The following is a 54,957-nucleotide window of genomic DNA, read 5'->3' as shown; positions in this document are numbered from 1 at the left end:
GTGCTGGAGCTGTTTGCGACCCAGGGCCTCAAGCGCGATGCCGTTCACCTTGCAAGCCTCAGAATGGGCCAGGGCCTTGTCGGCACCATTGCCGCTTCCGCACGGCCGCTCAATCTCTCCGACGCCCAGTCGCATCCCGCCTTCCGCTACCTTCCGGAAACCGGTGAGGAAATCTACCACTCCTTCCTCGGCGTGCCGATCCTGCGCGCCGGCCGCACGCTCGGCGTCCTGGTCGTCCAGAATACCGACGAGCATGCCTATAGCGAGGAAGAGGTCGAGGCGCTGCAGACGGCGGCGATGCTGCTTGCCGAGCTGATCGCCTCCGGCGACCTGAAGAAGATCACACGTCCGGGCATGGAGCTTGACCTGACTCGGTCGGTCTCGCTTTCCGGCGATGCCTATGGCGAAGGCATTGCGCTGGGCCACGCCGTGCTGCACGAACCACGCATCATCATCAACAATCTGGTGAACGAGGACAGCGACGCCGAGATTGCGCGGCTGAGGGCTGCCGTCGAGAAGCTGCGCTTTTCGATCGACGAGCTCCTGTCGCGCAACGACGTGCCGTCCGAAGGCGAGCATCGCGAGGTTCTCGAAACCTACCGTATGTTTGCCCATGACCGCGGCTGGGTGCGGCGCCTTGAAGAGGCGATCACGCTCGGGCTCACCGCCGAAGGCGCCGTCGAAAAGGTGCAGAGCGATACCAAGGCGCGCATGATCCGGCTTACCGATCCCTTCATGCGCGACCGCATGCATGATCTCGATGATCTGGCGAACCGGCTGCTGCGCCAGTTGACCGGCGGCAATATCGATCGCGACGGCGAGAACTTCCCGGGTGACGCCATCGTGGTTGCCCGTGTCATGGGCGCGGCCGAGCTTCTGGACTATCCGCGCGACAAGCTGCGCGGGCTCGTGCTGGAGGAAGGCGCTGCCACCAGCCACGTCATCATCGTCGCCCGCGCCATGGGCATTCCGGTCATCGGCCAGGCAAGCGGCGTTGCCGCCCAGGTCGAAAACGGCGATGCCATCATCGTCGATGGCGATGACGGCGAGGTACATGTCCGCCCGCTCGACGCGCTTGTCGTTGCCTATGAGGAAAAGGTCAGGCTTCGCGCCCGCCGGCAGGAACAGTTCCGGGCGTTGCGTGCGGTCGAGCCGATCTCTGCCGATGGCGTGCGCTTCAGGCTGATGATGAATGCCGGGCTGCTGGTCGACCTGCCGCAGCTCGACGATTCGGGCGCGGAGGGCATTGGCCTGTTCCGTACCGAGCTCCAGTTCATGATCGCCTCGCGCATGCCCAAGGGCGCCGAGCAGGAAAGCTTTTATCGCCAGGTCCTCGATCATGCGGGCGACCGGCCGGTGACCTTCCGCACGCTCGATATCGGCTCCGACAAGATGGTTTCCTACTTCCGTTCGCAGGAAGAGGAAAACCCGGCCATGGGCTGGCGCGCGATCCGGCTGGCGCTCGACCGCCCCTATCTCCTGCGCATGCAGATGCGCGCGTTGATGAAGGCGACGGCGGGCGAGACGCTGAAGGTTATGGTGCCGATGGTCTCCGAGGTCGGCGAGCTGCGGGAGACCCGCGCGCTGATGGCTAAGGAAGTGCAGCATCTGGTCAAGTTCGGCCATCCCGTGCCGAAGAAGATCGAGCTTGGCGCGATGCTCGAAGTCCCGGCGCTGCTCTACGAGATCGACGAGCTGATGGCCGAGGTGGATTTCGTTTCGGTCGGCTCCAACGACCTCTACCAGTTCTTCATGGCGATCGATCGCGGCAATGCCCGCGTCTCCGACCGGTACGACACAATCAGCAAGCCGTTCTTGAGGATGCTGCGCGAGATCGTGCGCGCCGGCGAGCGCAACAATGTGTCGGTGACGCTCTGCGGCGAATATGCCAGCAAGCCGATTTCGGCTCTGGCGCTGTTTGCGATCGGCTATCGCTCCGTCTCGATGTCGCCGACGGCGATCGGCCCGGTCAAGGCGATGCTGCTCGGCCTCGATATCGGTGCGATCAGCGCTGAGGTGAATGCCGCCTTGGATGATCCCGCCAACACAACCCCGGTGCGCGCATTGCTTGAACGCTTTGCGAACGAACACAATATTCCGCTATAAGCGGCGCAGCGCGCGAGCGCTCCATAAGAACACGTCCATAACCAACGGAGTGAACCCGGCGTGGCAAGGCTACCCAAAGACAAGATGCGTGAGCTGGAACGCCGGTTTTCCGAGGTCGAGGCGCGGATGTCCGCAGGCCCCGATGCGGAGACCTATGTGAAGCTCGCTTCCGAATATGCGGAACTCGAGCCGGTGGTGGCGAAGATCCGCGCCTATCAGGCTGCCGAAAGCGAGCTCGCCGATCTCGAGACAATGCTGGCCGACAAGGCGACCGACCGCGAGATGCGCGAACTCGCGGAGATGGAGATTCCGGATCTGGAGGAAAGCCTGGAGACGCTTTCCGGCGAAATTCAGATCCTGCTTTTGCCGCGCGATGCGGCGGACGAGAAGAGTGCCGTGCTCGAAATCCGCGCCGGTACCGGCGGTTCGGAAGCGGCGCTGTTTGCGGGCGATCTGTTTCGCATGTACGAGCGCTACGCTTCGGCCAATGGCTGGAAGGTGGAGGTGCTGTCGGCAAGCGAGGGCGATGCCGGTGGCTTCAAGGAAATTATCGCCTCGGTCACCGGCAAGGGCGTGTTCTCGCGGCTGAAGTTCGAATCGGGCGTCCACCGCGTGCAGCGCGTGCCCGAGACGGAAGCGGGCGGGCGTATCCACACCTCGGCTGCCACCGTCGCCGTTCTGCCCGAAGCGGAAGACATCGATATCGACATCCGCCAGGAAGACATCCGCATCGACACGATGCGTGCATCGGGCGCCGGCGGCCAGCATGTGAACACCACGGATTCGGCCGTGCGCATCACCCATCTTCCAACGGGCATCATCGTCACCAGTTCGGAAAAATCGCAGCACCAGAACCGTGCCAAGGCGATGCAGGTTCTGCGCGCGCGCCTCTACGACATCGAGCGCCAGCGCGCCGACGATGCCCGTTCGGCCGATCGCAAGAACCAGGTTGGCTCCGGCGACCGTTCCGAGCGCATCCGCACCTATAATTTTCCGCAAGGCCGCGTCACAGATCACCGCATCAACCTGACGCTTTACAAGCTGGACGCCGTGATTGCGGGCGACCTCGATGAGGTGGTCAATGCGCTGGTGGCCGATCACCAGGCAGGGCAGCTTGCCCTGCTCGGCGGCGAGGCCCGCTGAGGTGCGGCTTTCGGAACTCTATCGCGACACGGTGCGGATCTTTGCCGAGCATGGGCTCGACAATCCCCAGGAGGATGCCCGCCATCTCGTCAGCGGCGTGCTGGGCCTGTCGCTGTCGGCGATGGTCACCGAAGGCGCGCGTGTAATCGATGCCGACGAGCAGGCGGCTGTCGCGGCCGCCGTCGAGCGGCGCAAGAACCGCGAGCCCGTCTACCGCATCCTCGGTGCACGCGAGTTCTACGGGCTCGATTTCCTGCTGTCGCCGGAAACGCTGGAGCCGCGGCCAGATACCGAAATCCTGGTCGAGCATTGCCTCGCCTTTCTCGACAGGCGGATCGCGGAAAGCCGTAGCGCGCGCTTCGTCGATCTTGGTACGGGCACCGGCGCCATCGCCATCAGTCTGCTCAGCCAGTGCGCGGGTGCCGAAGGCGTGGCGACGGATATTTCGGAGGGTGCCCTTGAAACGGCCCGCAGCAATGCCTTGATCAACGGGGTGGCCGGCCGGCTTCGCCTCGCAAGGGGCTCATGGTTCGGCGCCGTTACCGGACGCTTTGACATGATCGTGTCAAATCCGCCCTATATTGCTTCTGCAGAGATCGAAGCGCTGCAGCCGGAAGTGCGCGATTTCGATCCCAAGGCCGCCCTTGATGGCGGTGCAACCGGCCTTGATGCCTATCGCATGATTGCGGATGGCGCGGATGACCATCTCGAAGATGGCGGCGTCGTTGCCCTGGAAATCGGCGCCGAACAGAAGTCTGATGTTACGCAGTTGTTTCAAGGTGCCGGCTTCAAACTTTTGGTTGCGGCGAAAGATCTCGGCGGAAATGACCGGGTGTTGATGTTTGTCAGGGATCGGTAGGCGCTTTCAGCCGTTCGGGCATGCGCGCGCCATTCGATCTAAGGCTTTGAAACTGTGCGGCGTTCCGCAGACAAGAGGTTAACGGACTCCTAAACGCCGCGCCCAGATTTTTTGAAATCAGTCGAAGAAAGGGCTTGGAATTTCTGAAGATGCGGGCTAGGTTGCAGCCACGCAAAACGGCGACTGAAAGAAACAGCGATTCGTCGCTTGGTCGCAGTCTTAGGTTCTTCGTCCAGTGTTGGTTCATTGTGACTTACCGTCTTTTGCGTGATTCAGGTCCTTAAATTCCACGAATGGCAGCGCGTTTTAGCCCTGCCGGCGGGACTATGTCGCCGTGTGTCCATGACACGCGCACGGCAGATGGCGTAGCTCGACCATAGATAGAAATTCAGGTGAAGTTTTCATGAGGTCAGGACAGCAGAATAAACGCGGACGCGGGCGCGGCGGGAATAACAACAATTTCAACCGCAAGGGCGCCAATCCGCTGACCCGGACCTATGACAGTACCGGCCCGGACGTGAAGGTCCGTGGCACGGCGCAGCATGTGGCCGAGAAATACATGTCGCTGGCGCGCGATTCGCAGAGTTCCGGCGACCGCGTGATGGCTGAAAACTATCTTCAGCATGCCGAGCATTACAACCGCATCATTGCCGCCGCACAGGCGCAGATGCAGGACCGCAGTCAGCGCGATGATCGCTCCGACAACGACGACAGCGACGACAATCAGGCAAATGGCAACCAGGCCTTTGGTGATGAGCGCGACGATCGGAATGACCGCAACGACCGCGCTGAGCGCAACGACCGTCCCGAGCGCGCCGAGCGTAATGATCGCCCCGAGCGCTCAGACCGTAATGACCGTAATGACCGCAACGACCGGCGCAACAATCCGCGCCGCCAGGAGACTTCGGTTGATGCCGATGGCCCGCAGCCGGTGATTGACGGAACGCCTGCCGAGGTCGCGGCCAAGGAGGTCGAAGGCCAGCCTCTCGAAAAGGGCCGCCGCCGCGCTGCCGCCGGTTCCCGTCCCCGCCGCACCAAGCGCGGCGCTCAGGAAACCGCCGGCGAAGGCAATGCGCCCGAGGGTTCCGATGTCTCCGATGTCTCCGATGCTTCCGGCGCTGCCGAAGATGGCGACGCCGCGAAGAAGCCCGCCCGCCGCCGCCGCGCTCCGAAGGCGGAAGCCGGTGATGACGCCGGCAATCGTGAGGACGCCCCCGCACTGGCCGAGGCTGCCTCGGAGTAAAGGGCTAAAGCCCTCACGTCCGGTTCTCGTCGGAAACGCGTTCATCATCTCTCCCCTGAGGGGGGAGATGCCCTACCCCTATCAGGCAGGTCGGGGCGGGGAGGAAAGAGACCTCTCGGGCCGCAGCGCGCTGAGGCACGTTCGCTTTTCTCCGAATCGGAATATCAAAAGGCCGGGTCTTGCTAGACTGCGGTATTTTGCGGCTGGACCGCCATCCGCCGTTTCGGGAGCAGATCATGGCATTCATCATCGCAATCGACGGACCGGCAGCGGCCGGCAAGGGCACGCTGGCGCGCAAGCTTTCGGACCATTACGGTTTGCCCCATCTCGATACCGGGCTGACCTACCGGGCCACCGCCAAGGCACTGCTTGACGCCGGGAAGCCGCTGGATGACGAGGCGATCGCCGCTGAAATGGCCGGTGCGATTGATCTTGGCTGGCTGGACCGTTCTGTTCTGTCCGCCCACGAAATCGGCGAGGCGGCCTCGAAGGTTGCGGCCATGCCGGCGGTGCGCGTTGCGCTTGTTGCGGCCCAGCGGCGCTTTGCCGAAACCGGCAAGGGTGCCGTGCTCGACGGGCGCGACATCGGCACGGTGGTCTGTCCCGATGCCGCCGTGAAGCTCTATGTCACGGCGGATCCGGAACTGCGGGCCAGGCGCCGTTTTGACGAGATCATCGCCAGGGGCGAGGCCGCAGATTTCGACCGGATCTTCGAAGATGTGAAGATCCGCGACGCCCGCGATATGGGCCGCGCCGACAGCCCGCTGAGGCCCGCGGACGATGCGCACTTGCTTGATACGTCCAAAATGGGTATAGAGGCCGCGTTTCAGGCCGCGCGCGCGATAATCGACGCACGGTCCGATCACTGAAATTTTGCGGGGCGACCCGCGCTTTATATGGTTTTCATAGCATCCATGCGCCGGAATGCTCTTTTCCGCAAGGGAAAGAGGGGTGTTGTGACAGCCCGATATTAACGCTAACCACCGGCGCATGCGTGCCTGGCTTTCAATGCGGAAGCGGTACGGTTCAGGAGTTCTGATGACTACACACACACCCACGCGCGACGATTTCGCCGCAATGCTGGAAGAATCCTTCGGCGCCAACAATGATCTGGCCGAAGGCTATGTCGCCAAGGGCCTCGTCACGGGCATCGAAAAGGATGTCGCCATCATCGATGTCGGCCTCAAGGTCGAAGGTCGCGTGCCGCTGAAGGAATTCGGCGCCAAGGGCAAGGAAGGCGAACTGAAGGTTGGCGACGAAGTCGAAGTCTATGTCGAGCGCATCGAGAACGCGCTGGGCGAGGCTGTTCTTTCGCGCGAAAAGGCACGCCGCGAAGAATCGTGGATCAAGCTCGAAGCCAAGTTCGAAGCCGGTGAGCGCGTTGAAGGCCTGATCTTCAACCAGGTCAAGGGTGGCTTCACCGTCGATCTCGACGGCGCGATCGCCTTCCTGCCGCGTTCGCAGGTCGATATCCGTCCGATCCGTGACGTATCCCCGCTGATGCACACGCCGCAGCCGTTCGAAATCCTGAAGATGGACAAGCGCCGCGGCAACATCGTCGTATCGCGCCGGACCGTTCTCGAGGAAAGCCGTGCGGAACAGCGTTCGGAAATCGTCCAGAACCTCGAAGAGGGCCAGGTTGTCGAGGGTGTCGTCAAGAACATCACCGATTACGGTGCATTCGTGGATCTCGGCGGCATCGACGGCCTGCTGCACGTCACCGACATGGCATGGCGCCGCGTCAACCACCCGACCGAGCTTCTGACCATCGGCCAGCAGGTCAAGGTCCAGATCATCCGTATCAACCAGGAAACGCATCGCATTTCGCTGGGCATGAAGCAGCTGGAAGCCGACCCGTGGGATGGCATCTCCGCCAAGTACCCGGAAGGCAAGAAGATTTCCGGTACGGTTACGAACATCACCGATTACGGTGCGTTCGTCGAGCTGGAGCCGGGCATCGAAGGCCTGATCCACATCTCGGAAATGTCCTGGACCAAGAAGAACGTACACCCCGGCAAGATCCTGTCGACCACGCAGGACGTCGATGTCGTCGTTCTCGAAGTCGATCCGGCCAAGCGCCGCATCTCGCTCGGTCTCAAGCAGACGCTTGAAAACCCGTGGGAAGCCTTCTCCTTCTCCCATCCGTCCGGTACGGAAGTTGAAGGCGAGATCAAGAACAAGACCGAATTCGGCCTGTTCATCGGTCTCGAAGGCGATGTCGACGGCATGGTGCACCTTTCCGATCTCGACTGGAACCGTCCGGGCGAGCAGGTCATCGAGGAATACAACAAGGGCGATATCGTCAAGGCTGTCGTTCTCGATGTGGACATCGAAAAGGAACGCATCTCGCTCGGCATCAAGCAGCTCGGCAAGGATTCGCTGACTGAAGCAGCCGCTTCCGGCGATCTGCGCAAGGGTGCTGTTGTTTCGTGCGAAGTCATCGGCACGAATGACGGCGGCGTTGAAGTGAAGCTCGTCAACCACGACGACATCACCTCCTTCATCCGCCGTTCGGATCTGGCCCGTGACCGCGACGATCAGCGCCCCGAGCGTTTCTCGGCCGGCCAGGTGTTCGACGCACGCGTCACCAACTTCTCCAAGCGCGACCGCAAGGTCATGCTCTCCATCAAGGCGCTTGAAATCGCCGAGGAGAAGGAAGCTGTGGCTCAGTTCGGTTCGTCCGACTCGGGCGCCTCGCTCGGCGACATCCTGGGCGCTGCTCTGAAGAGCCGCGACGACCAGTAAGCTTTGCTTGCTTCACGAATAAGAAGCCGCCGGGTGGCAACGCCCGGCGGTTTTTTGTTTTCACCGCCGCCGACCCGCTTGCCTTCCGGCACAAAAGACGCGCACGATGGAAGCCTGTGCTGCACTCACGGGGCGTTCCATGCGTTTGCTGGTCTTCATCTTCCTCCTGATCTCTTCGTCCGCCGCCATGGCGGTGGATTTTCCGGAAGGCCGCTGTGCGGTGGTGGTCGCCTCGCGCCCCACCCTCGCGGAAGCGCATGACTATCGGCTTGCCCATCAGGATCAGCACATCTCCGAGATCTTCCTCTCGGAAAATGGCTGGTATGCGATGGTCGTCGATTATATCGCCGCCGATGACGCAGACTTCATCCTCGCCCAGCGCAAGGACCGGAATCTGATCCCTTCTGATAGTTATTGCTCGACGGGCAATCGCTATGTCACCCGCATCTGGTCGGAGACGGATCTGCGCCTCCCATCGCCTTCAGCGCCGCCCGGCGACCTCTTTGCCGAGTTCGATGCGCGCAGCCTCAATCTCTACGAAAAGCGCCTGCTGCAGGGCGCGCTGGCGCTTTCTCTCGATTATGACGGCCGGCTCGATGGCCAATGGGGAAAAGGCTCGCAGGCCGCCCTTGAACAGTGGGCGGCAAGAGAATTCGGGATGCTGCCCCTGAACCTGCATGCGTCGGTTCTGGCGGCCTGGGCGGCAGCGCAGATCGAGGAGGACGGCTGGATCACCTACTACGATGCCGGCATGCGGTTCTCGCTGGAGATCCCCTACAACAAGGCACGGATCGTCGACGGCAACCTGCAAGGGCTGGAGCTCATCGCCAATGACGGCAGTTTCAGCGCGCTGGTGAGGCCGATGACGCGCGACGCGGCCAGGAGGGTGCATGCCGATATGGTGACAAGCCTTGCGCAATTTTTCAGCGAGCCTCCCTATCTGGTCAGAAAGGATACGTTCTGGGTGACGGCCTTCGCGGATGGCGCGCGGCTCGTCTATCAGCGCTCGGATTTTGATGGGGGCTCTGCCCGTACCGCCTTTTTCCGGGCGGACGAAGAGGCGGGCCAGGCACCTGCCAATCTGATGATTGCAAGCTACCGTTCCGGCTCCCAGACCGATCTTTCGCTGCCGGAGGATGGCAGGCTTGCGGACTATCTCTTGGAGGCGCTTGCGCAGATGGAGGATGAAAAGAACAGCGGAGAGACACTCTCCGCAGAGCCCGAGCAGAAGCAGCCAGCGGCGCGCGCGGCATCCGGGAGCGGCTTCTACATCAATGCCGACGGCAATATCATGACCAATGCCCATGTGGTCGAGGGCTGCGGCGCGCTGAAGGTTGCAGGCAGAACCCAGAGCGTGATCGCGATCGACACCAAGCTCGATCTCGCCGTTCTCGGCAGCGATGACGGCTTGCCGAAGGTGGCGGACGTGCTGGCGTTTGCAACCGCGCCTGCGCGTTTGAATTCCGATGTGACGGTGGCTGGCTTTCCGCTCAATGGTCTTCTCAGCACGCTGAATGTCACCCGTGGCTCCGTGTCCGCGCTGAAGGGCATGGATGACAATGTGACGGAACTGCAGATCACCGCGCCGGTTCAGGCCGGAAATTCAGGAGGTCCGATTGTCGACCGCTATGGTCAGGTCGTCGGTGTGGTCGTGTCCAAGATGGACGGGCTCTATGTGGCCGACAAGACCGGCGATCTGCCGCAAAATGTCAATTTCGGCGTGCGCGGCGGCATTGCGCGGATCTTTGCGGAGGCAAACGGGATCGGCTTCAGCCAGACGGCCCTTGATCAGCCGCTTGCGCCGGAAGACCTGGCCGACAAGCTGTTGAAGGCGACGGTCCTCGTCGAGTGCTACTGATCATCGTGATGGCCAGGGCTTCGCGGGTCTTGATCTTGCTGCCTCTCCGGCCAATCTTGGTGCAGTGAAAGGAACGCGTGATGGCCACCAGGAAACCGATACTGCCCGGCACCGGCAGCAAGCCGCTCGACCCGGATCTCGATGCCCTGCAATACGAGATCATGCAGGAGACGGCGCAGGCGCTGGGGCGGATCGGGCGGCGGCTGGAGGAGGCGCTTGCGGCGCTGAAGCGCCACGATGAGACGCCGGGTTCCAATCTTAACCGCGACGAACTGGTGCAGGAGGCGGCTGATCGCGCCTTTGCACTGTTCATCCAGCGCGATTACCTCGGGCTTCGTACCGATCATCACCTGAAGGCGACCTACGATATTCCGCAGGAAGTGATGGTCAGGATCGGGGTCATGAAGAAGCCGGATCAGCGCGCCCGCAACAATGGACGGTGATGCGGAAGCAGCGCCCCTGTCGAAAACGAAACAACCTATCTCTGGAAATGCCGCTCGAAACAGAAACGCCCCGGACTTGCCGGGGCGTTTGAGGACACGCTGGTGTCTTAATAAGCGGCGTGCTGAAGACGCTCCATCTCGTCCTTGAGCTGGAGTTTTCGGCGTTTGATGGAGGCAATTTCTTCGTCGTGGCTGGAAGGAGAAGTCATCACGGCGTGAAGCTTCTTTTCAAGTTCGGAGTGTTTTTCCTCAAGAGCGGCAAGGTGAGTCTGAACTGTCATTTGCAAACATCCTTCCTTTTATGGGGCCGCCGGATGCGGCGCCTTGTCATCAAAGTGCAATATCAGGATGCCACGATCTCAGACGTTTGTCGAAGGCGGAAATGTGATTTTGTGCGGGCAATGCGTCGCATGCCGCGGAAGGTCCTTCCGGCGGCTTCTTTCATCCGGAATCGATTGATGATAGAGCCTTTTGCAGGGCTGGCGCCGCGCCGACCGGCCTTGCCACACTCGCCGATTTTGTTGAAATCATGGAACGCCGATGAGCCCGATCAAAAATCCGCCAGTCGCCATTGTCATGGGATCCCAGTCCGATTGGGAGACCATGAAGAGTGCCGCCGACATTCTCGATATTCTCGACGTGGGCTATGAAGCACGGATCGTCTCGGCTCACCGCACGCCGGACCGGATGTATGAATTTGCCCGCGCCGCGCGCGGCGACGGCTTTCAGGTGATCATCGCGGGCGCCGGTGGCGCGGCGCATCTGCCGGGCATGATCGCGGCGCTGACGCCCCTGCCTGTGTTCGGCGTTCCGGTGCAGTCACGCGCGCTTTCCGGTCAGGACAGCCTGCTCTCGATCGTGCAGATGCCGGCCGGCATTCCGGTCGGCACGCTTGCGATCGGCAAGGCGGGTGCGGTCAATGCCGCGCTTCTGGCCGCCGCGGTTCTGGCGCTGTCCGATCTCGAGCTCGCGGGGCGGCTTGATGAATATCGCGCGCGTCAGGCGGCAAGCGTCGCCGAACATCCGATCGACAAGGACGACTGAGCCATGAAGACCATCGGTATCATCGGCGGCGGCCAGCTCGGCCGCATGCTGGCCATGGCGGCGGCGCAGCTTGCGATCAGGACGATCGTGCTGGAGCCGCAGGAAGATTGCCCGGCGGCGCAGGTCGCAAGCCACCATCTGGTTGCCGATTATGATGACGAGGCAGCGCTGATGGAGCTTGCCCGCCGCTCAGACATCATCACCTACGAATTTGAGAACGTGCCGGAGCGCAGCGCGAGCCTGCTTTCTGCCGAGCGGCCTGTCTATCCGCCCGCCCGCGCGTTATCGATCTCGCAAGACCGGCTGACCGAGAAGCGTTTCCTGAACGACAGCGGCATTGCGACCGCCGGTTTCCGCCCGGTCGACTCTCTTGAGGATCTCGTCGCAGCGCTAGAGGCGTTCGGCGGACGCGGCGTGCTCAAAACCCGCCGCTTCGGTTATGACGGCAAGGGGCAATGGGTGTTCACCGGCACGGCCAATGATCCCGAAAAGGCGTTTGCGGAGCTTGCCGGCGCGCCGGCGATTTTCGAGGAATGGATCGATTTCGACCGCGAGATTTCGGTGATCGCCGCTCGGGGGACCGATGGCGCGGTGGTCTGCTTCGATCCGGCCGAGAATGAGCACCGGGAGGGCATCCTGCGGGTGTCGCGCGTGCCTGCCAATGTGTCCGATGACATCAGCGCGAAGGCGCTGGAAGCGGCCGAACGTCTCGCCGGCGAGCTCGGTTATGTCGGTGTCCTGGGACTTGAGCTTTTCGTTGCCCGTGATGGCCGGCTGATTGCCAACGAATTTGCACCCCGCGTGCACAATTCCGGTCACTGGACGGAAGCGGCCTGCGTGATCTCGCAGTTCGAGCAGCATATCCGCGCCATCTGCGGACTGCCGCTGATCGATCCCGTGCGCCACAGCGATTGCGTGATGCACAACATCATCGGCGACGACATGGACGCGCTGCCGGAGTGGATGGCGACGCCTGCGGCGCTGGTTCATCTCTATGGCAAGGCCGAAACCCGGCCCGGTCGCAAGATGGGCCACGTAACCGTCATCGAAAAGCGCCGTAACGGTTGACTTGGCGGCAATCCTTCTATAGGTACCGGCCACAGTCAGGCGCGCGGTCAAACGTGCGTCTTTGGATATCAATGCAGACCGCCTTTACTGATCAGTCGAGAGCGGCACAAACAGCGGATCGAAAACATGAAGATCAAGAATTCGCTCAAGGCGCTCAAGTCCCGTCACCGGGAAAACCGTCTGGTGCGCCGCAAGGGCCGGGTATACATCATCAACAAGCAGAACCCCCGCTTCAAGGCCCGTCAGGGCTGAGACCAGCGGTCAGAAATCTGTTTGAATTTTTGCCATGACGGGATACCATTCCCGTCATGCGCATTTTTACGTCTGCATTCCTGATTTTTCTTTCCGCAGCCGCCGCAGGCCCGCAGGCCGCCCATGCGCAGACTGCCGTCCCCCCTTCCGCCGATCTGGTGATGCCCGGCTCTTCCGAGCCTGATGTGGGCGCAGCCGATCTGCCGGATGCCGATCAGGCCGATCCGCTGGATGGGCTCTATGCGCGGCTGAAGCGCACCAGCGATGCGACGCGCGCCGCCGGCATCGCCCGCCAGATCGACGAATATCTCGACCGTTCCGAAAGTGCGACCGTTTCCCTGCTGATCGAATGGTCGGATGATGCCGAAAACAGCGGACGAACCGCGGCAGCGCTCGATTTCCTGTCCGAGGCGATTGCCTTGCGGCCGGAAGAGCCAGCGCCTTACCGCAAGCGCGCGGTGCTGCATTATACCCATGGCGACCTCGCCCCTGCCATGGACGACATCCGCACCTCGCTTGCGCTGGAACCGCGTGATTTTGGCGCGCTGGGGCTGATGGCGACGATCCTCGACAGGTCCGGCAGGGAAGATGCGGCGGTCGAGGTATGGCGGCGTTATCTGGAATTCTATCCGGCAGACCGGGACGTGGCAGCCTTCATCCAGCGCACGGAACATGAGCGCGCGGGCAAGCGGATCTGACGCGGTTGCCTCTAGTTAAACACGCCTCATTCTGTACGCGGGACAGGGACGGGCGGCGCGTTCGGCGCGTCTTCACCGGCGGCGGGCGTGAATGCGCCGTAGGCGCAGCGCCCGCTTCAGTGATGCATGACGTGGCGGAGCACCCGGAAGGCGAGGTGAAGCGCCAGAAGCATGGCGCCTGCAACGATCACCAGATGGGACAGCGGGGTCAGAAGGCTGCCCTCGATCGTGCCCGCAACATCGCGGTATGAGGAAAACAATAGACGGATGGTCAGGCCGGCAAGCCCGACCACAACCAGCACAAGGCCGGCAAGTTTCATGTCCGATCTCCAAACGCGGCAACTACAAGACAAGAGATCGATCTTTGCGAGGCACGCCTCGGATTTCTGAACAAAAGACCGAATGGCGAGACGGCCACCCGGCCGCCTCTTTCCATTCTTTCTAAAGTTCTTTTGTGGCAATTTGAGGCCGGTTTACTTTTCGTTAAGAACTGACACGGAAATCGCATCCACATCGGGCGCCGTGCCGATCAGGCCGCTCTCGGCCATGAAGGCGCCGAAACGGCGATAGCGTTCTTCATCGCTGGCGGCAGGGCGCTTGGCAAAGCGGGGGATCGTGTCGGCGAAGGCCTGCCGGTTCAATGTGTCGTCGAGGTCGGGATAGGCGCGCGCAAAACTCTCCCAGGCCTCTTCCGGATGGTTGGTGATGAAGATCGTCGCCTTTTCCACCGCATCGAGAAAGCGCGGCAGACGGTCGTCGCCGATCATGTCGCTGCGGGTTACATAGATCAGTTCGTCATAGACCGGCACGCCGTGCTCTTCGGGATAGAAGGCCTTGCCCTCTTCACCCTCGATCTGCATCTGGGTGAGCTCGAAATTGCGGAAGGCGCCGATCGTGGCGTCCACCTGGCCGGACAGAAGCGACTGGGTGAGCGCGAAATTGACGTTGACGAGGGTGATGTCGTCTCTGGTCAGGCCTGTGGATTGCAGCATGGCGGCCACCACGGCGTCCTCGATGCCCGATACCGAGAAGCCGATCTTCTTGCCCTTGAGGGCGGAAAGGTCGGTCACCGGGCCATCGGCCAGCACCGTCAGCGTGTTGAGCGGGGTCGCAACCAGCGTGCCGAAGCGGACGATATCGATGCCCGCGTCATGATCGAGATAGAGGTTGGGCTGGTAATGGATGCCGATATCGGCCTTGCCGGCGGCGACCATGCGCGGCACCATCGAGGGATCGGCCGGCGGCACCAGTTCCACATCGAGGCCCGCTTCTTCGAAATAGCCGTTCTCGGCGGCAATCACCATCGGGGCATGGTCCGGGTTCACATACCACTCCAGAATGACCTGAAGCTTGTCGGCGGCGTTCGCCAGTGCGGGGGCAAGGGAAAGCATCGCTGCGAGCGCGATCGTTTTCAACATGTCAGTCTCCTTTGTCGGGTCGCTTAATCCTCATGCGACCAGCGGGTGAAGAGGGGGGCGGCCAGATCGACCGCCTTGCGGAACAGGACTGCCTCGAGCGCGAGGATCAGCATGGCGGCAAACACGGTGTCGGTCTGCATCCGGGCATTGGCCTGCACCATCACGAAGCCGAGGCCGCCCGCAGAACCCACCCATTCGCCGACAACGGCGCCGAGCGGAGCAAGCGGTGCGGCGATCCTCAGGCCGGAGAAGAGCTGCGGCAGCGCCAGCGGCAGACGGATGAAGCGTAGCAGCGCGACATGCCCGGCGCCGTCGAGCCTTGCGGCGGCCACCACGTCCGGATCGGTCCGCCGCAGCCCGTCGGCGAAGTTGGAGGCGACCGGAAAGAACACGATGATCGTGGTCATCACCACTTTCGAGGCGATGCCGAAGCCGAACCAGAGCACCAGCATTGGCGCGATGACGAAGACGGGAAAGGACTGCAGCACCACCAGAACCGGCCAGACGAAGCGGCCGAAGCGGGGGAAGGCGGCGATGCCGATGGCGGCGGCCGCGCCGAAGAGGGCGCCGGCCGCAAAGCCCGCCAGGATCTCACGGAGGGTCACCAGCGACTGGGCAAACAGCATGACACGCGCCGACCACAGTTTCTCGACGACGGAGACCGGCGGCGGCAGGATATAACGCGGCAGATCGGCAAGATCGACGATCGCCTGCCAGAGCGCCAGCATCGCCATCGTGATCGTCAGGAATGTGAGTGTCGAGGATAAATGGCGCTTCAATCCCGCTCTCCCCGGACAAGCCGGGAAGCGGAGGACGAGACTGATTTTCTGGGCATGTCGCTCAAGACCAAACTCCGTTCCTACGCCGGTATCACCCGGATCAGGTTCAAGGGTTCGGCTTTCGCCATCTCAGTGTCGTGGACACACCCCTCGGATGCGCTCATCTATGCCGTGGGATACGGCAGGGGTCAAGGGGCTATGGGGCGGCGAACGCCAGCGCCATGTTCCGGGCGTTGTCTCACCAATGTGGGGTAAACGAAAAAAGGGCGGCCGTAAGGGCCGCCCTTTTCGATTCAAGGCTCGTGTCACCGATCAGCCTGCGGCGCGGGATTTTTCGAAGCGCTTGCGCTCGTTGGAATCGAGATACATCTTCCTGAGGCGGATCGACTTCGGGGTGACTTCCATCAGCTCGTCGTCCTGGATCCAGGAGAGCGCCCGGTCGAGCGTCATGCGGATCGGCGGCGTCAGCTTGACCGCTTCGTCCTTGCCGGCCGAGCGGATGTTGGTGAGCTGCTTGCCCTTCAGCACGTTGACCTCGAGGTCGTTGTCGCGGGTGTGGATGCCGACGATCATGCCGGCATAGACCTTGTCGCCCGGCTCGATGATCATCGGGCCGCGATCTTCGAGGTTGAACATCGCATAGGCGACAGCCTCGCCGGCCTGGTTGGAGAGCAGAACGCCCTGGTTGCGGCCGCCGATCTCACCCTTGTAGGGCTGGTAGGCGTGGAACAGGCGGTTCATGATCGCCGTGCCGCGGGTGTCGGTCAGAAGCTCCGACTGGTAGCCGATCAGGCCACGGGTCGGTGCGAAGAAGCGCAGACGCACGCGATCGCCGCCCGACGGACGGAGTTCAACCATCTCGCCCTTGCGTTCGGCCATCTTCTGCACGACGACACCGGAATGCTCTTCATCGACGTCGATGACGACTTCCTCGACCGGTTCCATCAGCTGGCCGGTTTCCTCGTCATTGTGCATGACGACGCGCGGACGCGACACGGCGATCTCGAAGCCTTCGCGGCGCATGGTCTCGATCAGCACGGCAAGCTGAAGTTCGCCGCGGCCGGAGACGTAGAATGAGTCCTTACCCTCGGCTTCCTCGATCTTCAGTGCGACATTGCCTTCCGCTTCCTTCAGCAGTCGGTCGCGGATGACGCGGCTCGTGACCTTGTCGCCCTCGGTGCCGGCAAGCGGGCTATCGTTCACGATGAAGGACATGGTGACGGTCGGCGGGTCGATCGGCTGTGCGGTCAGCGGCGTGCTGATTGCCGGATCGCAGAAGGTGTCGGCAACCGTACCCTTGGAAAGGCCGGCAATCGCGACGATGTCGCCTGCCTGGGCTTCCTCGATCGGCTGGCGCTCGATGCCGCGGAAGGCGAGGATCTTCGAGACGCGACCGGTTTCGACGGTCTTGCCGTCCTGGCCGAGAACCTTGACGGCCTGGTTCGGCTTGATCGTGCCGGAATTGATGCGACCGGTGATGATGCGGCCGAGATAGGGGTTGGCTTCCAGCAGCGTGCCGATCATCGAGAACGGGCCTTCTGCAACCGTCGGCGCCGGAACATGCTCGACCACGAGATCAAGAAGCGGGCCGAGGCCCTGGTCCTTCGGACCTTCGGGGGACGTGTTCATCCAGCCGGCGCGGCCGGAGCCGTAAAGAATGTGGAAGTCGAGCTGCTCGTCGGTGGCGTCGAGGGCCGCAAACAGGTCGAAGACCTCGTTGACGACTTCATCGGCGCGGGCATCCGGACGGTCGATCTTGTTGATCGCGACGATCGGCTTCAGGCCGACCTTCAGCGCCTTGCCGACCACGAACTTGGTCTGCGGCATCGGGCCTTCGGCGGCATCGACCAGAACGATCGCGCCATCCACCATCGACAGGATACGCTCGACCTCACCGCCGAAGTCGGCGTGGCCGGGGGTGTCGACGATGTTGATGCGGGTGTCCTTCCAGACGACCGAGGTCGCCTTGGCGAGGATGGTGATCCCGCGTTCCTTTTCAAGGTCGTTTGAATCCATCACGCGTTCGTCGACGCGCTGGTTCTCACGGAAAGAGCCGGACTGTTTCAGAAGCTCGTCGACAAGGGTCGTCTTGCCATGGTCAACGTGCGCGATGATCGCGATGTTGCGAAGTGCCATGTTTTAAATCTCTGGGGCTGGGGCGCAGTCAGTGTTTTGGGGAGGAGCGCCCGGTACTCATGGGGGCGCTCTTACACATATTTTGACCAAAACGAAAGAGAATGTTTTGTGGCAGGGTATTCTGAGGCGCGGTGGAGCGAGACTTTTCCTCGTTTGCCGTTCCTCAGGATGGAGGTTTTGGAGCGGTTTTCTGATGAGTCATGCTCGGGCTTGACCCGAGCATCCAGGCGACACGGGGACGCTGCCTGGACCCTCGGGTCAAGCCCGAGGGTGACCCGAAGAGGGGGAGGGGGCTTGCAAGAGCGATAGACCTTGATGATCTGGGCAATCGTCCGGCAGCGAGCCAAACCGCTCAACTGAAGCCTAAAAGCCGCGCGCCTTGATAAAACACGAACGCCACCAGCCAGGCATAGACCAGCGATACCACCAGCGAAAATACCATGAACAGGGTCGAGCGGCTTTCCGCGCGCACGGTGGCGACCGTGGTCAGGCAGGGCGTGTAGAGCAGGCAGAACAGGCAGAATGAATAGGCCGCGACCGGCGAGACGGTGAGACCGATCTGGTGGGCGACGAGGCCCGCGGACATGGCGTAGATGGTCGAGAGCGACCCGATCACCACCTCCTTGGCGATGAAGCCGAAGATCAGGGCGAGCGTCAGATAGGGGTTGATGCCGATCGGCGCCATCACTGGCTGCAGAAATTCGCCGAGCTGCCCGCCCCAGGTGTTGAGCCCGGTCGCGTCCGTCGGAAAGTTGGTCAGGAACCAGACCGCGATCGTGCCGACGATGATGAAATTGGTGGCGCGGTGTAGGAAGATGCGGAGTTCCCCATAGCCCCTGAGCCATACCTGCCTGATGGTCGGCACCCGGTAGGGCGGCAGCTCCAGCACGAAGGGTTCGGTGTTCTTGAACTGTTTGGAGCGCGAGAAGAGCGCGGCCGCAAGAAACGCCGCGACGAAGCTGATGACATAGAACGAGAACAGCACAAGCGGGCCTTGCGCGGGCGGAAACACGGCGGCGATGATGAACACGAACACCGCAAGCCGCGCCGAGCACAGCGAGAACGGAATGATCAGCATGGTGAGCAGCCGGAGCGGCTGCGAGCGCATCACCCGCGTTCCCATCAGCGCCGGCACGTTGCAGCCGAAGCCCATCATCTGCATCACGAAGGAGCGGCCATCAAGGCCCACCCGTCGCATCCAGGTATCCATCAGATAGGCCGCGCGCGAGAGATAGCCCGAGTCCTCCACTGCCGCCATCAGGAAGAAGAACAGCATGATCAGCGGGATGAACGAGGCAACGGTGGCGACGCCAAGCCAGATGCCGTTGATGACGAAATTCTTCAGCCATGCCGGGCCGAGATCGAGCACCGGTTCGAGGACATGCGCCTGGACCCAGTCGGTGATCCAGCCTGCCGCATCCTGCGAAGGCAGGCCGAGCGCCCAGACGATGTAGAACACGCAGAGCATCACCGCAAAGAACAGCGGCAGGCCGAAGAGCGGATGCAGCAGAACCCGGTCCAGCCGTTGCGTCATTGTCTTCGGCGGCGTTTCCGGATAGCGGACAGCGCCGTCAATGGTCGTTGCCAGCGTTTCCGGCGTCATCAGCGTGGCGCGCAGCGTGTCGTAATCGGCAAAGGCTGCGGGCTTGCCGTCATGGTCCGATAGCGCCTTGCCGACCGAGGCAATCGCATCCGGATAGCCCTCGCCATATTTCGCGCTGATCAGGTGCACCGGCAGGCCGAGCCGCGCGGAAAGGGCGTCCGGATCGATCGTGATGCCGTTGCGGCGGGCCTCGTCCGCCATGTTGAGCATCACCACCGCCGGCAGGCCGAGCAGTTTCACCTGCAGCGGCATCAGGATCTGTCGGTCGATCTGGCTGGCATTGACGACGATGATGACAAGGTCGACGGGATAGGCCTGCAGAAAGCCGGATACGACGGTCTCGTCTTCGGAAAAGCCCTCGAGATCGTAGATGCCCGGAAGGTCGACCACCTCCGTCATCCGGCCGCCGATCTTCACCCGGGCATTGGCAAGCGACACCGTGATGCCCGGCCAGTTGCCGACATGGGCGCTTGCCCCGGTGATCCGGTTATAGAGCATCGACTTGCCGGTATTGGGCTGGCCGATGACGGCGATGCGGGGAATGTCGTTGACGGAAAGATCGGCTTCGGCCGGCGCGCAATGGGACATCTATGAATTCCGGACTTCAATGGACATATCGGGCAAAACCGCCCGGCAGATTGACCCGGTGTGCCGTTTCGGCATCATCGTTTACAGCTTGCGCACCTTGACGAGCGCCGCCTCGGAGCGGCGGATGGCGATTTCGGTGGCCTTGCCCGCGCGCACCACGAGCGGGCCACCGAACCATCCCCGCCGGACCATGACGACACGATGCGGGTTTGAAAGCCCCATCGCGCGCAACCGCACAGCCAGACCGGCGTCGAAAACGCCTGCCTCGACGATTTCGACAATGCCGCTCTCGCCGGGCGCAAGGCTTTCCAGCGATACGATCCGGCCCTGTTCCGCCGCCGTCATGATCGGGTCATGCATGGTTTGCTTCCGTGACGTTTCCAAAGCTCTATGACACGACACGATCAGGGCGGCAATAGATGAGTATTGCCCGAAGGTATTATTAAATTTTTGACATATGCGGCTCTGCCGCCAAAGGCTCAGAGCTTGTAGGCGCGTTTGACCAGATTGTAGGTGAGGTCGCGGGCGACCTCGGGGGCCTCGTCCTCATCGAGCCTTCCGCTTGCGACAAGCGTTGCCAGGAAGGCGCAGTCGACGCGGCGGGCGACATCGTGGCGGGCGGGGATCGAGCAGAAGGCGCGGGTGTCGTCATTGAAGCCGACGGTATTGTAGAAGCCGGCGGTTTCCGTGGTCATCTCGCGGTAGCGGCGCATGCCTTCCGGGCTGTCATGGAACCACCAGGCCGGGCCGAGCTTCAGCGAGGGATAGGCGCCGGCAAGCGGCGCGAGTTCGCGCGTATAGGCGGTCTCGTCCAGCGTGAACAGGATGATGCTGAGCGCCGGGTCCATGCCGACGGCGTTGAGCAGCGGACGCAGGGCCTCGACATAGCTGGTCTGGACCGGGATATCGAAGCCGACATTGCGGCCGTGGCGGGCCATCATGGGCGCGGAATGGTTGCGGAACGAGCCCGGATGGATCTGAAGCACAAGACCATCGTCGATGCTCATGCGGGCCATCTCGGTCAGCATGTGCCCGCGAAAGGCATCGGCCTCTTCGGGCGTGCAGGCGCCCTTCAGCGCCTTGTCGAACAGTGCTGCCGCCTCGGCCTTCGGAAGATCCTCCGTGCGGGCCGTGGCGTGGCCGTGATCGGTGCTGGTGGCGCCGAATTCCTTGAAATAGGCGCGGCGCTGGCGGTGGGCTTCCAGATACTGGTCGAACTTCGTGGTGTCGAGACCGGTGATCGCGCCGAATTTCTCGATGTTTTCGACAAAGCCCTCGAATTCGGGATCGACCACCGGATCGGGCCGGTAGGCGGTGATCACGCGTCCGCCGGTCCAGCCGCTTTCGCGCACCTGCCGGTGCCATTTCAGATCGTCGAGCGGGTCTTCCGTGGTCGCGATCACCTCGATGTTGAAGCGCTCGAAGAGGGCGCGCGGCAGGAATTCCGGCTTTTTCAGGCAGTCGTCGATATGGTCGTAGAATTCGTCGGCCGTCTCCGGGCCGAAGCGCTTGGTCAGGCCGAAGACGTGGGCGAAGGAATGCTCCAGCCAGCCGCGGCTCGGCGTGCCGCGAAACAGGTAGAAGTTTTCGGCAAACAGGCGCCAGATCGCGCGGCTGTCGGTTTCCACCGGTCCGCCGTCGATGCGGGCGACGCCGAGCCGCTCCGGCGCGATCCCCTGCGAGCACAGCATCCGGAAGACGTAATGGTCCGGCACCACGAAAAGCTGCGCAGGATCGGGAAACGGCTTGTTTTCCGCATACCAGCGCGGGTCGGTGTGGCCGTGCGGGCTGACGATCGGCAGGTCGGCCACCTCAGCATAGAGCGCCCGTGCCAGATCGCGTGCCTTGGGTTCAAGCGGAAAGAGGCGGTCGTCGTCAAGCATGGTTGCTGCCTTTGCGGATTGCATTTACTGCGAAAACTAATATGTTAGTATGCGAATTCTGTCAACGGAGGCGGCATGCCCGAAAAACTGGAGTTGGAGCATGGCCGCGAGACGCTGACCGACATGATTCATGACCGGCTCTACCGTCAGGTGGTCGAAAACGAGCTGCTGCCGGGCACCAAGATGTCCGAGGCGGATGTGGCGCGGAAGCTCGGCGTCTCGCGCCAGCCGGTGCGCGATGCGTTTTACCGGCTGTCGCAGCAGGGCTTTCTGCTGGTGCGCCCGCAGCGCGCAACGCTGGTGGCACCGATCTCGATCGAGGCCGTGATGCAGGCGCTGTTCATCCGCACCGCGCTGGAAACGGCCACGGTGCAGGCGGCCGTCGATGCGGGCGCGGGACGGGACATGACAGAGCTCGACCGCCTGCTCGAGGCGCAGAAGAAGGCGATCGAGGCCGATGACCGGATGCGGTTTCACCGCCTTGACGACGAACTTCACCACCGCATATGCGACCTCTCCGGCCATGGTTACACCTGGGCGCTGATCCGCGAGCACAAGGCCCATATGGACCGGATCCGGTTCCTGTCGCTTTCCTTCACCGCCCATGATGCGCTGGCCGAGCACGAGAATATCGTTGCCGCCATCAAGGCGGGCAATGGCGAGGCGGCCATCGCCGCCATGCGCCATCACCTTTCCCGGATCGCCGAGAGCATTGCGCGGATCCACGAGACCCACCCGGACTTATTCGATCAGGACCAGTCATGAACAATATCCTCTCCATCGGCGAATGCATGGTCGAAATGGCCCCGCGCGCCGACGGCGCCTATATGCGCGGCTTTGCCGGCGACACCTTCAATGCCGCCTGGTATCTGGCAAAGCTGATGCCCCAAGGCTCGACGGTCGATTATTTCACCGGCGTCGGCACGGACGCGGTCTCCGACGAGATGATCGCCTTCATGGAGCAGGCGGGCGTCGGCACGGCGTGCGTGCGCCGGGTGCCGGACCGCACGGTCGGCCTCTACATGATCGCACTGAAGGATGGCGAGCGGTCGTTTTCCTATTGGCGCGGCCAGTCCGCAGCCAAGTGCCTCGCCGCAGACCGGGATGCGCTTGCAAAGGCCGTGAAGGGACGGGACCTCATCCTGTTTTCCGGGATCACCATGGCGGTGGTGAATTCCGAAGATCGGGCAACGCTGCTTGACGTGCTTTCGCAAGCGCGCGCGGCGGGAACCACGATCGCCTTCGATCCCAATATGAGGTTGAGGCTCTGGCCGTCGTCCACGATGATGCAGGAGGCGATCATGCAGGCGGCTTCCGTCAGCGACATGGTGCTGCCCTCCTTTGACGAGGACAGCGCGGTGTTCGCAGATGCGGACCAGAATGCGACCATCGCACGCTACCGGAAGGCCGGCGTGAAGACAGTGGTCGTCAAGAACGGCGTCGACGTCATCCATGCAGGCTGCCATGTCGAGGGCGAACTCACCTTCCAGCCTGTACCGGCCGAAAATGTGGTCGACACCACGGCGGCGGGCGACAGCTTCAATGCCGGGCTGATTGCGGCACGCGCCGGTGGTGCAGGTCTTGCAGAGGCCATTCGTGCCGGCGCATCGCTTTCAGGCCGCGTCATCGGCGCCCGCGGCGCGCTGGTCGCCGATGCCGTGAGCCGGTAAGGTCTGCTCTCAGACGAGCTTGGCTGCGGTGACCTCGACCTCGACCAGGAATTCGGCGCGGGTGAAGCCTGATACGATCAGCAGCGTTGAAACCGGCAGCGGCTCCGAGATGAACTGGTCGCGGACCTCCATATAGGCCGGGAAATCCTCGCGCGAGGTCACATAGCCATTGATGCGGATGATATCCTCAAAGCTCATATCGGCTTCGGCAAGGATCTTGCCGATGGCCGCAAAACAGAGCTCCGCCTGGCCCTTGACCGAACGCGGGATCACCTCGTCGGGCCCGATGCCGAGCTGACCGGAAGTGACCAGGAGCCCGGCGCCGGGCGGCACGTACAGGCCATGGCTGTAATTTCCGAAGGGCTTGCGCACGCCTTGTGGGTTGATGCTCTTTTTCATGTAACCGCCTCCGAAAAATGCCGTGCCTGACGTCTATGACCGGGGGATCATAAACAGGTGATCGTAAGAAGCCCGGCTGTCGAACAGCCGGGCGCGGGACTAATGTAGCGGGTTCGCCGCGGATTTTAAGCCGTGTAGCCGCGAATCCCCTTGATTTCGAGAAAATCTTCCATGCCCCAGTCGGCAAATTCGCGGCCATTGCCGGATTGCTTGTAGCCGCCGAAGGGGATCATCGTGTCCCAGTCGGGATCGTTGATCGAGACATTGCCGGCGCGAAGGCGCAGCGCCACAGCGCGGGCATGGTCGAGTTCGCCCTGGACATAGGCCGCAAGGCCGTAATCGGTGTCGTTGGCAATCGCGATCGCATCTTCCTCGTCCTTGTAGGGCAGGATGGCGAGAACCGGGCCGAACACTTCCTCGCGCGCAATCGTCATGTCGTTGTGAACGCCGCCGAAGATCGTGGGCTTCACGTAATAGCCGTGGTTGATGCCATCCGGACGCCCCGGCCCGCCGGTGACGAGCGTTGCGCCTTCGGCAATCGCCTTTTCGATCAGCCCCTGGATCTTGTCATATTGCTGCGCGCTGACCACCGGACCGAGATTGGTATCTTCTGCAGCCGGGTCGCCGACCTTCAGGCCTTCGGCGGTCTTGCGCGCGATGTCGAGCGCTTCGTCATGGCGGGCTTGCGGCACCAGCATGCGCGTCGGGGCATCGCAGGACTGCCCGCTGTTCTGGAAGCAGCCGGTGACGCCATTGGCAACCGCCGTTTCGAGATCGGCATCTTCCAGCACGATGTTTGCCGACTTGCCGCCCAGCTCCTGGCAGACGCGCTTGACCGTATCGGCGGCCGTCTTGGCAACGATGATGCCGGCGCGGGTGGAGCCGGTAAAGGAGATCATGTCGACCTCCTTGTGGCCGGCCATGACCTGGCCGACATCGGGGCCGGTGCCGTTGACGAGGTTGAAGACGCCCGCCGGAACCCCGGCCTCGTCCATGATTTCGGCGAAGATGATGGCGGAAAGCGGCGCGATCTCGGAGGGCTTCAGAACCATGGTGCAGCCGGTCGCAAGTGCCGGCGCCACCTTGGCGGCGATCTGGTTCAGCGGCCAGTTCCACGGCGTGATCAGCGCGCAGACGCCGATCGGCTCGCGCACGATCATGCCCTTGTTGCGAGGTTCTGAGAAGGTGAAGGCCTCGAGCGCCTTCATGGTGGACTTGATATGCGAGGCGCCGACCGGCACCTGCGAACTCTTCGCCAGCGAAAGAGGCGCGCCCATTTCGCTGGAGACCGCTTCCACCAGATCGTCGAACCGCGCCTTGTAGCATTCGAGAACGCGACCGAGGAGCGCGAGCCGCTCTTCCTTCGTGGTGCGCGAGAAGCTTTCAAAGGCGGCGCGGGCAGCCGTCACGGCCTTGTCGACATCGGAGGCCTGACCGAGCGCGATCTGCGTGATCACCTCTTCGGTTGCAGGATTGATCACGTCCAGCGTCTTCGGCTGATCAGGCTCGACCCATGCGCCGTTGATGTAGAACTGTGTGTGATGCGACATGACGCTCTCCGTTTTTCGTTCGCCCCGCAGGGTTTTGTTTATGGCCCACATGTGTTGCCGGGTATCGCAGAAGGCAAGGGTTTGATCACGCCTCGTGCGGATCTTTCGGCAATTGCCAGTCGATCGGTTCGATTCCGTGGGCGAGCAGAAACTGGTTGGCCTTCGAAAACGGGCGGCTTCCGAAAAAGCCGTTATAGGCCGAAAGCGGCGAGGGGTGCGGCGCCTTCAGCACGAGATGGCGCGCGCTGTCGACAAAGCTCGCCTTCTTCTGGGCGTAGGCGCCCCACAGAATAAAGACGACATGCGGGCACTCCGCGTTGACCGCGCGGATGACGGCATCGGTGAACTGCTCCCAGCCCTTGCCGCGATGGGAGGCGGCGGCGGCCCGGCGAACCGTCAACACGGAATTCAGCAGTAGCACGCCCTGGCGCGCCCAGTGCTCCAGAAAGCCGTGATCGACTTTCTGGAACCCGACATCGGTGTGAAGCTCCTTGTAGATGTTCACCAGAGAGGGCGGCGTGCGCACGTCCGGGCGCACCGAAAAGCACAGCCCATGGGCCTGCCCGGGGCCGTGATAGGGGTCCTGGCCGAGGATGACGACCTTCACCCGGTCAAGCGGTGTGAGATCGAGCGCGCGGAAATATTCGGGGCCCTTCGGAAATATCGTCTGCCCGGCCTGCCGCTCAGCCACCAGAAACGCGCGAAGCTTTGCCATGTAGGCGCTCTCGAATTCAGGTTTCAGCTTTTCACGCCAGCTCTCGTCCAGGCGGATTTCGCCTTCACCCATGGTCATTCGCTCCCCTATCTGGCCTTCTCCTGCCGTGTTAGCGTCGCCTGCGCGGATTTGCAAACCGCGTCCGCGTTGAAAATATGTTCACCGCGCAACCTCGGCGTTGACCGGCGCGATGCGGCAGTACAAACTGCCGCGCACAATCACATCGCGCGCAGAACAATTCTGACAGGGGGTTACGAAATGCTCAATTTTAACAAAACGGTATTCGCCACTGCGGCACTCGCCGCTTTCGCCGGATTTGCCGCGCCGGTCGTCGCGCAGGACACCAAGACCGTTGCCATTACCTACATCGTGGAACACCCCGCCCTTGATGCCGTGCGCGAAGGCGTGATCGAAAGCCTCGCAGAAAAGGGCTACACCGAAGGCAAGAACCTGAAGGTTGTCGCACGCTCCGCCCAGGGCAACATGACGACGCAGAGCCAGATCGCCGATGAGTTCGCCGGGCTGAAGCCTGACGTGACGGTCGGCATTTCGACGCCGTCCGCACAGGCGCTGAAGAATTCCATGGGCGATACGCCGGTGGTGTTCGCAGCCGTGACGGATCCGGTCGCAGCCGGCCTGATCGAGAACCCGGAAAAGCCGGAAGCCAACATTACCGGCACCTCCGACAAGCAGCCGCCGAAGCCGGCGCTGGAGCTGATCCAGAAGCTGGTTCCGGGCGTGAAAACCATCGGCGTGATCTACAATCCGGGCGAGGCAAACTCGGTCGTCCAGGTCGACGAGATCAAGGCCGGCGCCGAAGAGCTGGGCCTGACCGTCGTCGAAAGCCCGGCCGCCCAGTCCACCATGGTTCCGGATGCGGCCCGCAATCTCGTCGGCAAGGCCGATGCGATCCTGCTGCCGACCGACAATTCGGTGATTTCGGTGCTGGAAGCGATCATCACCGTCGGCGAACGCGCCAAGCTGCCGGTCTTCACCACCGATACCGATTCCGTTGAGCGCGGCGCGGTGGCGGCCCTCGGCTTCAACTATGCCGAGATGGGCAAGGTCACCGGCGACATGGTTGCCGAAATCCTCGGCGGCACGGCCGTTGCCGATATCGCGGTCGTCGTTCCCGGCAATCAGGACCTGTTCCTGAACCTCAAGGCCGCCAAGGCCATGGGCGTTGAAGTGCCCGCCGACATCAAGGACAGCGCCAAGAAGGTCATCGAGTAAAAATGACGCTTTTCGCACTTGCCGGTGCGTTTGAAACCGGCCTGCTCTTCGCCCTCGTGGCGTTGAGCATCTTCATGTCCTTCCGGGTTCTGGACTTTCCGGATCTGACGGTGGATGGAAGCTTTCCGCTCGGCGCGGCGGTTTCCGCCGCCGCCATCATCCACGGGATCGATCCCTTCATCGCAACCATCTTCGGCATGCTGGCGGGCGCGGTTGCCGGTTTCGTCACCGGACTGCTCAATGTCCGGTTCGGGATCATGAACCTTCTGGCGGGCATCCTGTCGATGGTCGCGCTGTTTTCGATCAACCTCAGGATCATGGGCCGTCCCAACCTGCCGGTTTACGGTCAGGACACGGTGTTCACCCGCTTCGAGGGGCTGGTCAATGCCGGGCTCTGGAGCAACACCATCCTGCTGCTGATCATCGCGCTTGGCGCCAAGTTCATCATCGACTGGTTCCTGAAGACCGAACTCGGTCTTGGCCTCAGGGCATCGGGCGAGAACCCGGCCATGGCGGAAGCCCAGGGCATCCGCAACGGCGCGATGACCCTGCTCGGCATGGCGATCGCCAACGCGCTCTGCGCGCTCGCGGGCTCGCTGTTTGCGCAGATGCAGGGCGTGGCGGACGTCACCATGGGCGTCGGCACCATCGTCACCGGCCTTGCCGCGCTGATCATCGGCGAAGCGATCCTCGGTCGCCGCACGGTGTTTCTGGCAACGCTCGGCTGCGTCATCGGCGCGGTCGTCTACCGCCTGTTCATCGCCTTCGCGCTGTCGGCAGGCTTCATCGGCATCCGTCCGCAGGATCTGAACCTGATCACCGCCATCGTCGTTGCCGTTGCCGTCGTGCTGTCCCAGCGCCGCGGCAAGAAGGGCGGCAAGTCGCTGTTCAACTTCCGCCTCGTGCGCGGTGCGGAACAACCGGACGAGGGGAAGAAGTGATGCTGAAGCTTTCCGAGATCTTCATCACCTTCAACGAAGGCACGGCAACCGAAGTCCGGGCGCTGCGCGGTGTCTCGCTCGATATCGCCGAGGGCGAGTTCGTGACCGTCATCGGCTCCAACGGCGCCGGCAAGTCGACGCTGCTGTCGACCGTGGTTGGTACCGCAAAGCCCGATCGCGGCACGATCCATCTTGCCGGCAACGATGTTACCAACTGGCCTGCGGCCAAGCGCGCAGGCCTCGTCGGCCGGGTGTTTCAGGAGCCGCGCCTCGGCACATGTTCATCGCTGTCGATCGAGGAAAACCTGGCGCTTGCCGCCTCGCGCGGCAAGAAACGCGGGCTGAAGCTTGCGCTCGGCAAGCGCGGCCAGAAGCATATGTTTGCCGAACATCTGGAAAAGCTGGGTCTCGGCCTGGAGCACCGCATGGCAACGCCGATCGGCGCGTTGTCGGGCGGCCAGCGCCAGGCCGTCAGCCTGCTGATGGCAACGCTGCTGCCGATGAAGATCCTCGTGCTTGACGAGCATACCGCAGCCCTTGATCCGTCTGCGGCCCACAAGGTGCTGACGCTGTCCGCTGAAATCGCCCATGAGGGCCGGCTGACGACGCTGATGGTGACCCATTCGATGAAGGATGCCTTGGCTTACGGTTCGCGCACCCTGATGATGAATGCCGGCCAGATCGTGCTCGACATCGAGGGCGATGAGCGCTCGAAGCTGAAGGTCTCCGACCTGCTGGAGCGTTTCGGGCGGGCCGCCGGAACGGAAATCGACGACGATCAGCTGATGCTGACCTGATCGGGCAGGGCGCGCGCCATCACAGCGACAGCGCCCACACCTTTGCGGAGCGGATATCGCCTTCGCGGATCCGCAGCGAATGGACCGGGTCGAAGCCGGCAACGCGCTTGGTTCCGGTCCAGCGGCCATTGTCGGCAAAGACTTCGACGGAGCCGATGTCCAGGAATATCCGGATGTGGCTCGGCGTTGCGCCGCGCGCGATGTAGCGCGGCGTCGGCTTTTCGATATCGTCGCGGTAGACGAGGCTGAGGCCTTCCTCGTCAAGCGTGATCACGATCTCGATATTGTTGTGGTAGAGGTCGAGCTCCAGGGTCGGACCGGCGAGATCGATGACGATCTCGGCCTGGCCGCTGTCCAGGTTCACAAGCTCGCCGCGCTGCAGCATCGTGTCGTCGATCAGATGGTCGCGCAGGCTTTCCACGCCTTCGATCGGCGGGGTCAGCAGTGTGTTGTCGGCGGGGTCGTAGACCAGGTTGCGCGGCAGTGTCATTGCGGTCGGAAAATCGATTTCGGGGGCCGCATCCGCCCAGTTTGCAAGCCAGCCGATGCCGACCGGCGTGCCGTGATCGAGGAAGGCCTGAAAGGCGTAATTGTCGGTCACGAAATCGAGTTCCTGCTCGAAATGCGGCGTGAAGGTTGTGCCGTCGAACTTGCCGACCGTCGCCGTGGTCAGGTTCTTGCGGCCGGTCTCCTCATCATGGCTATGCATCAGCCCGCAGATCAGCACCCAATGCGTGGAAGGATCGCCCGCCGGGCCGTCGAGCGGCAGCAGGCAGGGGCACTCGATCACCTGCGTGTTGAAGCGGCTTTCGCCGTGGAGCACATCCACGAATTCCCAGCCGCTGGCCGCCGTCACATCGGCGGTCTGGTAGAGCAGTACCACGCCTTCCTCGCCCTTCCGGCTGCCGAGCAGCATCTTCCAGTAACCGTCCGGTCCGCGGAAGACATAAGGGTCGCGGAAATCGAGCGTCAGTCCCTCGAGATCGGGGCGCTTGTCGATAAGGGGCTTGGCCGCGCCCGCAAAGATCAGTGCTTGCGAGGTGGCAACCATCTGGATTTCGCGCTCGGGATCGCGCTCGACCACGCTTTCGGTAAAGAACACGCGCACGCCGGCCGAATTTTCGAGCGGAATGGCCGAGCCCGAAAACGCGCCGCCGCGCTTGTCGGGCTTCGCGGTCAGTTCCTCCGAGGGGAACAGGAAGATCGGCAGGTGCCGCCAGTGCAGGAAATCTTCCGAGACCGCATGGCCCCAATGCATGGTGTTCCATTTCAGGCCGTGCGAATAATGCTGGTAGAACAGATGCGCCGAGCCGTTGAAACGCCCGAAACCGTTGGGATCGTTCATCCAGCCGAAGGGCGGGCGGAAATGGTAGGAGCCGGGCGCCGGCGCCGGCGCATTGGCCGCGTGGGTCCGCAGCACCGTGATGCCCTCTTCCAGGACCTTGGCATCGGTAAACCAGTAGGCGACCGAAATCGTCGTGGTCTCCGGGTCATAGGCGCATTCAAGCTCGCCGCCATGCGGCACGAAGAACATCCGGAATTCGTATTCCTCGGAATTCTGCACATAGACATTGCCGAACACCCGATCGTTCAGCGCAAGCCGGAGTTCAGCGGGCGCATGGGGATGCACGGCCTTGAGCCACACATGAAGCACTGCATTGACCGGAACATTGCCCCGCAATTTGCGAAGGCGGGTCTCGTCTGCGGCGGTCAGGTCATGCATGTTCATTCGGCTCCGTTTCCTGGCATTCGACGGTTGCCGCCCGCAATCCCTGGAAGGATCAGGCGCCTGAGATTCAAAAAAGCGCAGGGTGACGGAGCCTGTTGTCGACTGAGCCAATAACGCCGTGCCCGCACGTCTTTGACGCGCGGCAACAGCTTAAGACCTAATGCGTCAGGCCAGGATGTAAAGGGCGGCAGGCCTAGAAAGCCGCCATCTTCGCCTTCACCTTTTCCATAAACCGGGCGCGGGTTTCGTCGGTGCTGACGTCCATGGCGTAATGGGCCATGAAATCCACCGGCGCGCCGATCTTGATCTGGGCGCGCAGAACGCGCTTGATCATCTTCTTCGGCGGGTTTCCCGCAAGAAAGGCGCGCATCGGTGTCGCGCCATAGGTGAAGACGGCGGCGGCCTTGGTGATGTGGCGCAGCGTCGGGGTGAGCTTGCCGTCTTCCAGCGCGAAGGAAACGCCCGGCAGCCAGACGCGGTCGAAATAGCCTTTCAGGATCGCAGGATAGCCGAAGTTCCAGACCGGCGAGACGATCACAAGCGCCTCCGCCCGTTTCAGGCGTTCGACGTGGGATGCGACAGGACCGGTATTGTCCGGATAGTCGTGGTACCGGATGCGTTCCTCCCGCGTCAGCACGGGCTGGAAATTTTCCGCATAGAGATCGCAGTCATCGACCTCGTGGCCGGCGCTCGTCAGGCTTTCGACCACCTGACGATGAAGCGCCGCGCCGAAACTGGTTTCGACCGGATGGGCGAAGAGAACGAGGACGCGCATCTCACTCCGCCCCGGTCTCGGCGAGCCCCTTGAACAGGAAGTTCTTGCCGGCCTTGAAATCGAAATCGGGGTTTTCCCAGGCAATCATCTTGCCGGGGTTCATCAGCCCCTTGGGATCGGTTTCCTTCTTGAAGGCAAGCTGGAGCTCGTCGGTCTGCTTCATGCCGCCTTCTTCCAGCGTGTAGCGGTGCGGATTGAAGATCGGGCAGCCATGGGCCTCATGGATTGTGATGATCTCCTCCAGCCGTTCCGGCGTGGTGTAGCGCACCAGCGGCAGGCCAGAGCACTGCACCGCGCCGTCAAAGCGCAGGAATTCCAAATGGCCGATGACCTCGTCGCCGAAGAGTTCGGTCATCTCGCGGACCTTTTCGACATGGTCGGGGCCGGGGTACTGGACCTGGAGATAGGTGAAGCTGTCAGGCTCCATCTTCAGCGCGCGCAGCGTGGTGTGGTTCCAGCCAAGCTCATAGGCGCGCGGAATGCCGCGCAGATTGTCAACCTCGTCGGCGCGGAAACGGATCTCGCCCTTCATCAGGTTCACCAGTGCCTCGAACGGGGCGAGCGCATGGGGTGCGACCATGACCACCGTGACGGCCTCGCCCTCTTTCAGCCAGGGCTTGTGGCGGGTGAAAAAGTCATAAGGCACGGGGGCTGCGATCGGCGCGATTTCCTTGACGAGAATGCCGGATGATTTCGCCAGCCGGTCGGAAAACCGAACCGCATCCATGAAGCTTTCATGGCCGACGATGACATCGACCCAGTCATAGGCGGGCGCCAACGGCATTTCGACTTCGGTGATGATGCCGTTGGTGCCGTAGGCGTGGGAGACCTTCAGAAGATCGCGCGCCGTCAATTCCATCACCCGCGGCTCTTCCTCGAGCGTCACGATCCGCAGTCTCAGCACATTGCCGAGATCGCGCAGCCCGCCCCAGTGGACCGAGCCGACGCCGCCGGAACCGCCGGCGATGAAGCCGCCAAGGGTGGCCTGGCCTGTGGTGGAGGGGTGGAAGCGAAGCTCCTGGCCGGACTGCTCCTTCAGCTCCTTGTCGAGCTGGGCGCAGATGATGCCCGGTTCGGTGATGACGCGGCCGGGGTGAATTTCCTTGATCCGGTTCATCTTGGTCATATCGAGCACGATACCGCCGGAGAGCGGCATGCACTGGCCGTAATTGCCGGTGCCGCCGCCGCGCGCGGTGACCGGCACGTCATGGCGGAAGGCAACCTTCAGCACCTGGATCACTTCTTCCTCGCTTGCGGGCGAGACGATCAGATCGCCGGTCACGTTTTCAAGCTGTGCCTTGAGGATGGGTGAGTACCAGTAGAAATCGCGGCTCTTGCGGGAGACGAGATTGGGATTGTCCTCGATGGCGATGCCTTCGAGCTCGGCCTTGATCTTTTGATAGTCCGGCATGTTCACTTATCCATCAGCGGGTCAAGTTCGCGATAATCCGGCAGGCTGCGGTCGATGCCCTTGCCATTCCGCATCACGATGCGGTCAGCCTGCGGACGGGAAAGGAATTCGCTCCAGCGCCGTGCGCTGAACAGAACCAGATCGGCGGGGCCGCCTTCGGCGATCAGCCCGCGCTCCGGGCGGCCGAGGATCTCGGCCGGTGTGCGGGTGATGATGCGGGCCGTGTCATCCAGAGGATGGTCGAGCTGGAGAATGCGCACCGCCTCGCGGATCACCTCCACGGGGTCGAGGTCGCCGTAGGCATAGAAAGGGTCGCGGGTATTGTCGGAGGCGGCGGCGGTCTTGACGCCTGCGGCCGCAAGCTCCTTGAACAGCGTGACGCCGCGCCAGCGCGGGGTGCGGCCTTGGTGGCGGTCCTGCAGATACATGTTGCACATCGGCAGAGAGACGACCGCGATCTCGGCTTCGGCAACACGGTCGATGGTCCGCCTTGCCGTCTCCTCGTCCTGCCGCGCCAGCGAGCAGCAATGGCCGACGGTGACCGCGCCTTCGAAACCGTTTCTGATCTTGGCTTCCGCGATCGCCTTCAGCGTCAGCACCTCGCGCGCCTCGGTTTCGTCAACATGAAGATCGATGTCGAGGCCGGCGTCGCTTGCTGCCTGGAACATAAGGTCAAGTCGGGCATCAAGGTCCGGCAGCATCTGGGTGACGCCGCCGATCAGGCCGCCCCGGCGTTTCAACAGGGCAACCAGATCATCGAAGAACGGCTCGAGGATCATGTCGATCGAAAACAGCGCGACCGCCTGGAGTTCGATCCGGTCCGCCCAGCGTTCCCGCAGATCGGAAAACACCTCGAAGGAAATCTCGTGTTGCGGCGGCAGGCTGTCGATATGGGTGCGCAGCAGGCCGGTGCCGTGGGCGTAGGCGCATTTCAGCGAGAATTCCATGCGGGCAGTGACATCGTCCGCCGACCAGTTTGCCTCTCGGTCGGCGCCGACATTTTCGAGCGCGCCCATGAAGGTGCCATCGGGGTTCGGGCGGCGGTCCCAGATATGGCCCTTGTCGATATGGGTGTGCATGTCGGTAAAGGTCGGCCATGCCATGCCGCCAAGAAGATCGATGGCAGGCAGGGCGGGCGGCGCGGTTCCGGGCGCTGTGATCGCGCCGATGCGTCCGTTTTCGATGGTGATATCGGCGGCAATCAAGCCTTCGCGCGCTTCAAAGCCCGTGGCATCCTTCAGGCAGATCGCGGGGACGGTCGCGTTGAGAAGCAAGAAGGATGGAGCGTCAGGAAGGTTCACAAAGCCGGTCATCAGTTTTCCCTCTTCAGGCTGCTTTCATGCCAGCGGTGCAGGAACAGCCAGGAAATGAAGGAGGTGAGCGCGAAGATCGCGACGCCGAGGCAGGCGAGCATGAACAGCGCCGCAAACAGCCTCGGAATGTTGAGCCGGTACTGCGATTCCAGGAGCCGGAAGGCAAGGCCCGAGCCCGCCCCGGCAGAGCCCGCAGCGAACTCCGCGACGACGGCTGCAATCAGCGCCAGCCCGCCGCCGATGCGAAGACCGGTCATGAAATAGGGCAGCGATGCGGGCAGTTTCAGATGGATCAGCGTCTGCCAGCGCGAGGCGCCGTAAAGCTCGAACAGGTTGAGCAGATTATGGTCGACGCTCTTCAGCCCCTGCGCCATGTTGGAGAGAATCGGGAAGAACGCCACCAGAAAGGCGCAGATCAGAAGCGCCACCTGCGTCGTCGGCGTGTAGATCAGGATCAGCGGCGCGATCGCGACGATGGGCGTGACCTGCAGGATCACGGTGATCGGGTAGAGCGCGGTCTCGATCCAGCGCGACTGCACCATGATCACGGCAAGGCCGACGCCACCGACAAGGGCGAGCGCGAGCGAGATGAAGGTGATCTTGGTGGTGACCCAGAGCGCCGGTGCAAGCGTGCCCCAGTCCTCGAAAAAGGCTTCCGCTACCAGCGCCGGGCCGGGGAGAATGTAATGCGGCGTCTGGTAGATCACCACGATCGCCTGCCAGATCGCGACCAGCAGCACCAGGACGGCAATCGGGATCGCGATCTTCAGAATGGTCTCGCCATTGCGGGCGAAGAAGCCCGGACGCTGATAGGTTTCATCGTTCATCAGTGGTCGCCTCCCGCTGCCTGAATGGCGCCCTGCAGCGAGCGCGAGACTTTCTCGCAGGCCAGCCGATATTCTTCCGAAGTGCGATAGGTTTCGTCGCGCTCCTGGCTGGTATCGAGCGGAAAATCGTCGAACACCTGGCCGGGGCGGGCGCGCATCACCACGATGCGGTTCGAGAGATAGGCGGATTCGAACACCGAATGGGTCACGAAGATCACCGTGATGCCGGTTTCGTGCCAGAGCCGCAGCACATCGTCGTTGAGCTTCTGGCGGGTGATTTCGTCAAGCGCCGCAAAGGGCTCGTCCATCAGCAGAAGCTTGGGCTTGGTCACCAGCGCGCGCGCAATCGATACCCGCATCTTCATGCCGCCGGAGAGTTCGCGCGGATACGCATTCAGAAAATCCTGCAGCCCGACGGTGGAAAGTGCCGCCATGATTTCGTCGCGCACGCCTGCTTTCGATTTGCCGCGCAGCTTGAGAGGCAGAAAGACATTGTCGAACACGGTCGCCCAGGGCATCAGCGTCGGTTCCTGAAACACGAAGCTGATATCGCCCTCCGGCTTGCCCTTGGCGGAAATGCGCGAGGTCGGCCAGTCGATCGAGCCTTGGGTAACGTCGCCGAGCGATGCCATGATCCTGAGCGCCGTCGACTTGCCGCAACCCGAAGGCCCGAGCAGGCTCACGAACTGCCCCTGACACACCGTCAGGCTCATATCCTTGAGCGCGATCGTGCCGTTGGAAAAGATCTTGGTGACGTGTTCCAGCTTTACCAGCGGCTTTTGAGAGAGTGCCTGGGCAGGCGCCATGCGGTTTTCCTGAGATGAGCCAAAAGCACCGCCCCGCGCATGGCGCGGGGCGGAAAGGGCGGAGTAAAGGGCCTATTTCATCAATTCCTTGCCAACGCCCTTGCACACGAACTGGGTGGTATAGGCCTTGGTGTAGTCGAGGTCGGGCTTGTAGAGTTCGATGTCGACCATATCGTCAAAGAAGGTCTTGAAGTGTTCATCGGTCATGCAGCCGATGCCGCCTTCCTCGGCCTCGCCGGAAACGACGATGCCATATTCCTTCATCTTCTCGATCGAATAGGCGATCTGCTCATCCGTCATTTCCGGATTGTCTTTCTTGATCAGATCGTTGGCGGCAGTGTTGTCGCCGTAGAGATAGTTGTACCAGCCCTCGATCGAGGCATAGACGAAGCGCTGGACCAGATCCGGGTTCTCGTCGACCATCTTCTGCTGGGCGGTAATCATGGTCGAATAGGGCGAATAGCCGCTGTCGGCGAGCAGGAATACCTTCGGCGTCCAGCCGGCTTCCTTTTCGACCGAATAGGGCTCCGACGTCAGATAGCCCTGCTGGGCCGATTTCGGATCGGCGATGAACGGGGCGGGGTTGAAGGTGTAGGGCTTGTACTGTTCGTCGCTGAAGCCCTCGAAATTGGCCTTCATCCACTGGAAATAGGACAGAAAGCCGTCCTTGCCCATGAAGATCGTCGGCAGTTCGGCGAGATCGCCGAATTCCTCGATGCCCTGATCGGGATGCGCCATCAGGATCTGGGGGTCCTTCTGGAAGATCGCGGCGACATCGATCAGCGGAATGCCCTCGACTACGGCGTCGAACTCACCCTGGGGCGAGCCCATGTAGAAATCGACCTTGCCGGCAATCAGAAGCGCGCGGTTCGCCGCCTGCGGACCGCCCTGAACGATGGTGACGTCGAGACCGTATTTCTCATAGGTGCCGTCGGCAACGGCCTGATAGAAGCCGCCATGCTCGGCCTGCGCCAGCCAGTTGGTGCCGTAGGAAACCTCGTCCAGCGCGAACGCCGGCGCGGCTGCTGCAAGCGACAGGCCGGTGAGCGCGGCCAGGCCGCCGAGCCTCGATTGAATTGACATGTTCGTTCCCCTTCGCGTTTGTGCTGAAGCTTTATGGCTGGCATTTGAGCGGTATAAGTGCTGTTTGAGAAGTATCAATTTTCGTGCGCATTGATGCTTTTTTTGCACAGCCTGCGGGATTGATGTAATTGTAATCGCACTGCGCAAAATTTGGTCACGCGAGGCACGCCCACCGCCATGCTTCACTCCCGCAAACTGCAATATATCGATGAAATCGCGCGTTGCGGATCGATCCGCAAGGCGGCCCAGAGGTTGAACGTCGCCTCCTCGGCGGTCAACCGGCAGATCCTTGCCCTTGAGGAAGAGTTCGGCGCGCCGTTGTTCGAACGGCTGCCGCGCGGGCTGAGGCTGACGGCGGCGGGAGAGATGTGCGTCGAGCATATCCGCGAGGTGCTGAAAAGCTATGAACGTCTTGAGGCGCGTATCCGTGCGTTGAAGATGCCGCAGGCGGGCAAGGTCACGCTGGTGACAACCGTCGGGCTTGCCGCGGGTCCCCTGCCGGAGATCATAGCCCGCTTCGTGGCGGAAAATCCGCGCATCCGCATTCATCTGCGCTCCGATATCGGCGATACCACCATCGCCTCGGTCGTCACCGGCGATGTCGATCTCGGGCTCGGCTTCAACATTCCGCCCACTCCCGGCATCCGCACCGTCGCTTCCTTCGACGTGCCGATCGGCGCCGTGCTGCCGCCGGGCCATGCGCTTGCCGGTGAAGAACGGGTCAACGTGGCCGATGTCGTGCAGGAGCCATTGGTTCTGGCGCAGTCGGGAACCAGCCTGCGCAATGTCATCAACCTGATGCTTTCGCCGCTGCCGCTGCCGATCGAGCCGGTCGTGGAATCGAACGCCTCGGAAATGCTGAAACAGCTGGTCAAGCGCGGCACGGGCCTCACCTTCCTCAATCCGCTCGATGTCTATGATGATTGCAGCAAGGGGGAACTGGTGTTCCGGCCGGTCGCCGATCCGCATGTGCGCCATCAGCCGATGAAGCTCTTCGCCCGCGCCCGCGCGCCGCTCGATGCGGCAACCAGCCTGTTCGTCGATTATCTGTTGCAGGAACTGGCGGCGATGATCGCAACGCTCCAGGCGCGCCGCCACCTTCCGCCTTCGCCGCAATAAGGCCATTGCCAGGCACCAACCGTCGCGGGTGCGACGTCCGCCGGAGCGCACTGCACAAAAAAAAGCGGCGCCCTGGCGCCGCGTTTTCCGTGTCCCGACGCTGATTGCGTCAGGCGCGTTTCTGCATTTCCTGATGGTCCTGCTCACGCAGCACATAGCCGCGGCCCCAGACCGTCTCGATGAAATTGGTGCCGCCGGCGGCGTTGGCCAGTTTCTTCCTGAGCTTGCAGATGAAGACGTCGATGATCTTCAGTTCCGGCTCGTCCATGCCGCCATAAAGGTGGTTGAGGAACATTTCCTTGGTGAGCGTCGTGCCCTTGCGCAGCGAAAGCAGCTCCAGCATCTGGTATTCCTTGCCGGTCAGATGGACGCGCTGTCCGCCGACTTCGACGGTCTTGGCATCGACATTGACGGCGAGATCGCCGGTGGAGATGATCGACTGGGCGTGGCCCTTGGAGCGGCGGACGATCGCATGGATGCGGGCGACAAGCTCTTCCTTGTGGAACGGCTTCGTCAGATAATCGTCCGCGCCCGAGCCGAAGCCGCGCACCTTGTCATCTGTTCCCGACATGCCGGAGAGAATCAGGATCGGCGTTGCGATCTTGGAAACCCGAAGCGCCTTGAGCACCTCGTAACCGGACATGTCCGGAAGGTTCAGATCGAGAAGGATGATGTCGTAATCGTAGATCTTGCCAAGGTCGACGCCTTCCTCGCCCAGATCCGTCGTATACACGTTAAAGTTTTCGCTCTTGAGCATCAATTCGATGCTCTGAGCCGTGGCGCCGTCGTCTTCGATTAAAAGAACCCGCATGTCTTTCCCCTTGAACCGCCGCTTTGAAAGGTCTGTTGTCGCCCCCGACGCGATACGGACTCAGTGATGACCTGATGTGGAAGCTGCCATCTAATGGTTAACAAATTCTGATTCTTTTTGGCAAGACGCACAGAAGATATTAATGAACATAAGAAGGGCATTGATTTCGTTGCGTTTTTTAAATCTCAAAAGTCGATAAAAAAGATTAACCAAAATAGCTAAGTGACTCATCCGACTCGCTAGTTTTTGTTTGAATCCGCGTTTGCGGTTTACCGACCCTTAAGCCATGAGGGCTATGATCGGTCATGACTGTAAACGAAAGGTTACCGCGATTTCGAATTCGTTAATCAATCGACAACTTGTCGAAACGAATCATCCGTCGGGGGGGGACCTTTTTGGTATGCGTTCGTCAGCCGGGGAGTTTTGCGTATGAAGGCACGAAACAGTCTGTTGCGTCTCAAGGCGTTTCAGGTGAAGGAAAAGAAGCGGCAATTGCAGCAATTGCAACTGATGATGGATGAATTCGCCCGCATGTCGGCCGAACTCATGCAGCAGATCGGAGCCGAAGAGAAGAAGTCGGGGATCACCGATCCCGGCCATTTCGCCTATTCGACATTTGCGAAGTCGGCGCGCCAGCGCGCGGACAATCTGGCGGTATCCGTCGCCGATCTGCGCCAGCAGCGCGACCGGGCGGAAGCCGAACTTGCCGAAATGGAGCAGGAATACGAGCGCGCCGCAGCGCTTGAGGAGCGCGACGCGTCAGGCCGCAAGCGCGCCTGAAGCAAAGAGGCGAGGGGACATCAAAAAGGCCGCGTCGGAAGATGCGGCCTTTTGCTATGTCCGCTTTCGGCGCGCACAAAAAAATCGCGCGGCGCGCTCCGTCTGCGGCTTGCCGCCTGGGAGCGCTGCATCGCGCGATCAATCATGTCAAAACGAAAGCCGGCACCGGAAACGCCCGGCGCGATCGATCAGTTGCGGTATTGCTGGATGCGCGTGGTGCGCAGGCCGGCCAGGCCGTGATCGTCGATCGAGGCCTGCCAGGACAGGAACTCCTCAACCGTCAGGCGATAGCGCTCGCAGGCCTCTTCGAGGCTCAAAAGACCACCGCGCACCGCGGCCACCACCTCTGCCTTTCGCCGGATGACCCAGCGCCGCGTGTTGGAAGGGGGCAGGTCGGCAACCGTCAGCGGACTGCCGTCAGGACCTATGACATATTTTGCGCGAACGCGGGCTAGCTCGGTCATTGTACTCTCTACACAAACTCACAACCTACGCTCACAAACTAGCGCCACACTTTTAAAATTTGACTAAGGGGAGTGTAACGCTCTGGTAACCAGGTTTTTGCGCGAGAGGGCAGCGCAAGGACCGGTCGCAGACCTGCAACAGGATGACGGGCGCATGATTGCGCACGGCAAAGACGCATCACGTTCGCGCTGCGCGTCATCCAGGAAATGTCGATATCTGAAGGAAAACTGGAGCGGGCGAAGGGATTCGAACCCTCGACCCCAACCTTGGCAAGGTTGTGCTCTACCCCTGAGCTACACCCGCTCAGAACATCCGACCGTGGGGTAAGTCTTGGTCGTCTGTGCCGCCTCAGCGGCGACGAGGCGTATATGGCCTAAGCGGATTTCAAATGCAACAGAGAAATGACGGGATTTTCCGTTTTTTTTGGGCTCTTATAAAAATGGATATTTTTCAATCGTTTGTCTCCAGGTCTGGCGGCGCATCGCGGAACGTGGCCGCAAGCGGGCCCCGATATGCCCGGCCTGCGCCGGCCCTGGTTGCATTCGCCTGGGATTGATGGTGAAACAGGCGCAGTTTGCCAGATGGAACGGCCCGATGACCAAGACCTCAGATGATGTATTCGCGCTGCTCGACAGCCTCGGCATCGCTTACAGCAATACGGAGCACCGCGCCGTGTTCACGGTGGAAGAGGGCGAAGACCTGCGCGCCGACATTCCCGGCGGCCACACCAAGAACCTGTTCGTCAAGGACAAGAAGAGCCGCTATTTCCTGCTGACGGTCGAGGAATATGCGACCGTCGACCTGAAGAAGGTGCATACGCTGATCGGTGGCACCGGCCGCGTCTCCTTCGGCAAGCCCGAGCCGCTGATGGAATATCTCGGCGTGGAACCCGGTTCGGTGACAGCGCTCGGCGCGATCAATGACGACACCCATCAGGTGACCTTCATTCTGGACGAGAGCCTGATGGAAAACGAGATCATCAATTGCCACCCCTTGCGCAACACCGCCACGACCTCGATCGGTCGGGACGACCTCATTGCCTTCATCAGGGCGACCGGCCATGAGCCGCTCGTCTTGAAAGTCACCGAGTAGCGCACGATCTAACACCCAGATGAGACGGGCCCGAAGGGCCGGACGGAGAGTATGATGAGCGGATTTGACAACCCCTATGGCGGTTCCTTCGGCGGCCAGATGAATGTTTCGGCCAATGGCGCTGCGGATGGCGCAGCACCGGCCGGCGGGCTGATCAAGGACACGACCACCGCCGCGTTCGGCAAGGATGTCATCGAGGAGTCCAAGGCCCAGCCTGTACTCGTCGATTTCTGGGCGCCCTGGTGCGGCCCCTGCAAGCAGCTGGGACCGGTTCTTGAAAAGGCCGTGAATGCGGCGGGCGGCAAGGTCAAGCTCGTCAAGATGAACATCGACGACCATCCCTCGATTGCCGGTCAGCTCGGCATCCAGTCCATTCCCGCCGTCATCGCCTTTTCCGCGGGCCAGCCCGTCGATGGCTTCATGGGCGCCGTGCCGGAAAGCCAGATCACCGAATTCATCGCCAAGCTCTCTTCCAGCAGCCCGTCCGAAAAGGACCGGAAGGCGGAGATCGCCGCGGCGCTCGACGATGCGGAGCAGCTGCTTGCCGATGAAAAGCTGCAGGAGGCAAGCCAGCTCTTTGCCGCCGTGATGCAGGCGGACCCGGAAAATCCGAAGGCGCTTGCCGGGATCGGCCGCTGCATGGTGGCGGCAGGCCAGATCGACCGCGCCCGCCAGGTGCTGGAGCAGGTGCCGGAGGAGATGCGCGAGGATGATGCCATCAAGGCGCTGGCGACGAAGATCGAACAGATCGAGGAAGCCCGCAAGTTCGGCGATCCTGCAGCGCTTGAAAGCGCGCTTGCGGAAAACCCGGATGATCACGAAGCGCGCATGAAGCTTGCCAAGGTGCTGAATGCCGAAGGCAAGCGCGATGCTGCGGCCGATCATCTGCTGACGATCATGCGCAAGGACCGCACATTCGATGACGATGGCGCGCGCAAGCAGCTGATCGCCTTCTTCGAGGCCTGGGGCCCGAAGGATCCGGCGACGATTGCCGCGCGCCGCCGCCTTTCCACCATCCTGTTTTCCTGAAGGACAAGAAGACCATGCAGGTCGGCAATGCCCGCTATCTCACCGAGAAGGACCTGCCGGACACCGCGCCGGTATTTCCGCTGACGGGCGGCGTTCTGCTGCCGCACGGGCAATTGCCGCTCAACATCTTCGAACCGCGCTACCTCGCCATGATCGACCACGCGATTGCCGGTAACCGGCTGATCGTCATGGCGCAGCCCGCGCACCACGATGAGACGCTTGCCGTGAAGGCCGATACGCCGCTTGCAGGCGTCGGCTGCCTGGGGCGGATAACCTCGTTTGCCGAAACCGGCGATGGACGCTATCTGGTGGCGCTGACCGGGATATGCCGGGTGCGCCTTACCGGCGAGGAGCATGCCGGCCGCCCTTTCCGAAGCTTTTCGATCGCGCCATTCCTCTCGGATCTCAAATCCGAAGCGCAGGACGAGGGTGTCGATCGCGCCGGCCTGATTGCTGCCTTTCGCGACTATCTCGATTCCGAGGGGCTTGAGACCGAGTGGGATCACATCGAGCAGGCCAGCAATCTTACGCTCGTGAATTCGCTTTCGATGATTGCCCCGTTCGGCCCGGCTGAAAAGCAGGCCCTGCTCGAAGCGCCTGATTTGAAGGCGCGCGCGGAGCTGTTTATCGCAATCATCGAATTCGCGCTTGCCGGAGACCCCGGCGACCGTCTGCAATAGGCGCGCCATGCTTGCCAAGGAAGCCGGGATCGATCCCAAGATGCTCGAACTTCTGGTCTGTCCGCTGACCAAGGGCCGGCTCGAATATGATGGCGAGCGCCAGGAGCTTGTCTCGCGAAAGGCAAAACTTGCCTATCCGATCCGCGATGGCGTGCCGATCCTGCTTGGTTCGGAAGCGCGCGCGATCGAGGACTAAGCGATCGCCGGCGCGCCGTGCCCGCCGAAGCCGGTCTGATGACCATTTTTGACGATCATCACCTTCGCATACCCTCCGTAAAGATTTGTCTGTTATCATGTGCATGATTGCAGTCTGGCGCCTGCTCCGGCGCCGGCTGCAATGGCAGCATTCCGGCTTGTGCGCAACGGTCCGGACGTGTTGACGTGCCCCCGAAAAGGGGCTTCCAGGACGGAGAGAAGATGTCGCGTGTGAGCATGCAGTCGCCTGCCGGCGATGCGTTCTACCCGCTCCGGGTCGAACGCACCTATTTCAATCGCGGCGACGTGATCGTCGCAGGTGATCCGCTTTACGATCTTGCCGCTGCCAATGGCCGCCAGCTGCGCATTCGCGCCTCCCATGCCGGACGCGCGCTGACCCTGCCGATTGCGGCCGGCGATCTCATCACCGCTCCGGAAGATCTGATCGAGATCGATACCGCATCTGACGAACCGGGTGTTGAGCCCAAGACCGATCTGACCATACCCGCCTGGGATGACGATGTCGACGACGAGGTGTGGGACGGCAAGCCCAAGGCCATACCCGGACCGTCGCCCCGCAGGATCGCGCTCTGGCTCGGCGGACTTTCCCTCGCCCTGATCGTCATCTGCGCGGCAGCCTGGCTGGTGCTCTCGTACATGCCCCTTGCCAGCGACCGCGGCGATAGCGACGGTTACTTTAGTAGCCGTGCCGGCATCGCTCCGCTCGGCGGCAAGCGCCGGCTCTTCGTGCCCCAGGAACAAGAGGAGGGGTTTGCCGCATGGCTCGCTATGTAACGTTCCTGCTGCTTGCCCTTTTCACCATGGCGACGACCGCCGCCTTTGCTGCCGAGGACGTGCGCATTGTCGAGGCGCGCGGCCAGGAATACCAGGCGCGCTTTGTCGCGCCCGATGTCGGTCAGGATGCTCCGTCCTCCGCAACGATCATCTTCGAGGCCGATCTCAGCATGGCGCTGGAAAATGATGCGCCGGTGCTTTCCACCCGGTTTCGCTATCGTTTCGGCGCGTGGCGCTACGTGCTGCCTGCAATCGGGCCCGGCGAGCGGCAGATCTGGTCGTCGGAAGACGCGCGCGCTTTTCCGCAGGAGGCGCCGCGCATTCAGCCCACAGAGATCGGGCTGATGTTCCGGTTCTACGCGCCGGCGCAGAATTCCCGTGTCGGCATCGCACAACAGATTGCAAACCCCGGTGCGCCCGGCGCGTGGACAGACAGTAGCCCGCAACGGCCCGGCTGGGAGAATACCTTTGTCTGGCTGAGCGGCATCAACAAGGGCGAATGGCTTTCGGCGGAAACGGCGCGGTCGGTCTGGCAGGGCGAGCTTCAGCCGGAGGGCGTCACGGTTATCGAGGCAAGCTGGTCTGCGGCGGATCTGATGCGGTTCATGGCAGAACACAATATGCGAAGCCGTGCGATTGCGATCGCCGAGGCAGTCAACCGGGTGCTCGATGGCGCGGCGCGCAGCTTCGGCTATCAGGTCGAGGACCTGCGCGAAGACCCCGGGCTTTATCTCGAGCCGGCCTTCAGGCGTGGTGTGCCGATCGCGCTGCTGCGCAAGCTTGAAAGGCTGCAGAACCTGCCGGTGGGCCTGAAGCAGGGCGATCCCGCCGCCTATGATCAGGCGATGAGCGAGGCCAATAAAATCATCTCGCTGATGGAGCGCGACCGCGCGTCCTATCTCGATGCTGCGGAAAAGCCGGTCGAGCGTGCGCCAGAACAGGCATCAGAACAGGCGCCGGTGCCGGCCGCGGAGGAACAGTGATGAACACCATGCGCAGCCTGCTTTGCGTGGCGACGATTCTTGCCGCATCTCTATCGTCATCCGGCGTCCGGTCGGAAACGTTTTTCGAAAAGGCGGACAAGCCTGACCACGCGCTTGCCGCCATCATCGCCGGGGTTGACGACATCGTCTGTTCGGCAACGGTGATCGGACCGCGCCATGTGCTCACGGCCGCTGACTGCGTGATCGATCCGGAAACCGGCGCGCCATTCGAGGACCGCGCCGTCATGCCGCGCGTCGACCTTGCGGGCGGCGCCATACCGGTCACTCGCCGCTTCATCAACCGCGTCTTCCTGCCGGATGCCGATGCGCCGTTCGGTCCGGGTGCCGAGCGCGACAACCAGTTGGCCGTGGTGGAGGTCCGGCGAAGTGCGGAGCAGACGGCATTTGCCGAGGTGACCGATCGGATCGGCTTTCATTACGGTCAGGCAGGCAGTGACGAGGCCCTTGCCATCGCCTTCTACGATGCGGAAAACGGCGGCCAGATGATAAGCCTCGGCTGTGCTGCGCTCATGATAGAAGCCGGCGATCTGATGCCGCTGTCATGCTCCCTGCCGAAAGGCGCGGAGGGTGCTGCCTTGCGCTCGGGCTCCGGCATTGCCGCTATCTATCTCGGGCCGGGCAGGGGCCGTTATATCGGCAAGGCCGAAGCGGCAGCAATCGGTCGGATCGTGAGCGGTCAGCCGCCCGGCGCCTTTACCGCACTGGAGGCCGGCTATCAGCCGCTGATCACGCTCGTTCTTGCCAATCGCTGCGAGCAGCCGATCAGCTATGTCGCCCGCTATCGCGCGCCGGAAGCGCCGAAGAACGTGCCCTTCGCCTCCGTATCAGGCACGATCGACGGTGGGCATAGCGCGCTGCTTCCGCTCGGGACGCAGAACGGCGTCATCTATCTGCGCGGCGCGACGCGCGATGGCAGCCTCATATGGGGCGGTGAAGACCGCTTTGACGGCGCGGGTTATTTCAAGATCGCGATCGCCGACTGGGGCGATCATTTCCACGCGCTCGGTTGCGCGGAGTAAAGGCTCACGCCCCGGGTTCGGTGGGCTCGTTGAAATAATGCCGGTCGGGAGACAGGAAAAACACATAAGCCATATAGAGCGCTGCCACTGCAAACGGGATCGCCCAGAAGGGCGAGCCTATGAAGAGTTCGGCGATCGCCCAGCCAGCCGAGAGGACAACGGCAAGGATCCGCACCCATAGCGGTTTCAGGGAAGGATGCTTGAGATCGAAATTCTTTCGCCAGTCGACGGCCATGCCTTCTATCCTTCCCCTGTGTTGTCCTGCCAGAGATAGTACCGATATGGGCCTGCATTCAACCCGTTCAGGCAAGGATTGCGACAAGTTCGGTCGCGCCGTAGCCGAGATTGTAGGTAGCGGCCCCCGAAAATGTCAGCCGCGCAGTGTCTCCGGCGGCAAAATAGGCGAGCGCGCTCGTTGAGGACGAGCATTCCGTTCCGCCGGTTGCGCTGCCCCGCACGATCGCAACGTTTTCCGTGCCATTTTTTTCAAGCGTTACCAAATAGGCACCCGTTGCCGATGCGGCAACATTGAGCATGATCATGTAATAGCCGCTGACGGGGAAGACCAGGCTCTGTCCGCCGCCGGAAACCGCCGCGCCGAGACCATAGCCGCCCTGTTCGACATAGAGCGTATCGAAGCCGCGGCTTGACGGCGTTGCGATCGCCGTCAAGCCGGCGGCAAGTGCTGCCCTCACCAGCGGGCGTTGCGGCGCAACGACGGCGCCGGAGGGGAGGACCTTCAGCGCCTCATGCCAGGTCACGCCGTCAGGGCTTGTCTTGATCGCAAATCCGTCACTGCCGGCAAGGCCCATTTCGGCGCGGCCGGACCAGCCGCTCTGGAACAGCAGCGAGGCGGTGTCGCCTGTCGTTGCCTTGTTGATCTTGAGCTGGTGGCCGGCACCGGCATGGGTGAGAAGCGTTGCCGGGGCTGAAACGGCAAGGCGGTTATCAAAATCCGCTCCGGCATTGACGCCGACGGTCTGGAACCCGGCCTCGGAAGGCAGGGCCGCCGCAATCCATGAAGCGCCGTCGAAAACGCGCATTTCTCCTGCGCTGGAAAACCAGGCCGACCAGCCGGCGACAGGGGCGATGAACTGGAAATAGCCATCCTGAAAGATCGCGATCTCGCCTTCATGCCCGGTAAACACGCCGCTTGCTCCGGGCCCGACGATATGGCACGCGCCTTCAGCAGGCGCCGGCGGCGGTGCGAATGCCGTGCCCGAAATCACCAGATGCACCAGCGCATCAAGACGTTGCAGCGCCTCGTTATGGGTCACGTGTTTCTGGGCCTGGGCCGGCATGATGAAGGGTAGGCCAAGCCTCGATGTTGTCTCCGACATGCAAATCTCCTTCGCGTTCTGCGGTGCCTCAAGCCTAGCGCGTCGCAAGATCGCGGGGAAAAGGGTTGGCGCGAAGGGAGCCGAAGGTCGCATGTCTCCTGCCCTCAATTGAAGCGGCGGCATCGCCGTTGCGAAGTCGCCGAACGGCCGAAGGACAATTTCAAGGCTTCAGGACATGATTCGTCCTCCCGGGAGGAGGCATGAAAGCAGCGCGCCTCGTCCGTCTGGTCACCTTCAGGAGCAATTCCATTCCGCAAGGCCGTGCCTGATCCTATGCAGGGCTAGCAGCGTCATGCCACCGCGCCGGTCCGCTCGGCCGTGGCGATCCGGTAAGCGATGGCCTCGCCGACATGCATGCGGCCGACCCTTGCCTTGCCGTCGAGATCGGCAATGGTGCGGGCGACCTTCAGGACCCGGTGATAACCGCGTGCGGAAAACCGCATCTTTTCAGCGGCCTCCCGCAGCAGGGCAAGGCCCGGCGCATCCGGCTCGGCGAGCTTCTCGATCAGGCTCGCCGAACAGCGGGCGTTGATCGTGGTCGATCTTTCCTCAAGAGCCGCGAACCGTTCGCGCTGGGCATTGCGGGCGCGTTCCACCCGGCGGGCGACAGCGCTGCTTGCCTCGCCGGTCGACTTTGCCCCGATCAGATCGATCGCGCTCACGGCAGGAACGTCGATCCGGATATCGATACGGTCCATCAGCGGGCCGGAAATGCGGGCCTGATAGTCCGCCGCGCAGCGTGGACCGCGCGCGCATATATGCCCGGGTTCGCCCGCCATGCCGCAGCGGCAGGGGTTCATTGCGGCCACGAGCTGGAACGCCGCCGGGTAGGAAACCCGGTGATTGGCGCGCGCAATCACGCATTCGCCGGTCTCAAGTGGCTGGCGCAGGGCATCGAGAACCTGCGGCGTGAATTCGGGAAACTCGTCTAAAAACAGGACGCCGTGATGGGCAAGGGATGCCTCGCCCGGACGCGCCTTCAGGCCGCCGCCAACGAGAGAGGCCATGCTTGCGGAATGATGCGGCGCGCGGAACGGGCGGCGGTCGGAGAGTTTTCCCCCGGCAAGCTTGCCGGCGATCGAATGCACCATCGAGACATCGAGCAATTCCTGCGGCAAGAGCGGCGGCAGGATGGATGGCAACCGTGCGGCAAGCATGGATTTGCCCGCGCCCGGCGGGCCGACCATCAAAAGGTTATGCCCGCCGGCGGCCGCCACTTCGAGCGCGCGCTTGGCGCTTTCCTGGCCCTTGATGTCGGCAAGATCGGGCAGGTCCAGTGCCGCGCCGCGCACGGCCGGATGCGGTCTTGAGAGCACTTGCGTGCCCTTGAAGTGGTTGGCAATCCCGATCAGGCTTCGTGGTGCGAGAATATCGATATCGGCGCTCGCCCAGGCCGCTTCCGGCCCGCAATCTGCCGGGCATATCAGCCCCATGTCGAGCGCATTGGCGGCAATCGCCGCAGGCAGCGCGCCCGCCACGCTTGCAATCGTCCCATCGAGATTGAGCTCGCCGATGACCATGTAGCCGGAAAGCGCATCCGCCGGCACGGCGCCCAGTGCCGCCATCAGGCCAAGCGCAATCGCCAGATCGAAATGCGATCCTTCCTTCGGAAGGTCGGCCGGCGCCAGATTGACCGTCACCCGCTTGGGCGGCAGCGCAAGCCCGGTCGCATGAAGCGCTGCCTGCACCCGTTCCCGGCTTTCAGCCACGGCCTTGTCGGGCAGGCCGACGATCTGCATGCCGATCTTGCCGGGCGCGACCATCACCTGAACGTCGACGGGAACGCCTTCAATGCCCTGAAATGCAACCGTATGAACCCGTGAGACCATTGCCATCCCGCCCGCTCTCTAATCTTCAGGTTGCAATGATTCCACAGTTCTCGTTTACTTGCAAGAACAAAAAGAGAACTTTTACCATGGTTCCAGGCGCGCGATGGACAGGGCTCAGCCGTGTCGGTAGAGCTCGGGCGGATGCAAATGCAGGGGCTGCCAGAGAGGGTGTGATGGGGCTTACGACCGAAGAGCAGATTTTGATCGAGCAACGCGTGGCCAACAGCGCCAAGTCACCGGCTGCTGCCTATCTTCTCTGGTTCTTCGTTGGCTGGGCCGGCGCGCACCGCTTCTATCTCGGCCGCCCCGGATCGGCGATCGTGATGCTGCTTTTGAACATCGTCGGCGGGCTGACGGCGTTCCTGTTGATCGGCTTCCTGTTTCTTGGCATCTGGGGCGTCTGGTGGATCATCGACCTGTTCCTGATCGCAGGCCTGATCGACGCCGACAAGGGCGCGCTGCGCCAGAGCCTCACGCAGCAGGCGCTGGCGCAGCAGCGCTCATAGGCGCTTCTTCTCGATCGCATCCCACATCAGGCCGGCGATGTCCGCGCCGCCGAATTTCTTGACTTCGCGAATGCCGGTCGGCGAGGTGACGTTGATTTCCGTCATGTAGTCGCCGATCACGTCGATGCCGACGAGGATGAAGCCGCGTTCCTTGAGCGATGGGCCGATGCGGGCGCAGATTTCCTTTTCGCGCTCGGTCAGTTCCGCCGCCTCGGCGCGTCCACCGACATGCATATTCGAGCGGCTGTCGGTTTCGGCGGGCACCCGGTTGATCGCGCCGGCGAATTCGCCGTCGATCAGGATGATGCGCTTGTCGCCCTTGCGCACCGCCGGCAGATAGGCCTGGGCGATGTAGGGTTCGCGGAACATCTGCCCGAACATTTCCAGGAGCGAGGTGAAATTGCGGTCGTCGCGGGTGGAATGGAACACGCCCGCGCCGCCATTGCCGTATAGCGGCTTCAGGATGATGTCGCCCATCTCCGCGCGGAAGCGCTGGATCTCGCCGGTATCCTTGGTGATCAGCGTCGGCGGCATCAGATCCGCGAATTCGGTAACGAAGATCTTCTCCGGCGAATTGCGCACCCAGGCCGGATCGTTGACCACCAGCGTCTTCGGGTGGATCCGCTCCAGAAGATGCGTGGAGGTGATATAGGCCATGTCAAAGGGCGGGTCCTGGCGCAGCAGCACCACATCCATGGTCGAAAGATCGATCCGCTCTGGCGCGCCCAGCGTGTAGTGGTCGCCTTCCGCGTCGCGCAGCGTCATCGGCTCGACGGTGGCGAACACCTTGCCGTCGCGCATCGACAACCGGTCGGGCGTGTAATGAAACAGGTTGTAGCCCCGGTTCTGCGCTTCAAGGCTCATGGCAAAGGTGGAATCGCCAGCGATCTTGACGGTGGAAATATGATCCATCTGGACGGCGACGTTTTTGATTGCGGCCATGAAAGCGTGTCCCGGTTGGTTGAGGCGACCCGATATTTAGTGATCGCGTCGCCCCTTGGCAATCGGCTGTTTCAGTTGCGCGAAAGCCGCTTGCCGGTGGCGGCTTCGAAGAAGTGCAGCTTTTCGGGGGCAAGCGCGAAGGTCATCGTGTCGGCAAGCGGAATGTTCGGCGAAAGCGCCGCCGTCAGTTTCTGCTCGCCGGCAAGGCAGTGCACAAGCCGGGTCGCCCCCAGTTCCTCGACATAGTCGAGCTTGGCAGCAAGACCGGCGCCCGACGTCGGATGCATGTCCTCCGGGCGGATGCCGAGCGTGACCGCACCTTCAGCGGGGAGGGGGCCTGCAAGATCCAGCACGCTGTCGCCGATCGTCAGCCGGTTGGCGGATGCCGTCGCGTCCAGCAGGTTCATCGCCGGCGAGCCGATGAAATTGGCGACGAAGATGGAAGCCGGCTTGTGATAGACGTCGAGCGGCGTGCCGATCTGCTCGATCTTGCCGCCGTTCAGCACCACCAGCCGGTCGGCAAGCGTCATCGCTTCCAGCTGGTCGTGGGTGACGTAGATCGAGGTGGTGCCGAGCCGCTTCTGCAGATGCTTGATCTCGCCGCGCATGGAAACGCGCAGCTTGGCATCAAGGTTCGACAACGGCTCGTCGAACAGGAAGGCTGCGGGCTTGCGCACGATCGCCCGTCCCATCGCCACGCGCTGGCGCTGGCCGCCGGAAAGGGCGCGGGGCTTGCGCTCCAGATAGGGCTCAAGCTCCAGCATGCGCGCCGCCTCCGCCACCCGTGCCGCGATCTCGGCCTTGGGCGTGCCGCGGTTCTTCAGGCCATAGGCAAGGTTGTTATAGACCGTCATATGCGGGTAGAGCGCGTAGTTCTGGAACACCATGGCGATATCGCGCTCGGCCGGGTCCTTCTTGTTGACCACGTTCCCGGCGATCTTGACCTCGCCCTCGGTGATCGTCTCAAGCCCTGCGACCATGCGCAAAAGCGTGGACTTTCCGCAGCCCGACGGGCCGACGAGCACGATGAACTCGCCGTCTTCAATGGCAATGTCGACGCTGTCGACGGCGCGCGCATCGCCGGCATAGATCTTGGAAACCTTCGAGATTTCGATGGCAGACATGGTCGATTTTCCTATTTGTCGCTTTCGGTCAGGCCCTTGATGAACCAGCTCTGGAACACCACCACGATCAGCACGGGCGGCAGCATGGCGAGCACGGCAAGGGCAAAGGCCTGATTGTATTCGGGGATCTGGGAACCGACCCAGACAAGGAGGATCTGCTTGATGCCGCGCACCAGCGTGTAGAAGCTTTCCTCATTGGTCATGATCATCGGCCAGAGATACTGGTTCCAGCCATAGACGAACATGATGATGAAGATCGCGGCGATCATGTTGCGCGACAGCGGCACGAGAATGTCGATGAAGAACTTGAACGGACCTGCGCCATCGATGCGCGCGGCCTCCAGCAATTCATCCGGCACCGATTTGAAAAACTGCCGGAAATAGAAGGTGCCGGTGGCCGATGCCAGCAGCGGCACGATCAGGCCGGTATAGGTGTTGATAAGCCCAAGCTTGGTCATCACGTCGTAGGAGGGCAGGATGCGCACCTCCAGCGGCAGAAGCAGCGTGGTGAAGATCATCCAGAACAGCACCGTCGAAAACCGCGAGCGGAAATAGACGAGGCCGTAAGCGGCGAGCATGGAAAGGACGATCTTGCCGACGGCAAAGCCGATGCCGAGGATGAAGGAGTTCATCACCATCCGCGCGCCGGTCACCTCGCCGGTAAAGCCGCCCTTGCGGGTGAGCAGTTCCGTGTAGGTTTCAACGAAATCGCCGCCCCAGCTTACCTGCAGCCCATTCATGTGAACGTCGATCGCATCATGGGTGGAGGTCATGAAGGCCACGAAGACGGGGCCGATCATGATGAACACGCCGAAGAGCAGGATGAGGTGATCGGTCAGTTTTGTGCGATGCATGGGCCCGGCCTCAATTGTAGTGAACGCGCCGCTCGATGAAGCGGAACTGGAAGAAGGTGAGCACCAGAACGATGATCATCAGGATCACCGACTGGGCGGCGGAGCCGCCGATGTCATTGCCGCGGAAGCCGTCCATATAGACCTTGTAGACAAGGGTGATCGGGTTGTTGGCGGCCTTGTCCTTCACGATCACGTCGATGATGCCGAACGTGTCGAACAGCGCATAGGTCATGTTGATGATCAGCAGGAAGAAGGCGGTGGGCGCCAAAAGCGGCAGCGTCACGGTGCGGAACCGGCCGAAGGGCGAGCGGTTGTCGATCGCGGACGCCTCGCGCACCGAGACCGGGATCGACTGAAGTCCGGAGAGGAAGAAGATGAAATTATAGGGAATCTGTTTCCAGACCGAGACCACGATCATGGCGAAGGCGGTGTCGTAATAGTCGATACCCACCTTGATGTCCCAGCCGAACCAGGCCGCAAACTTCACGAATGGGCCGATATGCTGGTCGAAGAACATCATCCCGAGAAGGCCTGCCACCGGCGGCGCGATCGCATAGACGCAGATCAGAAGGGTCTTGTAGCTGCTCGATCCCCGGATCACGCCGTCCGCCTTGGTGGCAAGCAGCAGGCCGAGTGACAGCGACAGGAAGGTCACGAGGATGGTGAAGATCACCGTGAACCTCGCAACGTGCAGGTAGTAGGGCGAGGTCAGCGCATCGGCATAATTGGCAAAGCCCACGAAGGTTTCGCCAAAGCCGAACGGGTCCTCCAGAAAGAAGGATGATCGGATCGCCTGCGCTGACGGCCAGTAGAAGAAGATCACGATGATCGCCATCTGAGGCAGCAGGAAGAGATACGGCAGCAATGCCGAATTGAACTGGACGCGCTTCATTTTCTGTTTCCTGTTGCAGTCGGGGCGACCAACCCGCCCATGCCGCATAGCCCCCAAAGTATTCTCGCCCCGGAGGGGAGAGATGCCGCGGCAGCGACAGTGAGGGGGGGAGACCCACCCTGCGAAAGCCCTCACGATTGGAAAGTCTGCATCACCCTCACTGCCCCTTAAGGGGCATCTCTCCCGCAAGCGGGAGAGAGTATCGGGAGCAAGCATCGTTACCATGGACAAACGCGAACGCCGTTTTGGTTAGCCAGGCTGCTGACACAGCGACAGCTTCCGATATTTTCGCTCACGCCAGCCTCACCCACACGAGTCATGCTCGGACTTGATCCGAGCATCCAGGCGACTTAGGGGATTAAATTTCCTAAGTCTGATTGCGAACACTCCGCCGTGCCGCCTGGATCCTCGTGTCAAGCACGAGGATGACGCCGCGTTTAAGGACAGGTTTGCCAACAAACTGACCGCCGTTTTCAGTCGCTATTTCTTTTTGAGAATACGCCAAAATCCGGGGGCATGCCCCCGGATCAGGCAGTCTCTTATCGAAAGACTTAGTTGTTTGCGGTCTTGGCAAAGCGGGCAAGAAGGGCGTTGCCTTCCTGCTCGATCGTTGCCATCGCGTCTTCAACCGAGGTCTCGCCTGCGAAGATCTTGTTGTATTCGCGTTCCATCACTTCGCGGATCTGCGGGTAGAAGCCCATGCGGTAGCCCTTGGACCATTCGCCGCCCGGCAGCGAAAGCTGCTGGATGCCGACTTCGGCAATCGGCTGTTCCTTGTACCAGCCATCTTCCTTGGCCAGCTCATAGGCCGCGGTCGTGACCGGAACATAGCCGGTCGACTTGTGCCAGAAATACTGTATTTCCGGCGAGGTCAGGAATTCGAAGAAGGCCGCCGTGCACTTGTTCTCGTCGTCGGACTTGCCGGAAAGCGCGAACAGGGCCGCGCCGCCGATGAAGGAGTTGGTGCCGGCGCCGTCGATCGAGCCCCAATAGGGCAGGAAGGTTGCCGAGAACGGCATCTGGGCCGTGCTGGTGAGGCCGCCGAACGAACCGGACGAACCGACCCAAAGCGCAACCTTGTTTTCTTCAAAGGGCTTCTGGTTGTCGGACCAGCCGGCGCCGAAATAGCCGAAATAGCCGGCGTCGTACCATTCCTTGAGCTTCTCATACATCATGATGTGCTCAGGCGTGTTGACGAGGATCTCGGTGCCGTCGACGCTGTCGTAGCCGTTGTTGTTGGTCGCGAACTGGAGGTTGTTGCGCGAGAAGAAGTTCTCGGTCATTTCCCAGGTCAGCTGCGACTGGACCAGCGGAATATAGCCGGCGTCCTTCAGGGCAGGGGCGATCGTCTCGAACTCTTCCCAGG

Annotated in this window: 55 protein-coding genes, 1 tRNA gene and 1 riboswitch (2 of these 57 only partly in view); of the genes, 27 read left to right on the top strand and 29 right to left on the bottom strand. The window is 62.0% G+C overall.

The window, feature by feature from the left end:
- The 8 genes from ptsP to HPQ62_RS09785 form a co-directional block, all read left to right on the top strand.
- A protein-coding gene (gene ptsP, locus HPQ62_RS09820) for a phosphoenolpyruvate--protein phosphotransferase (RefSeq protein ID WP_174802352.1) crosses the window boundary here: on the top strand, positions 1–2,106 show its 3' portion. It extends 162 nt beyond the left edge of the window; 2,106 of the gene's 2,268 nt are visible here — the last part of the coding sequence; the start codon falls outside the window, past its left edge; its stop codon occupies positions 2,104–2,106.
- 60 nt (positions 2,107–2,166) lie between these two features.
- On the top strand, positions 2,167–3,249 hold the full coding sequence (gene prfA / locus HPQ62_RS09815) for a peptide chain release factor 1 (RefSeq protein ID WP_174802351.1): 1,083 nt from the start codon (positions 2,167–2,169) through the stop codon (positions 3,247–3,249).
- A complete protein-coding gene (prmC, locus tag HPQ62_RS09810; protein ID WP_244629624.1) occupies positions 3,176–4,108 on the top strand; it encodes a peptide chain release factor N(5)-glutamine methyltransferase in 933 nt (310 codons plus the stop codon). Before prfA ends, prmC begins: the two co-directional genes overlap by 74 nt.
- Positions 4,109–4,511: 403 nt before the next feature.
- On the top strand, positions 4,512–5,351 hold the full coding sequence (locus HPQ62_RS09805; RefSeq protein WP_174802350.1) for a DUF4167 domain-containing protein: 840 nt from the start codon (positions 4,512–4,514) through the stop codon (positions 5,349–5,351).
- A 236-nt stretch (positions 5,352–5,587) separates the two neighbouring features.
- Positions 5,588–6,220, top strand: a complete 633-nt coding sequence (cmk, locus tag HPQ62_RS09800; protein ID WP_174802349.1) for a (d)CMP kinase — start codon at positions 5,588–5,590, stop codon at positions 6,218–6,220.
- 169 nt (positions 6,221–6,389) lie between these two features.
- Complete coding sequence (rpsA, locus tag HPQ62_RS09795) at positions 6,390–8,096, top strand: 30S ribosomal protein S1 (RefSeq protein WP_174802348.1); 1,707 nt, start codon at positions 6,390–6,392, stop codon at positions 8,094–8,096.
- 139 nt (positions 8,097–8,235) lie between these two features.
- Positions 8,236–9,954: a S1 family peptidase gene (locus HPQ62_RS09790; protein ID WP_174802347.1), complete on the top strand. Its 1,719-nt coding sequence runs from the start codon at positions 8,236–8,238 to the stop codon at positions 9,952–9,954.
- Between the two features lie 80 nt (positions 9,955–10,034).
- Positions 10,035–10,397, top strand: a complete 363-nt coding sequence (locus HPQ62_RS09785; RefSeq protein WP_174802346.1) for a DUF6665 family protein — start codon at positions 10,035–10,037, stop codon at positions 10,395–10,397.
- A 107-nt stretch (positions 10,398–10,504) separates the two neighbouring features.
- On the opposite strand, the gene HPQ62_RS09780 is transcribed toward HPQ62_RS09785, so the two are convergent.
- Positions 10,505–10,678, bottom strand: coding sequence for a YdcH family protein (locus HPQ62_RS09780; RefSeq protein ID WP_174802345.1), 174 nt, complete (start codon positions 10,676–10,678; stop codon positions 10,505–10,507).
- Positions 10,679–10,937: 259 nt separating this feature from the next.
- Between HPQ62_RS09780 and purE the strand changes: the two genes are divergently transcribed.
- From purE to HPQ62_RS09760, 4 genes are all read left to right on the top strand, one after another.
- Positions 10,938–11,441 (top strand): 5-(carboxyamino)imidazole ribonucleotide mutase, encoded by a 504-nt coding sequence (purE, locus tag HPQ62_RS09775; RefSeq protein ID WP_174802344.1) that lies wholly within the window; start codon positions 10,938–10,940, stop codon positions 11,439–11,441.
- 3 nt (positions 11,442–11,444) lie between these two features.
- Positions 11,445–12,509, top strand: a complete 1,065-nt coding sequence (locus HPQ62_RS09770) for a 5-(carboxyamino)imidazole ribonucleotide synthase (protein WP_174802343.1) — start codon at positions 11,445–11,447, stop codon at positions 12,507–12,509.
- 126 nt (positions 12,510–12,635) lie between these two features.
- The gene (gene ykgO, locus HPQ62_RS09765) at positions 12,636–12,761 is read left to right on the top strand and encodes a type B 50S ribosomal protein L36 (RefSeq protein WP_018064355.1); all 126 of its coding nucleotides are present in this window, start codon (positions 12,636–12,638) and stop codon (positions 12,759–12,761) included.
- A gap of 56 nt (positions 12,762–12,817) precedes the next feature.
- Positions 12,818–13,459, top strand: coding sequence for a tetratricopeptide repeat protein (locus HPQ62_RS09760; RefSeq protein WP_174802342.1), 642 nt, complete (start codon positions 12,818–12,820; stop codon positions 13,457–13,459).
- Positions 13,460–13,575: 116 nt separating this feature from the next.
- Here the strand turns inward: HPQ62_RS09760 and HPQ62_RS09755 are convergent, their stop codons facing one another.
- From HPQ62_RS09755 to uxaC, 7 genes are all read right to left on the bottom strand, one after another.
- Complete coding sequence (locus HPQ62_RS09755) at positions 13,576–13,779, bottom strand: hypothetical protein (protein ID WP_174802341.1); 204 nt, start codon at positions 13,777–13,779, stop codon at positions 13,576–13,578.
- 153 nt (positions 13,780–13,932) lie between these two features.
- Entirely contained in the window at positions 13,933–14,877 is a 945-nt protein-coding gene (locus HPQ62_RS09750; RefSeq protein ID WP_174802340.1) for an ABC transporter substrate-binding protein, read from the bottom strand.
- Between the two features lie 23 nt (positions 14,878–14,900).
- Entirely contained in the window at positions 14,901–15,611 is a 711-nt protein-coding gene (locus HPQ62_RS09745) for an ABC transporter permease subunit (RefSeq protein WP_174802403.1), read from the bottom strand.
- 105 nt (positions 15,612–15,716) lie between these two features.
- A riboswitch (TPP riboswitch) is annotated at positions 15,717–15,817 on the bottom strand.
- Between the two features lie 151 nt (positions 15,818–15,968).
- Positions 15,969–17,792 (bottom strand): translational GTPase TypA, encoded by a 1,824-nt coding sequence (gene typA, locus HPQ62_RS09740; RefSeq protein WP_174802339.1) that lies wholly within the window; start codon positions 17,790–17,792, stop codon positions 15,969–15,971.
- A gap of 352 nt (positions 17,793–18,144) precedes the next feature.
- The gene (feoB, locus tag HPQ62_RS09735; RefSeq protein ID WP_174802338.1) at positions 18,145–19,983 is read right to left on the bottom strand and encodes a ferrous iron transport protein B; all 1,839 of its coding nucleotides are present in this window, start codon (positions 19,981–19,983) and stop codon (positions 18,145–18,147) included.
- Positions 19,984–20,064: 81 nt separating this feature from the next.
- Positions 20,065–20,343, bottom strand: coding sequence for a FeoA family protein (locus HPQ62_RS09730; protein WP_174802337.1), 279 nt, complete (start codon positions 20,341–20,343; stop codon positions 20,065–20,067).
- A gap of 119 nt (positions 20,344–20,462) precedes the next feature.
- Positions 20,463–21,866, bottom strand: a complete 1,404-nt coding sequence (gene uxaC / locus HPQ62_RS09725; protein WP_174802336.1) for a glucuronate isomerase — start codon at positions 21,864–21,866, stop codon at positions 20,463–20,465.
- Positions 21,867–21,941: 75 nt separating this feature from the next.
- On the opposite strand from uxaC, the gene HPQ62_RS09720 reads away from it, so the two are divergent.
- Both HPQ62_RS09720 and HPQ62_RS09715 read left to right on the top strand, forming a co-directional pair.
- The gene (locus HPQ62_RS09720; protein WP_174802335.1) at positions 21,942–22,631 is read left to right on the top strand and encodes a GntR family transcriptional regulator; all 690 of its coding nucleotides are present in this window, start codon (positions 21,942–21,944) and stop codon (positions 22,629–22,631) included.
- Positions 22,628–23,536: a sugar kinase gene (locus HPQ62_RS09715; RefSeq protein WP_174802334.1), complete on the top strand. Its 909-nt coding sequence runs from the start codon at positions 22,628–22,630 to the stop codon at positions 23,534–23,536. The genes HPQ62_RS09720 and HPQ62_RS09715 overlap by 4 nt, the downstream gene beginning before the upstream one ends.
- A 9-nt stretch (positions 23,537–23,545) precedes the next feature.
- Here HPQ62_RS09715 and HPQ62_RS09710 read toward each other — a convergent pair whose 3' ends face one another.
- From HPQ62_RS09710 to ung, 3 genes are all read right to left on the bottom strand, one after another.
- Positions 23,546–23,935, bottom strand: a complete 390-nt coding sequence (locus HPQ62_RS09710; RefSeq protein ID WP_174802333.1) for a RidA family protein — start codon at positions 23,933–23,935, stop codon at positions 23,546–23,548.
- Between the two features lie 125 nt (positions 23,936–24,060).
- Positions 24,061–25,485, bottom strand: a complete 1,425-nt coding sequence (locus HPQ62_RS09705; protein ID WP_174802332.1) for an aldehyde dehydrogenase family protein — start codon at positions 25,483–25,485, stop codon at positions 24,061–24,063.
- Positions 25,486–25,570: 85 nt separating this feature from the next.
- Positions 25,571–26,272, bottom strand: coding sequence for a uracil-DNA glycosylase (gene ung / locus HPQ62_RS09700; protein WP_174802402.1), 702 nt, complete (start codon positions 26,270–26,272; stop codon positions 25,571–25,573).
- 186 nt (positions 26,273–26,458) lie between these two features.
- On the opposite strand from ung, the gene HPQ62_RS09695 reads away from it, so the two are divergent.
- The 3 genes from HPQ62_RS09695 to HPQ62_RS09685 are packed head-to-tail and all read left to right on the top strand — an operon-like array spanning position 26,459 to position 29,171.
- Positions 26,459–27,433 (top strand): ABC transporter substrate-binding protein, encoded by a 975-nt coding sequence (locus HPQ62_RS09695; protein WP_174802331.1) that lies wholly within the window; start codon positions 26,459–26,461, stop codon positions 27,431–27,433.
- Between the two features lie 2 nt (positions 27,434–27,435).
- Positions 27,436–28,374 (top strand): ABC transporter permease, encoded by a 939-nt coding sequence (locus HPQ62_RS09690; protein WP_174802330.1) that lies wholly within the window; start codon positions 27,436–27,438, stop codon positions 28,372–28,374.
- On the top strand, positions 28,374–29,171 hold the full coding sequence (locus tag HPQ62_RS09685; protein ID WP_174802329.1) for an ABC transporter ATP-binding protein: 798 nt from the start codon (positions 28,374–28,376) through the stop codon (positions 29,169–29,171). Before HPQ62_RS09690 ends, HPQ62_RS09685 begins: the two co-directional genes overlap by 1 nt.
- A gap of 19 nt (positions 29,172–29,190) precedes the next feature.
- Here HPQ62_RS09685 and HPQ62_RS09680 read toward each other — a convergent pair whose 3' ends face one another.
- The 7 genes from HPQ62_RS09680 to HPQ62_RS09650 form a co-directional block, all read right to left on the bottom strand.
- Entirely contained in the window at positions 29,191–30,894 is a 1,704-nt protein-coding gene (locus tag HPQ62_RS09680; protein ID WP_425312620.1) for a glycoside hydrolase family protein, read from the bottom strand.
- Positions 30,895–31,093: 199 nt separating this feature from the next.
- On the bottom strand, positions 31,094–31,675 hold the full coding sequence (locus tag HPQ62_RS09675; RefSeq protein WP_174802327.1) for an NAD(P)H-dependent oxidoreductase: 582 nt from the start codon (positions 31,673–31,675) through the stop codon (positions 31,094–31,096).
- Between the two features lies 1 nt (position 31,676).
- Positions 31,677–33,086 (bottom strand): FAD-binding oxidoreductase, encoded by a 1,410-nt coding sequence (locus HPQ62_RS09670; RefSeq protein ID WP_174802326.1) that lies wholly within the window; start codon positions 33,084–33,086, stop codon positions 31,677–31,679.
- Between the two features lie 2 nt (positions 33,087–33,088).
- Positions 33,089–34,399, bottom strand: coding sequence for a cytosine deaminase (locus HPQ62_RS09665; RefSeq protein WP_425312616.1), 1,311 nt, complete (start codon positions 34,397–34,399; stop codon positions 33,089–33,091).
- Positions 34,399–35,226 (bottom strand): ABC transporter permease, encoded by an 828-nt coding sequence (locus HPQ62_RS09660; RefSeq protein ID WP_174802325.1) that lies wholly within the window; start codon positions 35,224–35,226, stop codon positions 34,399–34,401. Before HPQ62_RS09660 ends, HPQ62_RS09665 begins: the two co-directional genes overlap by 1 nt.
- A complete protein-coding gene (locus HPQ62_RS09655) occupies positions 35,226–36,032 on the bottom strand; it encodes an ABC transporter ATP-binding protein (protein ID WP_174802324.1) in 807 nt (268 codons plus the stop codon). Before HPQ62_RS09655 ends, HPQ62_RS09660 begins: the two co-directional genes overlap by 1 nt.
- Before the next feature lie 72 nt (positions 36,033–36,104).
- Positions 36,105–37,115, bottom strand: a complete 1,011-nt coding sequence (locus HPQ62_RS09650; protein WP_174802323.1) for an ABC transporter substrate-binding protein — start codon at positions 37,113–37,115, stop codon at positions 36,105–36,107.
- A 177-nt stretch (positions 37,116–37,292) separates the two neighbouring features.
- Between HPQ62_RS09650 and HPQ62_RS09645 the strand changes: the two genes are divergently transcribed.
- Entirely contained in the window at positions 37,293–38,234 is a 942-nt protein-coding gene (locus HPQ62_RS09645; protein WP_174802322.1) for a LysR family transcriptional regulator, read from the top strand.
- A gap of 109 nt (positions 38,235–38,343) precedes the next feature.
- Here the strand turns inward: HPQ62_RS09645 and ctrA are convergent, their stop codons facing one another.
- A complete protein-coding gene (gene ctrA / locus HPQ62_RS09640; protein WP_174802321.1) occupies positions 38,344–39,045 on the bottom strand; it encodes a response regulator transcription factor CtrA in 702 nt (233 codons plus the stop codon).
- Positions 39,046–39,474: 429 nt separating this feature from the next.
- Between ctrA and HPQ62_RS09635 the strand changes: the two genes are divergently transcribed.
- On the top strand, positions 39,475–39,825 hold the full coding sequence (locus HPQ62_RS09635) for a flagellar export protein FliJ (protein WP_174802320.1): 351 nt from the start codon (positions 39,475–39,477) through the stop codon (positions 39,823–39,825).
- A 188-nt stretch (positions 39,826–40,013) separates the two neighbouring features.
- Here HPQ62_RS09635 and sciP read toward each other — a convergent pair whose 3' ends face one another.
- Together sciP and HPQ62_RS09625 are read right to left on the bottom strand one after the other, a co-directional pair.
- Complete coding sequence (gene sciP, locus HPQ62_RS09630) at positions 40,014–40,289, bottom strand: CtrA inhibitor SciP (RefSeq protein ID WP_174802319.1); 276 nt, start codon at positions 40,287–40,289, stop codon at positions 40,014–40,016.
- A gap of 229 nt (positions 40,290–40,518) precedes the next feature.
- Positions 40,519–40,593, bottom strand: a tRNA-Gly gene (locus HPQ62_RS09625).
- A gap of 291 nt (positions 40,594–40,884) precedes the next feature.
- On the opposite strand from HPQ62_RS09625, the gene HPQ62_RS09620 reads away from it, so the two are divergent.
- The 7 genes from HPQ62_RS09620 (at position 40,885) to HPQ62_RS09590 (ending at position 46,104) form a co-directional block, all read left to right on the top strand.
- Positions 40,885–41,382 carry a prolyl-tRNA synthetase associated domain-containing protein gene (locus HPQ62_RS09620; RefSeq protein ID WP_174802318.1) on the top strand — a complete coding sequence of 166 codons (498 nt, stop codon included), beginning with the start codon at positions 40,885–40,887 and terminating at the stop codon, positions 41,380–41,382.
- Between the two features lie 54 nt (positions 41,383–41,436).
- Positions 41,437–42,411: a thioredoxin gene (gene trxA, locus HPQ62_RS09615; RefSeq protein ID WP_174802317.1), complete on the top strand. Its 975-nt coding sequence runs from the start codon at positions 41,437–41,439 to the stop codon at positions 42,409–42,411.
- Between the two features lie 14 nt (positions 42,412–42,425).
- Complete coding sequence (locus HPQ62_RS09610; RefSeq protein ID WP_174802316.1) at positions 42,426–43,091, top strand: LON peptidase substrate-binding domain-containing protein; 666 nt, start codon at positions 42,426–42,428, stop codon at positions 43,089–43,091.
- A 7-nt stretch (positions 43,092–43,098) separates the two neighbouring features.
- A complete protein-coding gene (locus tag HPQ62_RS09605) occupies positions 43,099–43,287 on the top strand; it encodes a Trm112 family protein (RefSeq protein ID WP_174802315.1) in 189 nt (62 codons plus the stop codon).
- Between the two features lie 221 nt (positions 43,288–43,508).
- A complete protein-coding gene (locus tag HPQ62_RS09600) occupies positions 43,509–44,081 on the top strand; it encodes a hypothetical protein (RefSeq protein ID WP_174802314.1) in 573 nt (190 codons plus the stop codon).
- Positions 44,066–45,064, top strand: coding sequence for a hypothetical protein (locus HPQ62_RS09595; RefSeq protein ID WP_174802313.1), 999 nt, complete (start codon positions 44,066–44,068; stop codon positions 45,062–45,064). The genes HPQ62_RS09600 and HPQ62_RS09595 overlap by 16 nt, the downstream gene beginning before the upstream one ends.
- Complete coding sequence (locus tag HPQ62_RS09590) at positions 45,064–46,104, top strand: trypsin-like serine peptidase (protein ID WP_174802312.1); 1,041 nt, start codon at positions 45,064–45,066, stop codon at positions 46,102–46,104. Before HPQ62_RS09595 ends, HPQ62_RS09590 begins: the two co-directional genes overlap by 1 nt.
- Before the next feature lie 4 nt (positions 46,105–46,108).
- Here the strand turns inward: HPQ62_RS09590 and HPQ62_RS09585 are convergent, their stop codons facing one another.
- The 3 genes from HPQ62_RS09585 to HPQ62_RS09575 all read right to left on the bottom strand — a co-directional run bounded on the left by HPQ62_RS09585 (position 46,109) and on the right by HPQ62_RS09575 (position 49,273).
- Complete coding sequence (locus HPQ62_RS09585) at positions 46,109–46,339, bottom strand: hypothetical protein (RefSeq protein ID WP_174802311.1); 231 nt, start codon at positions 46,337–46,339, stop codon at positions 46,109–46,111.
- Positions 46,340–46,406: 67 nt separating this feature from the next.
- Positions 46,407–47,444 carry a DUF2793 domain-containing protein gene (locus HPQ62_RS09580; RefSeq protein WP_174802310.1) on the bottom strand — a complete coding sequence of 346 codons (1,038 nt, stop codon included), beginning with the start codon at positions 47,442–47,444 and terminating at the stop codon, positions 46,407–46,409.
- Between the two features lie 290 nt (positions 47,445–47,734).
- Complete coding sequence (locus HPQ62_RS09575; RefSeq protein WP_174802309.1) at positions 47,735–49,273, bottom strand: YifB family Mg chelatase-like AAA ATPase; 1,539 nt, start codon at positions 49,271–49,273, stop codon at positions 47,735–47,737.
- A 173-nt stretch (positions 49,274–49,446) separates the two neighbouring features.
- Between HPQ62_RS09575 and HPQ62_RS09570 the strand changes: the two genes are divergently transcribed.
- Positions 49,447–49,779, top strand: a complete 333-nt coding sequence (locus HPQ62_RS09570) for a TM2 domain-containing protein (RefSeq protein WP_174802308.1) — start codon at positions 49,447–49,449, stop codon at positions 49,777–49,779.
- On the opposite strand, the gene gshB is transcribed toward HPQ62_RS09570, so the two are convergent.
- The 5 genes from gshB to HPQ62_RS09545 all read right to left on the bottom strand — a co-directional run.
- Positions 49,774–50,721, bottom strand: a complete 948-nt coding sequence (gshB, locus tag HPQ62_RS09565) for a glutathione synthase (protein ID WP_174802307.1) — start codon at positions 50,719–50,721, stop codon at positions 49,774–49,776. The two genes, HPQ62_RS09570 and gshB, sit on opposite strands and share 6 nt — an antisense overlap.
- Before the next feature lie 71 nt (positions 50,722–50,792).
- On the bottom strand, positions 50,793–51,845 hold the full coding sequence (locus HPQ62_RS09560; protein ID WP_174802306.1) for a sn-glycerol-3-phosphate import ATP-binding protein UgpC: 1,053 nt from the start codon (positions 51,843–51,845) through the stop codon (positions 50,793–50,795).
- A gap of 11 nt (positions 51,846–51,856) precedes the next feature.
- Positions 51,857–52,699 carry an ABC transporter permease subunit gene (locus HPQ62_RS09555; protein WP_174802305.1) on the bottom strand — a complete coding sequence of 281 codons (843 nt, stop codon included), beginning with the start codon at positions 52,697–52,699 and terminating at the stop codon, positions 51,857–51,859.
- Positions 52,700–52,709: 10 nt separating this feature from the next.
- Positions 52,710–53,639 carry an ABC transporter permease subunit gene (locus tag HPQ62_RS09550; protein ID WP_425312615.1) on the bottom strand — a complete coding sequence of 310 codons (930 nt, stop codon included), beginning with the start codon at positions 53,637–53,639 and terminating at the stop codon, positions 52,710–52,712.
- A gap of 503 nt (positions 53,640–54,142) precedes the next feature.
- Positions 54,143–54,957: the 3' portion of an extracellular solute-binding protein gene (locus tag HPQ62_RS09545; RefSeq protein ID WP_244629622.1), read on the bottom strand. It continues 484 nt past the right edge of the window; 815 of the gene's 1,299 nt are visible here — the last part of the coding sequence; its start codon lies beyond the right edge, outside the window — the gene reads right to left on this strand; its stop codon occupies positions 54,143–54,145.

Source organism: Martelella limonii, assembly GCF_013344475.1.
Taxonomy (GTDB): Bacteria; Pseudomonadota; Alphaproteobacteria; order Rhizobiales; family Rhizobiaceae; genus Martelella; species Martelella limonii.
Note: the sequence above shows the minus strand (reverse complement) of the source record. Positions and strands in the feature narration are given on the sequence as shown.

Excerpts from the sequence above, each read along its gene's own strand:
- purE (WP_174802344.1), top strand. The coding sequence starts at position 10,938 with ATGAGCCCGATCAAAAATCCGCCAGTCGCCATTGTCATGGGATCCCAG.
- HPQ62_RS09715 (WP_174802334.1), top strand. The coding sequence starts at position 22,628 with ATGAACAATATCCTCTCCATCGGCGAATGCATGGTCGAAATGGCCCCG.
- HPQ62_RS09645 (WP_174802322.1), top strand. The coding sequence starts at position 37,293 with ATGCTTCACTCCCGCAAACTGCAATATATCGATGAAATCGCGCGTTGC.
- HPQ62_RS09575 (WP_174802309.1), bottom strand. The coding sequence starts at position 49,273 with ATGGTCTCACGGGTTCATACGGTTGCATTTCAGGGCATTGAAGGCGTT.
- HPQ62_RS09805 (WP_174802350.1), top strand. The coding sequence starts at position 4,512 with ATGAGGTCAGGACAGCAGAATAAACGCGGACGCGGGCGCGGCGGGAAT.
- HPQ62_RS09730 (WP_174802337.1), bottom strand. The coding sequence starts at position 20,343 with ATGCATGACCCGATCATGACGGCGGCGGAACAGGGCCGGATCGTATCG.
- HPQ62_RS09620 (WP_174802318.1), top strand. The coding sequence starts at position 40,885 with ATGACCAAGACCTCAGATGATGTATTCGCGCTGCTCGACAGCCTCGGC.
- HPQ62_RS09635 (WP_174802320.1), top strand. The coding sequence starts at position 39,475 with ATGAAGGCACGAAACAGTCTGTTGCGTCTCAAGGCGTTTCAGGTGAAG.
- HPQ62_RS09720 (WP_174802335.1), top strand. The coding sequence starts at position 21,942 with ATGCCCGAAAAACTGGAGTTGGAGCATGGCCGCGAGACGCTGACCGAC.
- HPQ62_RS09755 (WP_174802341.1), bottom strand. The coding sequence starts at position 13,779 with ATGAAACTTGCCGGCCTTGTGCTGGTTGTGGTCGGGCTTGCCGGCCTG.
- HPQ62_RS09560 (WP_174802306.1), bottom strand. The coding sequence starts at position 51,845 with ATGTCTGCCATCGAAATCTCGAAGGTTTCCAAGATCTATGCCGGCGAT.
- feoB (WP_174802338.1), bottom strand. The coding sequence starts at position 19,983 with ATGTCCCATTGCGCGCCGGCCGAAGCCGATCTTTCCGTCAACGACATT.
- HPQ62_RS09770 (WP_174802343.1), top strand. The coding sequence starts at position 11,445 with ATGAAGACCATCGGTATCATCGGCGGCGGCCAGCTCGGCCGCATGCTG.
- ctrA (WP_174802321.1), bottom strand. The coding sequence starts at position 39,045 with ATGCGGGTTCTTTTAATCGAAGACGACGGCGCCACGGCTCAGAGCATC.
- sciP (WP_174802319.1), bottom strand. The coding sequence starts at position 40,289 with ATGACCGAGCTAGCCCGCGTTCGCGCAAAATATGTCATAGGTCCTGAC.
- uxaC (WP_174802336.1), bottom strand. The coding sequence starts at position 21,866 with ATGCTTGACGACGACCGCCTCTTTCCGCTTGAACCCAAGGCACGCGAT.
- HPQ62_RS09680 (WP_425312620.1), bottom strand. The coding sequence starts at position 30,894 with ATGCATGACCTGACCGCCGCAGACGAGACCCGCCTTCGCAAATTGCGG.
- gshB (WP_174802307.1), bottom strand. The coding sequence starts at position 50,721 with ATGGCCGCAATCAAAAACGTCGCCGTCCAGATGGATCATATTTCCACC.
- HPQ62_RS09590 (WP_174802312.1), top strand. The coding sequence starts at position 45,064 with ATGAACACCATGCGCAGCCTGCTTTGCGTGGCGACGATTCTTGCCGCA.
- HPQ62_RS09785 (WP_174802346.1), top strand. The coding sequence starts at position 10,035 with ATGGCCACCAGGAAACCGATACTGCCCGGCACCGGCAGCAAGCCGCTC.
- HPQ62_RS09705 (WP_174802332.1), bottom strand. The coding sequence starts at position 25,485 with ATGTCGCATCACACACAGTTCTACATCAACGGCGCATGGGTCGAGCCT.
- HPQ62_RS09670 (WP_174802326.1), bottom strand. The coding sequence starts at position 33,086 with ATGCCGGACTATCAAAAGATCAAGGCCGAGCTCGAAGGCATCGCCATC.
- HPQ62_RS09745 (WP_174802403.1), bottom strand. The coding sequence starts at position 15,611 with ATGGCGATGCTGGCGCTCTGGCAGGCGATCGTCGATCTTGCCGATCTG.
- HPQ62_RS09570 (WP_174802308.1), top strand. The coding sequence starts at position 49,447 with ATGGGGCTTACGACCGAAGAGCAGATTTTGATCGAGCAACGCGTGGCC.
- cmk (WP_174802349.1), top strand. The coding sequence starts at position 5,588 with ATGGCATTCATCATCGCAATCGACGGACCGGCAGCGGCCGGCAAGGGC.
- HPQ62_RS09665 (WP_425312616.1), bottom strand. The coding sequence starts at position 34,399 with ATGACCGGCTTTGTGAACCTTCCTGACGCTCCATCCTTCTTGCTTCTC.
- HPQ62_RS09780 (WP_174802345.1), bottom strand. The coding sequence starts at position 10,678 with ATGACAGTTCAGACTCACCTTGCCGCTCTTGAGGAAAAACACTCCGAA.
- HPQ62_RS09690 (WP_174802330.1), top strand. The coding sequence starts at position 27,436 with ATGACGCTTTTCGCACTTGCCGGTGCGTTTGAAACCGGCCTGCTCTTC.
- HPQ62_RS09605 (WP_174802315.1), top strand. The coding sequence starts at position 43,099 with ATGCTTGCCAAGGAAGCCGGGATCGATCCCAAGATGCTCGAACTTCTG.
- HPQ62_RS09695 (WP_174802331.1), top strand. The coding sequence starts at position 26,459 with ATGCTCAATTTTAACAAAACGGTATTCGCCACTGCGGCACTCGCCGCT.
- HPQ62_RS09585 (WP_174802311.1), bottom strand. The coding sequence starts at position 46,339 with ATGGCCGTCGACTGGCGAAAGAATTTCGATCTCAAGCATCCTTCCCTG.
- HPQ62_RS09600 (WP_174802314.1), top strand. The coding sequence starts at position 43,509 with ATGTCGCGTGTGAGCATGCAGTCGCCTGCCGGCGATGCGTTCTACCCG.
- HPQ62_RS09580 (WP_174802310.1), bottom strand. The coding sequence starts at position 47,444 with ATGTCGGAGACAACATCGAGGCTTGGCCTACCCTTCATCATGCCGGCC.
- HPQ62_RS09675 (WP_174802327.1), bottom strand. The coding sequence starts at position 31,675 with ATGCGCGTCCTCGTTCTCTTCGCCCATCCGGTCGAAACCAGTTTCGGC.
- rpsA (WP_174802348.1), top strand. The coding sequence starts at position 6,390 with ATGACTACACACACACCCACGCGCGACGATTTCGCCGCAATGCTGGAA.
- ykgO (WP_018064355.1), top strand. The coding sequence starts at position 12,636 with ATGAAGATCAAGAATTCGCTCAAGGCGCTCAAGTCCCGTCACCGGGAA.
- HPQ62_RS09550 (WP_425312615.1), bottom strand. The coding sequence starts at position 53,639 with ATGCGGCATGGGCGGGTTGGTCGCCCCGACTGCAACAGGAAACAGAAA.
- HPQ62_RS09655 (WP_174802324.1), bottom strand. The coding sequence starts at position 36,032 with ATGGCGCCTGCCCAGGCACTCTCTCAAAAGCCGCTGGTAAAGCTGGAA.
- HPQ62_RS09750 (WP_174802340.1), bottom strand. The coding sequence starts at position 14,877 with ATGTTGAAAACGATCGCGCTCGCAGCGATGCTTTCCCTTGCCCCCGCA.
- HPQ62_RS09610 (WP_174802316.1), top strand. The coding sequence starts at position 42,426 with ATGCAGGTCGGCAATGCCCGCTATCTCACCGAGAAGGACCTGCCGGAC.
- HPQ62_RS09710 (WP_174802333.1), bottom strand. The coding sequence starts at position 23,935 with ATGAAAAAGAGCATCAACCCACAAGGCGTGCGCAAGCCCTTCGGAAAT.
- ung (WP_174802402.1), bottom strand. The coding sequence starts at position 26,272 with ATGGGTGAAGGCGAAATCCGCCTGGACGAGAGCTGGCGTGAAAAGCTG.
- HPQ62_RS09595 (WP_174802313.1), top strand. The coding sequence starts at position 44,066 with ATGGCTCGCTATGTAACGTTCCTGCTGCTTGCCCTTTTCACCATGGCG.
- trxA (WP_174802317.1), top strand. The coding sequence starts at position 41,437 with ATGAGCGGATTTGACAACCCCTATGGCGGTTCCTTCGGCGGCCAGATG.
- HPQ62_RS09660 (WP_174802325.1), bottom strand. The coding sequence starts at position 35,226 with ATGAACGATGAAACCTATCAGCGTCCGGGCTTCTTCGCCCGCAATGGC.
- HPQ62_RS09685 (WP_174802329.1), top strand. The coding sequence starts at position 28,374 with ATGCTGAAGCTTTCCGAGATCTTCATCACCTTCAACGAAGGCACGGCA.
- typA (WP_174802339.1), bottom strand. The coding sequence starts at position 17,792 with ATGGCACTTCGCAACATCGCGATCATCGCGCACGTTGACCATGGCAAG.
- HPQ62_RS09650 (WP_174802323.1), bottom strand. The coding sequence starts at position 37,115 with ATGTCAATTCAATCGAGGCTCGGCGGCCTGGCCGCGCTCACCGGCCTG.
- HPQ62_RS09790 (WP_174802347.1), top strand. The coding sequence starts at position 8,236 with ATGCGTTTGCTGGTCTTCATCTTCCTCCTGATCTCTTCGTCCGCCGCC.
- HPQ62_RS09760 (WP_174802342.1), top strand. The coding sequence starts at position 12,818 with ATGCGCATTTTTACGTCTGCATTCCTGATTTTTCTTTCCGCAGCCGCC.
- prmC (WP_244629624.1), top strand. The coding sequence starts at position 3,176 with ATGAGGTGGTCAATGCGCTGGTGGCCGATCACCAGGCAGGGCAGCTTG.
- HPQ62_RS09555 (WP_174802305.1), bottom strand. The coding sequence starts at position 52,699 with ATGCATCGCACAAAACTGACCGATCACCTCATCCTGCTCTTCGGCGTG.